This is a genomic window from Roseicyclus amphidinii (assembly GCF_030163755.1).
Taxonomy (GTDB): Bacteria; Pseudomonadota; Alphaproteobacteria; order Rhodobacterales; family Rhodobacteraceae; genus Roseicyclus; species Roseicyclus amphidinii.
Genome location: NZ_JASJOE010000003.1, coordinates 1 through 54,084, shown reverse-complemented (window position 1 = coordinate 54,084; position 54,084 = coordinate 1). Strand labels below are relative to the sequence as shown.

Sequence of the window (54,084 nt, the reverse complement as noted above, 5' to 3'; positions counted from 1 at the left end):
ATCCGGGCTGCGAATTTCAGCGGCACCCGCGCGCGGCGCGCGATCTCGATCGCGGTGTCGATCCCCTTGTCCGGCGCGATCCGTCCGAGAAAGGCGAGATAGCCGCCCGACCCGTTTCCGGGCTCGCCCGGAAGGTGCCGGAACAGGTCCAGCGGGTATCCGTGATGGATCGTCGCCGCCCAGTTGGCGTGGGGAAGCGACCGGCGTTGTGCATCCGAGATCGAGATTAGCGGGAAGTCCCGGTAGCGGTGAAAGAAGCGGGCATGGCCCACGTAATCGAGCCGGGAATGGCAGGTGGTGACGGTCTTGCCCGCGATCCCCTCGAACATCGGGAAGTGCAGGAACTCGGTATGGAAATGCAGGATGTTGAAGCGGTCGGCCATACGGCGGACGCGGTCGAGCATCAGGATCTGATCTGCCATGCCCTCTGTCAGGCGGTCATCGGTCAGAAGCGACCGGTCCCGGCAGACCACAAGCTCCGCGGTCACCCGGCTTTCGGCATTGGCGAAGACCGTGACCCGGTGGCCGCGGGCGCTCAACGCCTCGGCAAATCTGGCGACCACCCGCTCGGTCCCGCCGTAGGCACGGGGCGGCACCGCTTCCATCAAGGGGGCTATCAATGCGATGCGCAACTCCGCTCCTCCTGTCATCCAAGACGTCACGTCTTGCCGATCAGTGTCGGGCGGTCGAACGGGCGCGTCATTAACGGCGGCTAATGTCGCCCGTCGCCGTCGCCGAAGAGCGCGGCGTCCTTGTGCGCGCGGTCCTCGTGTTCGAATTCGAGGCTGGAATGGGCGATGCCGAAGCCTGTTTCCAGCTTCGCCTTGATCTCCTGCCTGATCGTCTCGACGCGCGGCCAGCACGCGGCCTTTACCACGACGTGACAGTCCAGCGCCGCCGCGTGTTCCTGCATCTGCCACAGGTGGACGTGGTGGAGATCGGCGACGCCGTCCACAGCCCGAACCTCGTCGATGACGGCCGCGGGGTCGATGTCGGGCGGGCTGCCCAGCATCAGTGTGCGGATCGGGCTGTCGATCTCGGTCAGGGCGAGAAAGAGGATGTAGAGGGCGATGCCGATGGTGATCGCGGGATCGACCCAAGCCAGCTCATGGAGCAGGATCAGCAAACCTCCGACGATGACCGCGACCGATGCGAGCGCGTCCGACAGGTTGTGCAGGAAAAGCGCGCGGATGTTGACGCTGTGCTTCTGCATCGACCACGTAAGCGCCGCGGTCAGCGCATCGACCGCCAGCGCCACGCCGCCGAGGATCACGACCGTCCAGCCCTGCACTTCGGGCGGGTCGATCAGGCGTATGACCCCCTCGTAGATCAGGTAGAGGCCCACGAGGATCAGCGTCGCGTAGTTGATGAGGGCCGCCACGACCTCGGCCCGGCCATAGCCGAAGGTCATCCGCGCGTCAGCCGGACGCCGCGCGATCTTGCGGGCGGCGAACGCGATCACCAGCGAGGCCATGTCCGAGAAATTGTGCAGCGCGTCCGCAATCAGCGCGAGGCTGCCCGACAGGATGCCGCCCACGACCTGCGCAGCCGTCAGGACTGCGTTGGCCCAGATCGCGATGGAAACGCGGCGGTCACCGGCTTGTGCCTCGACCGGCGCGTGGCCGTTCGAATGCGGCATCTACGGCCCCGCGATGCCCTGAGCGCTGCGCGCGGTCATTCGGCGACCTCGTCTTCCATCACGGTCGGCGACGTGTCTTCCTCGGCCTCGTCCAACTGGCCTTCGAGGGCCAGCCAGGTGACAATCGCCACCGCAATCGCGGCGGCGACGCCCACGAACACCGGCCAATGCCTGCGTTTCTGCTTCTCGAGATTTACGTCGGGGGGTGACATGTCATGTCCTTTCCAATGGTGCGGGGCGTGGCGCGGCTGCGGGGCCGGCCGCGCCGCTTGGGTTCAGTCCGCGCCGCAATCGACCGGCGCGTCCTCGCATCGGATCGCGTCAAGCTCGGTCGCTTCGACCGCGGTGGCCTTCAGCGCGCGCCGCAGGCCGCGGCGCAGCACCTCTTCGTGGGTGGGGTGGTAGACCGGCATCCGCAGGAGGGCGCTCAGATCGTCCTGCCGCTCGATGGCAAGGGCCAGCAGGTGGGCAAGGTGCTCGGCCTCGGGCGCGACGATGGCCGCGCCCAGGATGCGCGCGGTGGCCTTCTCGGCATAGATGCGCAGCCCGCCGCCCGGCGCCCGCTGCAGGCGCGTGCGGCCGGCCTCGTCGAAACTGGCCTCGCCGATGGCAATTTCGTCGGCGCGGTCCTTCAGCGTCTCCCATGTCGCGCCCGCCAGCGCGATCTGCGGCTCGCAGAACACCATGCGCAGCGGTGTCCGTCGGTCGAATCTGGCATCCCCGCCGCGGGCGGCGAAATAGCCCGCAAGGCGCCCCTCGTCGGAGGCTTCGTGCAGCAGCGCGGGGCCGGTGCCGGCGTCCCCGGCGAAGTAGATGCGCGTTCCGGGCAGGTTTAGCCGTCCATCCGGCAGGTCGGGCCGACCGTCTTGGTCCAACACGACGTTCCATGTCTCGAGACCGAGCGCGCCGATGTTCGGCCTGCGCCCCATCGCGACGAGGATCCTGTCGACCTCCGTCTCGCCGCCGTCCCATTTAATGCGGATCGCGTCGTCCTCTGTTGCGACGGGGTCCGCCGCGGCGTTGACGATGGTCACCTCGTCCGAGAGCGACCGGCTGAGCCGCTCCAGCAGATCGGGATCGGTGAGGCCACCGATGGTGGCCTCGGGGTCGAAGCCGGTGACCTCGACGCCGAGACGGGCCAGTGCCTGCCCCAGCTCGAGACCGACCGGCCCGAGGCCGATCACTGCCATCCTGCGCGGCAGGTCACGCAACTCGAAGATATCGTCGGAGGTCAGGAGAAGGTCGCCCAGCCGGTGCCGCCAGCCGTCCGGAACCACCGCCCGCGAGCCGGTCGCGATCACCGTCGCGAGCGCGCGGAACCGGGTTTCCCCGGCCCGCAGGATGCCGTCCGGTTCAAGGATCGCGGCATGGGGCACGAGATGGGTGTCGCGCCATGGCTTCATGCTCTCCTTGACGCCCTCGACGAGGCTGTCGCGCAGCTTGCGGGTCTCTTCCATGACGCGGGCGGCGTCCACCTCGAGCGCCTCGCCACCGAGGATGCCAAGCGTTTCGAAGGTGTGGCGGCGGTGAAACGCATGGGCCGAGTGCAATAGCGCCTTGGACGGCATGCAGGCGGCGCGGGCACAGAACGTGCCATAAGGGCCCGGGTCGAAGACCCTGTAGCTGTCGGTCACTTGCGCGACCTCGACTCTTGCCGAAAGCCCGGCTGTCCCGGCCCCGATGATGGCGACGTCGAGCGGTTCAGCACTCATCTTCGGCTCGGTTTCGTCGCCGGGTTGAATTCCAGCGCCCCGATCCGCCGCACCGTGCTGGCCTGCGGGCCGATGGGGCTTTCGCCGGTCTGCACGACCAGCTCGACCGGATCGCGCGGTTGCAGCTCGTCGAAGCTGCCGTCGACCACGCTGTTGCGGTGGAAATAGACAATCCGCTGGTCGGTGGCGATGATCTGGCCGAAATCCTCGTCATGGCGGATCTCGACGACCTTGCCCTGAAGCGGGCCGCCGTCGGTGGTCTTCACCTCGTCCCGGATCTGCGCCTTCCATCGCTTCAACTCGGTCGTCATGGCCGCGAAGGCATCGCGGATGGCGACGCGCAGATGTTCATGCTCGGCCACGTCGCCCATGTCGTTGCGCACGACAAGCTCGGTGCCGGGCACGCGAACCTCGACGGTCACCTCGTAGAGATTTCCCTTGCGCTGGCTCTGGTGCGGGGCGCGGACATAGACATGGCAACTGGTGATGCCGTCGTAATAGGTCTCGAGCTGGTCGGCCTTTTCGAGGATGAGGGCCTTGATCTCATCGGTGGGGTCGACGTGCCTGAACGCGACTTCGATCGGGGTCTGCATCTGGTGCCTGTCTCCTTTGCCGATGGTGTGTCGTCCCGCGCCAGCCGGGGGCAGGCGGGCCGCTATGTGCCAACCGCAAGCGTGGATCAGCCCGGCGGGGCGTTGCCTTAGCAGCGGTTAAGTCGTGCCGGTTTTTTCGCTGCTAGCGTCGTCCCGGCACCCCATGGCACCCCATGTCCGCCCGCCCGTCGCCCGCCGCGCGTGGCGCGGGCGGCCCGACCGGGTGCGAGGAAGAAAGGATACATGCCGTGAAACTGGACCATGACACCTGGGTCGTCGTCGCCGATGGCGAGAAATATCTCTTGCTCAGGAACAAGGGCGACCCGGAGTTCCTGCATCTCGAGGTGATCGACCACGAGCAAAGCGAGAACCCGCTCGCGCGGGAGATGGCGACCGACCGCCCCGGACGCCAGCATGACGCGGCGCGCGAGACCGGCGGCGATGTCGCGGCCTACGGGTCCAGCGCGATGGACGACACCGACTGGCACCGGCTGGAGGAGGAGCGGTTCGCCCGAAACTTGGCCGGTCGGCTGTCAGACATGGTGCAGAAGGGGCGGTTCGGTTCCCTCGTCCTGATCGCCGATCCCCGCTCGCTGGGCGCGATCCGCGCGGCCAGCGACGACCGGCTGCGCGCGGTGATCGTGGCCGAGATGGACAAGGACCTGACGAATCTTCCGCTGGAAGGGATCGAGAGGTCGATCATGGCCCATGACGGATGAGGCCCGCGCCGGGGCTGCGCCGCAGGGGCGCGGACCCGGCCGTCACCGTGCCTCGAGATCGGCGATCAGGTCCTGCATCAGGGCGATCTCGCGGCGCTGGGTCTCGATGATCTCGTCGGCCAGCTCGCGCACCCTCGGGTCGGAGATCCGCGCCCGTTCGCTGGTCAGGATGGCGATGGAGTGATGCGGGATCATCGCCCGCATCCATGCGAGGTCGTCGACCGTGCGTTGGCTCCGCAGCAGGGCGACCGATCCGGCAAAGACCAGCGCCGCCGCAAGAAAGATCGCCAGCTTGATCCCGCGCCCCTCATACATCCGGGCCATGTATCCCAGCATGATGACCGCCATGCCCGCCCCCATGTAGAGCGCCATCCAGGCGCGCGTCTGGCTCCAGTAGACATGGTCGAGGGCGTAGGTGTTAAGATACATCATGCCATACATCGCAACCGTGGAGGTCACGATCATCGCGGCGAACCTTGTGTAGGTCATGGCTGTCCTTTCTTGTGGAGACGGGCCGGATATGGCCCGCCCTACGGGGTCACCGGCTGGCGTCGGTCAGCCGGGTGATCGTGCTGGCCTCGATCTCCCGCCGGTCGAGAAGGCGGTCGGCGTCCATCCGGCCCGTCACGACGACATGGTCGCCGACCTCGACCGGGGGCGCATCCGGCGCGCCGGGGATCAGCCGCGTGTCCACCCGCAGCGGCGAGGTGCCGATGTCGATGATGATCGCCGCCGTGCCGACCTCGGTCACCCGCCCCGAGACGGCGAGAAACGCGCCATCGGACGCGGTGGCCGGAAAGGCCCCCGGCAGGAAGCTGCGAACGACCGAAGGGTCGCCCTCCTCGTCCGCGGGATCGGCGTAGATGTAGTCGTTGAGGGCGGGAACATGGACCGTCGCGGCTTCGATCGAGCGGGTGTCGCCGAAGTTGCGGTCCATCCGGCCGGTGACGTTGACGTATCGGCCCTCGAGGGCGGCCCGGTCGATGGACCAGTCGAACCGGTCCAGTTCGACGGTGATGTCGTTGTCGCCGTAATCGAGCAGGAAGCTTGTGGACCGCACCGCCTCGACCGTGCCGCCGAGCGAGATCCACGCGTCCTCGTAGGTGGTGGCGACCTCCTGCGCCGTGGCCGCGCCCGTGGCGAGGGACGCGACCGTGGGCAGGGCACCGACACCGGCATGTCTGCGGGGCATGTCGGACCTCCTTTCGGGTCAGCTGGCCGATTGGCCGTCGACCATGAAGCTGATCTTGGCGTTCACGCGATACGAGGTGATCCGGCCGTCGGTGACCTCGGCGTTCATGTCCTTGATGTAGACGGACCTGATGTTGCGCACGGTTTGCGCGGCCTGCGTGACGGCTGCGGCGGCCGCGGCGTCGAAACTGTCGGGGGACTCCGCGAGAACCTCGATGACCTTGAGCATGGACATGTGTCGCCTCCTTGATCTGTGATCCTGCGACAGGGGCGAACCCCCATGCCGCGGCACCAGCATGGAAGCCTTGGGCCGGGGCCGCATTGACCGCGGTAAAGAGCGGATCAGTCGCTCCGCCGCTTGCGGACGAGGGGGTCCAGAGCTGCGCCAACGGCAGCGGGATCAGGCTTGCGCCCACGGCAAGCGCCAGCCCCTCGGGCCCCGGTGCCTTCAGGTGCAGCAGCCCCGAAAGCCCCGGCAGCCACAGGGCCGCCGCGATGAGGGCAACGCAGATCACCACCGCGCCCCGGACATATCCGTTTCGGGTGACATCGTTCAGGATCGGTCCCGCCCTCGGGTCGCGCAGGTTGAAGATGTTCCACAGATGCCCCAGCGACAGGGTCAGGAAGGCCGCCGTCACGGCGACGCCGTCGTCGAGGTCCAGCCAGAACAGCGCGACCAGGAACGCGCCCAGGATCGCGGCCGTCACGACCCCGCCCAGAACGCCGGTAAACCTCCAGCTTCCGCCGTCCACGATCGGCTCTTCGGGATCGCGCGGCGGGTCGCGCAGCACGGTTTCGCTGCCGGGCCCGAGGCCGAGCGCCAGCGCCGGAAAACGCCGGTCACCACGTTCGGATAGAGGATCTGCAAGGGCAGGAGCGGCGTTGTCAGCCCGGCGGCGACCGCAAGGCCCACGACAGGCAACTGGCTGATGTTGCACGACAGCATGTAGACGGCGAAGTTGCGGATGTTGCCGAAGATCCCGCGCCCCTCGCGCATCGCGGCGATGATCGTGGGAAAGCGGTCATCCCGCAACACCATCCGGACGGCTTCCTTTGCCACCTCGGTGCCCCGCTGGCCCATGGCGATGCGGATATCGGCCTTCTTCAGCGCGGGCGCGTCGTTCACGCCGTCGCCGGTCATGGCCACGACATGCCCGGTCTCCTGAAACAGCGAGACGAGTGTCAGCTTGGCCTCGGGCGAGACGCGGGCGAAGACATCCGTGCGCATCACCTCGGCCAGCCGCTCCTCCTAGATGTCGCCCGGCTCGATCCCGGCCAGATCGGTTCCCTGCATCACCGTCAGGTCGTCTTCTCCAAGCCCCGCGTCGCGGGCGATGGTTTCGGCGGTGTCGGCATGGTCGCCCGTGAGCATCACGACCCGGACACCGGCGGTCCGGCAGGCCGCGATGGCGTCCGGCACGTCCTCGCGCACCGGGTCGAGAAGGCAGACCAGCCCGATCAGCTGCAAGCCGGTGTAGGGCTCGGCGTCCGGCTCAGGGACCTCCGTCATGGCCAGCGCCAGAGGGCGCAACCCCTCCTTCGCGGCCGCGATGTTGCGGTCGCGCCAGCGCGCGCGATCCTCGTCCGTCAGCGCCTCCGTCGCGCCGTCTGCGGTCATCACCTCCGAGCAGACCTCCAGAACCGCTTCGGGCGCGCCCTTGACGGCGATGAGGAACCTGTCGCCATCCTCGTGAACGGTGGCCATCATCTTCCGCTCGGGGTCGAAGGCGTGCTCGCGCCGCTCCGGCAGGTCGTTCAGCAGATCCTTGCGCGTCCTTGACGCGGTCCGGGCGACCTTGAGCAAGGCAACCTCCATCGGATCGCCCGTGTGGTTCTCAGCGTCCTCGCCACCGGCCTCGGCGTTGGTGCAAAGCGCGCCGACCCGCAAGGCAAGGTCGAGGCGGGTGTCGTCTTCGAGCGAAATGGCCTCATCGTCGCGGCGGAACCTGTCGCCGCCATCGCCGCCCACCTCGACTTCGCCACGCTCGAACAGGTAGCGCACCACGCTTATCCGGTTTTCGGTCAGCGTGCCGGTCTTGTCGGTCAGGATGACGGTCGTGGCCCCCAGTGTCTCGACCGACGACAGCTGCGTGATCAGCGCATTGCGCGCGCTCATGCGCCACATGCCCCGTGCGAGGCTGAGGGTTGCGACGATGGGCAACCCCTCGGGCACCGAGGCCACGGCCAGCGCGACCCCCGTCTGCACCATGCCGACCATGTCCGAGCCGCGCAGGATGCCGCCGCCGATCGCCAACGCGGCCAGGGTCAGCGACAGCCACACCAGCCGATGCCCCAGCCGGTCGAGCCGCTTTTCCAGTGCCGTGACCTCGGCCCTGGCGCTGCCTGCCAGATCGCTGATGCGCCCGATCCCGGTCCCCATGCCTGTGGCCACGGCAACGCCGAGGCCCGACCCTTGCGTGATCGCGGTGCCCTTGAAGACCATGTTGCAGCGGTCTCCGACCTCGGTCTCGGCATCCAGCGGGTCGGTGGATTTCTCCACGGGCGTGGATTCGCCCGTCAGCACCGCCTCGTCGACCTGCAGGCCGGCGGCCTCGATCAGTCTCAGGCCGGCGGTGACCATGTCCCCGGCTTCAAGAACGACCAGATCGCCCGGCATCGGTGTCGCGCCGCGCGACAACCTCGTCCACAGACAGCGCGAAAGGCGGAGTGTCCGTGTCTTCAGCCAACCGCGCGGCCCTCCGCTGTCAGTCCTCCGCGTCTTCCGCCGACCCCGTCGAAAGGCGCGCCTCGGATTTCAGGCTGAGGCGCTGGAACACGCCGAGGCCGACGACGATCAGCACCGACACGGAGAGCAGCAGGACAGGATAAATGAGCAATTCCGGCGCGTCCTTGCCCAGTTCGAAGACCAACACGATGCCTTCGATCGACACCACCAGCGCGATGATGACCATGAACTTGGTGACGGCTTCGCGCGCCTCGTGCGGCATCCGCAACTCGCGGCTGCGCAGAACCTCCTCTTCCATGACGTATTTCGCCACATCGAGGATCGCCACCGAGATCACCAGCGAACTGACGGCGTCCAGCAACAACGTTTCTGCCGTCTCCGAGGTGGCAAAGGCGGCATAGACCCGCGTGAGCGACACGACGACAAGGCTGAGTGACACAGCCGCCATCGACAGCGCCGCAAGACCGTAAAGCGCGGCGGCGGCGACGATGAAGGCGTCGGCGGCTCCGGCGAGAAAACCGGTCTGCTTGCCGTTTTCCTTGTCCGGAGCTCGCGGGCGCGATGGTTTGGCGGAGGGGACCATTACGCGATACCACCGCGCCCGTCCCCCGATCCGGCCAGCCAGGCGTCGGCCTCGGCCTCTTGCGCGGCGGGGAAAAAGCGCATCTCGGCCGGGAAGAACGGCGCCGACAGGCGCGCGCCCCAATCCTCCAGCCGCGTTTCGCCGATGACGGCGATCCGCGCGAAGTCGCCCCGGTGCTTCAGGTCGAATTTCAGCTCCCGCCAGAGCGCGCCAATCTCCCAGCCGTGGAAATCCTCGAGCCTGAGCATCACCCTCAGCGGCGCTTGCGACAGCGTCATCGCGTGTTCGATCTCGGGCATGGCCTGTTCGTAATCCTCGGCGGTCAAGGTGCCCGAGGCCCGGATCACGATCCGGTCGCGCGGCCTGTCGTGTTCCACGGTGATCATGCCGTCACCCCGTCATCTGCGGCGCGGGCCACGCCCATCGCCAACGCGATTTCCGACATCCCGAGAAACAGCAGGTCCACCCCCAGCAGAAGGCCGAGCGCCCAGGTCGCCACGTCGGGCAATCCAAGCAACAGCAATAGCCCCAGCGCCAGCGACAGCGCACCCGACAGGGCCAGCCAGCCGCGCCCCGAGGCCGGGGCCAATCCGAGCGCGCGCATCCGCGCATCGCGCAATTGCCATGCGCCCAACAGTTTCGTCATTCCACCGACAAGGAAGAAGGCGGCGATGAGGGCGGTCAGCGTCAACACGCCTTCCGGTGGATAGAGGAGCAGCATCGCACCGCCCGCCAGCGCCGCCGCGCCGAACAGGAGCGTCGGACCGCGCGCGGCCACGTCACCCGACAAGAGCCCGCGCAAGACCTGCACCACGCCGAGCGCGACGAGGACGGCCCCGAACAGAAGCCCCGCCGCGAGGGTCACGAGGAAGGGAAAGGCGATCCCGGCAAGGCCCAGCAGGATGGACGCCAGCCCGGCGATCCAGAGCCAGCGCGAGAGGCGGCGGGGATCGGCGGCGGATGTCTCGAATGTCATGGTCAAGGTCTTCCCTCACAAGGGTCTGGCCCCCGGCATTGCGGGCCGGGAGCGGTGAGTGATGGTGATGTGCAGGTCGGGAGGTCACGCCGATCCGGCGGCGTCGCCCATGTGCCGGAGCATGTAGGTCGGCTCGCCCATGCGGTTGACCAGCGCCAGTTGTTGGGCGAGCCAATCCTTGTGGCCTTCCTCGTCCAGCAGGATCTCCTCGAACAGCATGCGGGTGCCCAGGTCGCGGTCCTCGTCCGCGGCCCTGGCGGCCTCGGTGTAGAAGTCGATCGCCCCCTTTTCCTCTTCGAGGTCGGCGGCGAAAAGACCTTCGAGCCCGTCGGCGCGTTTCGGCGGCTTGGCGGTCTCGATCTCGGGCGTCCCTTCAAGATACAGGATACGGTCGATGAAGCGCCCGGCGTGACCAAGCTCCTCGGTCATCTCCTCGCGCATCTTGCCGGCCAGCAGGTCCAGCCCCCAATCATCAAGCACATGCGCATGCAGGAGATACTGGTGGATCGCCGTCATCTCCATCGAGAGCGCCTGTTGCAGATGCTCAAGGCTGCGGGTCGCGTTCTTCATCTCGGTCTCGGGTCTCAGTGTCTTCGGTCATGGCCGTCACAGCCTCGGTCCAGGCGGTGCCGACCTCGGCCCATCCGGCCCTGACGCCGGCCATGAGATCGTCCCATGCCGTCGCGGTCCCCTGCGCGAGGGCACCGTAGCTTTCGCTGAGCTGGTTGCGCTCCTCGCGCAGCTCCCGAAGGGCGGTCGCGGTGCGCTCCCGCGTGGCGGCGGACATCTCCGACCAGTCCTCTCGCACGCGCGTTTCGATTTCGTCGATGCGCGTGTCCAGACGGGAAAGCGTCTCGTCGAGCACCGCAAGCGCGGCGTCGCGCTGATCGGCGGTGAACTCCCCGATCGAGGCGAAGGCCTCAGAGAAATCGGCCTGCACCTCGTCAAGGGTCGTGGGGTCGGACTCGTCCTGGGCGTGGCCCGGACCGGCGATCAGTATCAGTCCGAGCAGCCCGGCCGCGAGGCCCGAGCGCAGGGGTTTGTCAGTGCGTCCCAAGGTCATGTCAGCTGAACCTTTCGCGTGCCGATTTCACGGCGTCGCCCAGCTTGTCCCAGGCCTTCTCGACGCCGTCCTTGATGTCTTCCCACGCGTCGTCGCTGGCCTCGTCGAGCTCTTTCAGCTTCTCACGGGCCTCGTCCTGCTGCTTGCGCAACTCGGCCACCTGGTCTTCGTAGTCCTTGCGGGCGTCGGCGCTGGCTTCGGCGGCCTTGGCCTGCAGCTTGTCGATCTCGGCGCGCCATTGTTCGAGGCGGGCCTCGAGTTTTTCACGATATGCGCTCTTGTCACTAATGGAGCTGTCTCCTTCTTCGTTGATGGTTGCCAGTACGGCCTTGTTCCTCGGAATGGCCATGATCACACCGGCGTCGCCTTGGTCGTGTTGGCGGTGGATTTCGCGCGCTTCGCGGCTTGATCGGCACCGTCCTTTCCGGCTTCGATCTCGGCCTGGGTCATGCGGGCGGCACAATGCGAGCAAAGCTCGACCCATTGCTGCATGTCCTCCGCCATCCGCCGGAACGATTGCTGTTGCCATTCGAGCATGGCCTGCATCGCCGCCGAGGGGTCGGACCCGTTGCCGTTCGACTTGCGAACCGCCTCGGCGCCGTGCGGGCCGCATCGTGGCGGCGTTCGAACCAGGCCTTCGAAAACGCTTCGGTTTCCTCGAGGATTCCGTCCTGGGTCTTCCAGAACCCTTCCATCCGGGGCCCGATCTCGGGGTTGAGCGCAAGCATACCCTGTATCTGTTTCATCAGGTCGCCGACCTTTTGCGACTCGTCAGCCATATGCATCCTCCCGGCATATGCGGTGTCATCGTCACTAAAGATCGTGCGGGGGCACCGTGCATTAACCTGCGTAAAGTCGGCCGCCGCGGGCGCATCGCAGTCCGAAGCCGGGAAGGGGGGGCAGCACGGGACGGGGGCAGGGTGCCTGCGCCGGGGGAATGGCCGTTCACGGGCCGGGCGATCAAACGCCCTGCGAACTGCGCCGCAGGTGGGGATAAAAATATGGTGCGCGCAACTATTGATTTGAGTCATTCGCGGACCGAACATGAACCTGTAAACGTGAGGTTCAATCAATCGCGGCGCAAATCGGCTCGGGCGGCTGGTGCAGACCAGCCCTCTTTCCTTGGACCGTCTCGCTTCCCGATGCGCAACCTGGTGCCCGTCGGGGCGATCCGCACACCAGCCACAGGGAGAATGACATGCTCGAGCGTCTTGAAGAAACCGGTCTGTCCGAGGCGATGCTGCCCGACCAACTGCACTTGCCCGAAGAGGCGCAGACCTTGCTGTGCAAGCTGATCCATGCACACAAGCGGTCCTATCCGGCCGGAACCCTCCTGAAACTGGAAGGCGACGACACCGGGTCGGTCTTTCTTGTCCTGTCGGGATGGCTACTGGCGTCCAAGACCCTGGCCGACGGGCAACGCCAGATCGTCGACATCATCCTGTCCGGCGGTATCCTTGAACCGACCTCGGCCACTCCGGGCGTCAGCGCGCTGGAGGTCGAGACCCTGACCGACATGACCGTCGCGGCGATCCCCCGGTCGCGGTGGCACGATGCCTGCGGCCAGTTCCGCGACCTTGCCGAGCTGGATCATCAGATCAGCGACGCCGCGATGTCCCGGATGGCCGAGCGCATGACGCGCCTGGGCAAGGCTGCGGCCGAGACCGTGATCACCTACGCCCTGTGCGAACTCTGTCTTAGGTCGACCGCTCACGGTCTTGTCGAGGGAATGACGTTTCACATCCCGATGACCCAGCAGCAGCTTGGCGACTTCTGTGGGCTTTCGGCGGTGCATATCTGCCGGACGCTGCGTCGGCTGGAACGCAACGAGGTGCTGAGTGTCACCGATCACATGGATATCGTGGTTCACGATCTGGCCACGATGGCCGCCATCGCGGAGATCGACATCGACACCCTGCGTCAGGAAATCATCCCGGTCGCGTGACCGGCGCGCTGCCTGCCCGTCAGGCCCGCGTCTCGACGATCTCGCCAAGGGCGTGCCCGGCCAGTTCCTCCGAGGCGTTTTCCGCGATGTCGTCCACCGAGAGAACGCCGAGAAGAGCGCCGCACCGCTCCAGAACCAGAAGATGCCGGACCTGGTGGTCGCCCATGATCGCCGCGGCCGTGGTGACGTGATGATCGGCAAGGCAGGTCGCCGGGTCGCGGATCATCGCGTCGCGGACAGGCCGGGCGGCCGCGTCGCGCATGTCGGGCAACAGGCGGGTGACGATCTGTCGGTCCGTCAGCAGCCCCGGCGGCGATTCATCGCCCATGACGGGCAAGGCGGTGACGCCCCTGTCGCGCATGATGGCCGAAGCCTCGCGGATCGTGGCGAGGGGCGACAGGACGAGGCCGCTGTTGGACATGACGCGTCTGACGATCATCCGGGGTCCTCACGCTCCGCTTCGGGACATGCCTTTGCCCGACATCCACGCCGCCGTGTCGGCGGCACGCCAAGCCGGGGCAACGGTGAAGCCCCTGCGCATCAGGCGTCTTCGAGTGTGTTCCGACCAGCCGCGACGAGGCGATAACATCGGTAAAGGCACCGCGCGCCGCCTCGCGTCAGTCTCACCTCCGCCGGGCATAGGGGAATGCGGGATTGGGGGCGGAGGCACTCATGCGCAGCAGGCCGGATCAGGACCTCGATGGCGCAGCCCTCGACATGGAAGACCGCCGGAGGATCGCCGATACGCTGGGCATCACACCGCGCGAGGCGCTGTCGGCACTGGCCGGCTACGGGCTGCATGATCATGACATCGCCCGCCATCACGGCCTTCCCCCATGATCTCGTGACCGAGCTGCGGGAATTCTGGCGCATCCGGCCGAACCCCTGACACGAACACCCCGGCAACACGAATGTGATACGGCCCCCGGCTGGGCTGCATCCGGGATGACCGCCGGGACCACCGTGGGCCAAGAGGGCGTCCTTTACCGGCGTCAATGCCCACGGCCCGACGGGTCCGGCAGGCTGCGGAGTGGTCCACCAAGCAACCCGAACCGATGGAGATACCCATGCGCTTTTAACTTTCGGCACTTGCAGTATCGGCGTCGATCGCAGTTGCCGCCCCGGTCGCGGCGCAAGATCCCTACAGTCGGCCCGACGACAGCAGGATCAGCCTGAGCGGCATGGTCGGCAACCCGACCGCCGACAGTTTCACGCTCTACTACGGCGACGGCGTCATCACCGTCGAGATGGACGACTGGGACTCCTACGGCGATGCCTACGGGCTGATGGATGGCGACCGGGTGACCGTCTACGGCGATATCGACGAGAACCTCTTCACGATGACCACGATCGAGGCGAGCAGCGTCTATGTAGAAGGCCTCAATATCTATTTCTACGCCAGCAGCGCCGACGAGGAAGAGGCCTATACCTGGATCATGTCGACGCCCATCGTGATCGGCGAGGTCACGTTGCGCGGCACGGTCTCCGACCTTGACGCCGAGGCGCAGGAATTCACCCTCGACACCGGCGGGCAGGTGCTGACCATCGACACCGCCTTTCTGACCTACAACCCGCTCGATGATGTCGGCTATGCCCAACCGTGCCACAAGGCGGATCTCGGATCAGGCGGTTTTCGGCGCCTCGCCGCGGATCTTCGTGTGGTTGCGCTTCGCGGACGTGACCGCGTCGGTCGAAGCGGCAAGGCTGCAGCAAGACATGCGGCCTGACATCGACCCGAAGCGCCCCCTCTGACCGCGCGGGTGCGAGGATCGAACGCAAACGACTGTCTGCGCCTCAGGGTTCGTCCACGCATGGGGCCGGACGCTCCTGACACCGCGCGGTGTCTCGAAACAGACCGCGGCCGCGGCGTTTCCGTGATGAACGGAGCGCGTAAACGCTTTGTTTCCAGATCCCCCGTTCCCACGCCGATGGTTTCGCAACAGCGACAATCGCGGCCCGTGCCGCGCAGGCCGCCGGTTTCGTTTCGCTTTCGGAAACGATCCCTGCGGCAACCTTGTCCGCAGCGTGGCGCGGCTGCGCCAGCACCGTGCCGAACCCGTGTCGATATCGTGTCGCGCGACAGGGGGCGTATTCCGCCCGGATTTTCCCCTTCCGGGCTGCGTGGCTTGCGGCTATCCTGATGCCCTGATCCGCCGTCTCGCCATTGGGGCGCAAGGGCCGGTCGGGCGCGTATCCCGAGATTTCGGGGCGCTGCAAGCTACGGGCGGTCTCGCCCGCGGTTGATGCGATGGGATCGGTGTGGTCCCGGATCATGGGCCGGCGTTTTGGAAAAGTGTTCAGGGTCGCCGGCGTGCAACGGCGCGGCCCGCAGATGTGCAGAGTTGACGATGACGGAATTTGCCAGGACCCCCACGGCACAGGCCCCCGAGGCGCAGGGCGTGACCGCTCTTGCGGCGACCCCGGTCGCCTGTTCGCCCGTAACCCCCTGTTTCACGCCCGGCGCGCTGATCGCCACGCCCCGCGGCGAGGTGCCGGTCGAATCGCTGCGCCCCGGTGACAAGGTCATCACCCGCGATACCGGCGTGCAGGAGATCCGCTGGGTCGGCAGCCGCACCCTCAGCCGTGCCCAGCTGGCCGAGATGCCGTCGCTCAAGCCGGTCCTCGTGAAGGCCGGCGCGCTCGGCTTCGGTCTGCCGGAACGCGACATGCTGGTTTCGCCCCAACACCGCGTGATGGTCGCAGGCTCCATGATCCGCGCGAATTTCGACGAGGCCGAGGTCTTCGTGAAGGCGCGCGACCTTGTCAATCACGGCACGATCCGCATGGTCGAGACGCTCCGCACGACCTACATCCACCTGCTGTTCGACCGGCATGAGCTGGTGATGTCGAATGGGTCCTGGACCGAAAGCTTCCAGCCCACGCAGGAGGTGCTGGACGCCATTGTGCAAGACACCCGCGCCGAGATCCTCGCCCTGTTCCCCGAGCTGGCCGAGCCGGGGGCCGAGGGCAGCCATGCCCCCGCGCGGCGCAGTCTGACCGGCGCGGAAGCGGCACTTCTGCGCCCCTGAGGGCGCAGGGGGCTACCCGCGCCCGCCGCGCCCTGCACGCCACGCCGCCCACGCCTCGGGCGTGTCGAGATCGACCGTGGCGCGGTCATCCTTCAGCGGCAGCAGGTGAACGCGCCTGCCCTCGCGCTTGAGGATGTCGCGCGCGCCTGCGTCCCCTGACAGCCGCGCCAGCTCCGGCAGAAGGTCGGCCGGGAACAGCACCGGGTGCCCCGGTGTTCCGTCGCGCGTCGCCGCCCGCAGGATCGCCCCCGGTGCCTGCGCATGGAGCGACACCATCAGGTAGATGTCGCCCGCCGTGATCTCGGGCATGTCGCCCAGCAGGATCAGCACCGGCGCGTCCAGCCCGGCGATCCCGGCCCGGATGGAGGCCGCCATCCCGTCGGTGCCCTCGGCCTCGACGATCTCGACGTCCAGCCCCTCCAGCGCCGCGCGCCGCGCGTCCTGTCCCGGGCCGAGCACCACGCGCAGGGCCACGCCGGATTTCAGCGCGCGCCGCGCCATCAGCCGCAGCAGCGGCTCGCCCTCCACCTCCTCCAGCATCTTGTCGCGCCCCTTCATGCGGCTCGAGGCCCCCGCGGCGAGCAGCAGGATCACGGGCGGGGTCATGGATGACGTCATGGGCGGCGCGCCTTTCTTCTCCGGTTCGAACCTGTGTCACGGTCGCCCCCGTGGTCCGGGCGGCACCGGCGACGGGCCGGGCGCCCGTTGCACCGCCCCTCCTACAGGGCCCGGCCTCGGCTGTCAGCGCCGACCGCACCCGGGAACCGGGTGCCGGGCCCAACGGGGACCGATGCCTCCGGCATCGTGTCCCGGGCGGGAGCGCCCCCTCACGCGCGCAGGCGCGCGGCTCGCTGTGTCACGCGCGCAGGCGCGGATCGTCCCAGAGCGGGGTGGTCACCAGCCGGGCGGGGCGCATCTGCCCGAGGATCTCGATCTCGACGGTCAGCCCCTCCACGATGCGCTCGGCGGGCAGGAAGCCCATGGCGACCGATTGCCCGGTCCAGTGCGAATAGCCGCCCGAGGTGCAGAAGCCCACCACCGCGCCGTCAAGCCAGATCGGCTCGTAGGCCACGACATCGGCGTCCTCCGCCTCCACGACGAAGGTCGCAAGACGCCGGACGGGCGGTGTCGCGCGCTCGGCCTCTGCCGCCGCGCGGCCGATGAAATCGACCGGCTTCTTCCAGGCGACGAAGCGGTCAAGGCCGGTTTCTGCGGGCGTGTAATCGGGCGAGAACTCCCGCATCCACGACCCGAAGCCACGGTCAAGCCGCAGCGACATCATCGCCCGCATCCCGAAGGGTTTTATTCCGAAGGCCTGCCCCTTGTCCCAAAGCACCCGCCAGAGCGCGCGTTGCTCCATCGCGTTGACATAGATCTCGTAGCCGAGATCGCCGGTGTAGCTCACGCGCTGCACGATGGCATCCGACAGCCCGATGGTCAGGCGCCGCACATCCATGAAGCGCATCTCCGACACGTCCTGCCGCGCCACTGCGGCCAGCAGGTCGCGTGCGCGCGGCCCGGCGATCTGGAAGCCGGTGCGGCTGTCCGAGACGTTCTCGACCGCCACATCACCCGAAAGCCAGCGGTCGAACCAGCGCAGGTGGTAATCCTGCGCGCCGTAGCTGCCGGTGAGCTGAAACTCCGTCTCCGACAGGCAGGAAACGGTGAAATCCCCGATGATCTTGCCCTTCTCCGACAACATCGGCGTCAGCGACAGCCGCCCCGGCGCGGGGATACGGCCCGCCATGATCCGGTCGAGCCAGCCCCGCGCGCCGGGGCCCGTCACGCGATACTTGCCGAAATTCTGCAGCTCGTTGATGCCCACGGCCTCGCGCACCGCGCGGACCTCGCGCGCGGTGGCATCCCAGGCGTTCGAGCGGCGGAAAGAGGGGGTCTCGTAGCGCGCTTCGCCCGGCTCGGCGAAAAAGTTGACCACCTCCAGCCCGTATTGCTGGCCCCAGACCGCGCCCATCGCGTCGAAACTGTCATACATGGGCGTCGTGCGGTGGGGCCGGGCGGCGGGCAGTTCCTCGTTCGGGTAGACCACGGAAAACCGTGTCTGGTAGTTCTCGATCACCTTGGGCAGCGTGTAGCCCGGCGTGATCCAGCGCCCGAAGCGGGCGACATCCATCGCCATCACGTCGCGTTCCGGCTCGCCCTCGACCATCCATTGCGCAAGGCTCAGGCCCACGCCGCCGCCTTGGCTGAAACCCGCCATCACGCCGCAAGCCGACCAGTAGTTGCGCAAGCCCGGCACCGGGCCGACCAACGGGTTGCCGTCGGGCGCGAAGGTGAAGGGGCCATGAATCACCGACTTGATGCCCGCGCGTTCCAGCACCGGGAAACGCTTGAAGGCAAAGGCGATGGAGTCGCCGATCTTGTCGAAATCATCGGGCAGAAGCTCGTGGCCGAACTCCCACGGCGTGCCGTCCACGGCCCAGGGGCGGCAGGTCTTTTCGTAGAAGCCGATGCACAGCCCGCGCCCCTCCTGCCGGAGGTAGCTTTCGCCCGAGGGGTCCATGATATGCGGATGTTCGCTGTCGCGTTCGTAGATCTCGGGGGTTTCCTCGGTCACGAGATACTGGTGTTCCATCGGGTGCAGCGGCAGGTAACAGCCCGCCATCGCCGCCACCTCGCGCGCCCAGAGGCCCGCGGCGTTGACCACGTGCTCGGCATGGATCGTGCCCTTGTCGGTCACCACGTCCCATGTGCCGTCCGGGCGGGGATTGGTCTCGAGCACGCGTGTGTGCAGCACGATCTCGGCCCCGCCCATCTTCGCGGCGCGCGCATAGGCGTGGGTCGTGCCCGACGGGTCGAGATGCCCGTCGAGCGGGTCGTAAAGCCCGCCCAGAACGCCCTCCACATTGGTGATCGGGGCAAGCGCCTTGATCTCGTCCGGGCCGATGATCTCGGTCTCGAGCCCCATGAAGCGGTGTTTCGCGCGCTCGGCCTTGAGCATGTCGAGCCGTTCGGGCGTGTCGGCCAGCGTCACACCGCCGACATGATGCAGGCCGCAGGACATGCCCGTCAGCTCCTCTAGTTCGCGGTAGAGGCGGATGGTGTAACCCTGAAGCGCCGCCATGTTGGTGTCGCCGTTGAGCGTGTGGAACCCGCCCGCCGCGTGCCATGTCGAGCCGGAGGTCAGCTCCGAGCGTTCCAGCAGCATCACGTCCGACCAGCCCAGCTTGGTCAGGTGATAGGCGACCGAACAGCCGACGACGCCGCCGCCGATGATGCAGACGCGGGTGGTGGTTTTCATGGGACGCCTCCGTTAGCCTTGTCCGCGCAGGCTTGCGGCGCGCTGCCCGCGGCGACAAGCCCAAAGGCGACATTCCGTGTCGCAGGTCGGAAAGGGGCCAGATGTTCCGCTCGATCCTGCGCTGGCTGCGCCAGCAGTCCCGGCGCATCCATGTGCGCGTGATCCTGTTCGCCGTGCTGAACATGGCCGCGCTCGTCCTTGCCGCCGTGATCGGTCCGCTGTTGCCCGAGGGGCTGGGCGACCGGATCGGCGCGCGCTCGGTCGACACGATCCTGCAAGTGATCGCGTCCTCGATGCTGGCGGTCGTGACCTTTTCGCTGACGATCATGGTGACCGGCTTTTCGCGGGCCGAGGGGCAATGGACCCCGCGCAGCCATATCCTTCTGCGCGAGGATACGCGGACCCATTCGGTTCTGGCGACCTTCCTCGGCGCCTATCTCTACGCGCTTATCGCCATCATCCTGCGCGCCGCCGATGTCTTCGGCGAAAGCGAGCTGGTGGTTCTGTTCTTCACCACGCTTCTCGTGGTGGCCGCGATCATCTGGTCGATCATCCGCTGGATCCTGCATCTGGAGGGCTATGGCAGCCTGACCCTGACCGCCCGGCAGCTGGAACGCCGCGCGGCGACCGCGGTGCACGAGGCCGCGCGCTTTCCGTCGCAGGGGGCGCAGCCCCTGACCCCCGATGTGACCATCCCCGAGGAGGGCACCGACCTGCGCGCGGCCCGCGCGGGCTATGTCCAGCAGATCTTCGAAGAGGCGCTGCAATCCGAGGCGAAGAAACTCGACGCGCAGATCTACGTGCTCGCCCCCGCGGGCCGCTACCTGCAGCGCGGCGACGTGATGGCCCGCATCGTGGGCGACCGCGCGCCCGGCAAGGAGGCGATGGGCCGGTTGCGCGCGGCGATCCCCATCGACGACGTGCGCAGCTTCGAGATGGACCCCGTCTTCGGCGTGACCGTGCTGGCCGAAGTGGCCACCCGCGCGCTCTCGCCCGGCGTGAACGACCCCGGCACGGCCATCGACATCATCCACCGCCTCTCGCATGTCATCGGCGAGGCGCGTGTCGCGCCCGAACTGGACGCCCCCCGCCATGACCGGGTCTGGATCGAACCCATGTCGCTCCACGCGCTCTTCGAGGCGAGCTTTGCCCCCATCGCGCGCTGCGCGGGGGACGCGGTCGAGGTGCATGTCGCGCTGGCCCATGCCTTCGCAGCGATCGGGCGGGTGGGCGATGACGCCATGGCGCTGGCCGCCCGGCAGGCGGCGGCCGATCACATGGCGCGGGCGCAGGCGCAGATCACACACCGCCCGGACCTCGAGCGACTGCGGCGGGCGGTCAGCCGAGCTTCCGAACCTTGAGCCGCGTCAGGCGGTTCTTCTCGCGCTCGGCCACCTCGAAGCGGAAGCCATGGAAGCTGAAGCACTGTCCGACCACGGGGATGGACTGCGCCTCGTGGATGACGAGGCCCGCGACGGTGTTCGCCTCTTCGTCGGGAAGCGTCAGGTCGGTCGCGCGGTTGAAGTCGCGGATCGTCATCGCGCCGTCGATCAGGTAATTGCCATCCGGGCCGGGGGCGAGCAGCGGCGCTTCGGGGGTGTCGAACTCGTCGGTGATCTCGCCCACGATCTCCTCGAGGATGTCCTCGAGCGTGATCAGCCCGCGCAGCGCGCCGTATTCGTCCACCACCAGCGCGAAATGCGTGTGCCGCTTCAGGAACTGGCGCAGCTGGTCGTCGAGCGTCGTGGTCTCGGGAATGAAATAGGGCTTGGTGGCGATATCCGTGATCTTGAAGCCCTGGATGCCCGGCGCGTTCTCGCCCCGCGTCAGCCGGTCGATGGCGCGCAGCAGATCCTTGGCGTGGACAAGGCCGATGATGTTCTCCTGCTCGCCCTTGTAGACGGGCAGGCGGGTGTGGGGCGATTGCAGCGCCTGGCTCAGGATCGCCTCGGGGTCGGCCTCGGCGTCGATCATCTCGATGCCCGAGCGGTGGAGCATGATCTCCTCCACCGTGCGCTCGTGCAGGTCGAGCGCGCCGAGCAGCCGGTCGCGCTGTTCCTTCTCCACCGTCCCCTCGGAATGGCCGAGCGAGAGCGCGCCCATGATCTCCTCGTGGACGGAGACCATGTTGGCGCTGGCGTCGATCCTGACCCCGAAAAGCCGCAGCACACCGCGGACCAGCAGGCGCACGACCGAGACCACGGGCGCCATGACCGAGACGACAAGGCCGACGGGCCGCGCGATGCGCGCCGCGGTGCGTTCGGGATCGTTGATCGCGTAGGTCTTGGGCAGAACCTCGGCGAAGATCAGGACAAGGGCCGTCATGACCAGCGTGGCGATGGCGACCCCGCCCTCGCCGAGGATCGTGGTCAGAAGGGCGGTCGCCAGCGAGGTGGCGAGGATGTTGACCAGGTTGTTGCCCAGCAGGATGCCGCCGATCAGCCGCTCGTTGTCTTCCTTCAGCGCCAGCGCGCGGTCGGCGCCCGCGGCATGTTCGCCCCGGTCGACCATCGAGCGCAGCTTGCCGCGGGTGGCGGCCGTCAGCGCGGTTTCCGAGCCCGAGAAGAAGCCCGAGCAGAGCAGCAGGAACAGGATCACCGCGGCGGTGATCCAGGTGGCGGGATCGGCGAGGGCCGAAAAGGCCTCGGGCGGGGGGGCGTTTTCCATGTGGCGGTTATGGGGTGGGGCGGGGTGCGCTTCAAGATGGCACCGTGGCACCGGGTGGCAGGTGTTGCGCCGAAAGGGGGGGCTCCGCCCCCGTCGCGTGCCGCGACTCCCCCGCCATATTTGGGGGATAGAGATGGGAGGGGGGCGCGCGTTAACCTTAACGGTGTGCGAGCGGGTGGTTTTCGAGGACGAGGCGTTTGAGGCGGTCGTCGAGGATATGGGTGTAGATCTCGGTGGTGGCGATATCGGCATGGCCGAGCAGCGCCTGGATCGCGCGCAGGTCGGCGCCGTTCTGAAGCAGGTGGGTGGCGAAGGCGTGGCGCAGCACATGCGGCGTGACGCGGGCGGGGTCGAGGTTGGCCGCCAGCGCCAGCTCCTTGATCAGCGTGAAGAAGCGGATGCGGGTGAGATGCCCCGCCTTGCCGCGCGAGGGGAAGAGGAAGGGCGAGGGGCGCGCGCCGGTTTCGGCCTTGTGACGGGCGTCCTCGGCGTCGCGGTGGGCGAGCCATGCGGTGATCGCGTCGCGCGCGGGGGGCGACAGGGGGACCATGCGTTCCTTGCCGCCCTTGCCGCGGACCAGCAGAAGCTGCGGATCGCCGCGGACGGCGGCGACGGGCAGCGCGACCAGTTCGCTGACGCGCAGGCCTGTGGCATAGAGCAGCTGCATCAGGCAGGTGTTGCGGAGACGGTCCGCGGCGCTGCGGCCATGGGTTTCGGCGACGGCGAGAAGGGCGTCGACCTCCGCCATGCTCAGGGTGCCGGGCAGGCTGCGCTTGCGGCCCGGTCCCTTGATCTGCAGCGCGGGGTTGTCCGGGCGCCAGCCCTCGTCCACGGCGAAACGGTAGAACTGCTTGAGCGCCGAGAGCCGTCGCGCGCGGGTGGCGGGGGCAAGCCCCTCGGCGTCCAGCTGGGCGATGTAGCCCTCGAGCGCGGCGCGGTCGGCCCGGGCCAGCGCAGTACCGTGCCGCGCCAGCCAGTCGGCGGCATCGGCCAGGTCGCGGCCATAGGCCAGCTGCGTGTTGCGCGCGGCCCCCTGTTCGGCGGCCTGCGCCGCGAGGAAACCCGAGATCCGGCGCGCGCTGTCGGGGTCGGCCATGGCGCTACCCTTCGAGCAGCACGAGCTGCAGGGCGGCGCGGCGGGCTACGTCCTCGAGTCCCACGGCGCGGTAGAGGGCCAACGCATCGGTGATGTCGCCGGGGTCGCGTTCGGGGTCCGACAGGACCAGCGCCGCGCGCAACAGCGCCTCGCCCAGCCGGTCATTCTGGACGAACCACGCGTAGCGGTGGGCGGGCGGCTCGGCGTCGAAGGCGCGGGCGGCGGCCAGCATGGTCAGGCTGGCCCCGGCGGGCGGTGTCGCGGGAAGGCCGCGCGCCAGCGCGAAGGCGAAGCCTTCGGCCTCGGACTGCGGCACGGCGGCCATGGCCACCGCCTCGTAGCCGGACGACAGCAGGCCGATGCGCCGGGCAAGCTGCCCCGCGTCGCCGGTCAGCGGGCTGCGCAGCAGGCGGGGGGCATAGGCCTCGGCGAAGGCGGTCTCGAGCCCGGCGTCGCGCATCGCCGCCCATGCGGGGGCGAGGCGGGCGGCGGTCTCGGCCGCGTCGCCCGCCAGGAGCGCCGCGTCGAAGCGTTGCAGCGCCGCGACCCTGTCCCAGACCCCGCCCGACGCGGAGGGCACGCGCGCGGTATAGAGCGCAAGCCATTGGCCCGCCTCGATCGCGCCCGAGCGGGTCAGCCGCTCGGCGGCGTCGAGCTGCGCGTTCCACCCGGCCAGGTCGCTCAGGTCGGCATGGGCGAAGGCCAGCGGCAGGTCGGTGGTGGCGGGCCGCTCGCCGATGGCCGCGCGCATGTGAAAGGCCAGCGGCGTCAGCGCCGGGTCGGGGGGCAGCGGCGGCTCGCCCTCGAAGAGCTCGGGGTCCAGGAAACGGGCGATCAGGTCGCCCTCGGCGGTGGTGATCCGTCCCAGCGCCTCGCCGGTGCCGAGGGCGAGGGCGGCCGCGGGCCAGTCGCCATCGCGCGCTAGGCAAAGGATCCGCGCGGGCAGCGTGGGGGCGAGGTCGGGGCTGGCCTCCATCGTCTGACAGGCGCGGTCGGCATGGCCGGTCAGCAGCGAGACATCGAACCAGCGGCGGAACACCTCGGCGTTCGAGGCCCCGGCGCGTTCGATCAGCGCCTGCGCCGGATCGAGCGCGCCGCGCGCCAGCAGCATGTCGACGCGCGCGAGGAACAGCCCCGGAACGTCCGGGGCGGCATCGGCGGGCGGGTCCAGCTCGGCCAGCGCCAGCGTTTCGGTGAAGGCCTGGATCGCGGGCAGACCCTGCACCGGCTGCGCCCGGAACAGGCGCGAGAGCGTCTCGGTCTCGGACGCGCCCCACAGCTCGCGGGGCAGGCCGGTGATCGCGGCGGGCAATAGCCCGACCGCGTCGATGGTGACCGCGCCCAGCGGCATGACCGTGACCGCGGGCGGCAGGGCCGAGGTGGCGATGTCGCCATGCGGCCGCGTGACGGTATCCGACAGCCAGTCGGGCGAGCTGGTCTCGGGCAGGTCGGAGAGATCCGCCAGCGCGGGAGGAAGCGTCGAGCCGTCCTGCGCGGCCAGCGGCAGGGGGGCGAGGCACAGCAGGACGAGCGCGGCCCTAGTCCACATCGAGCTCCACCGGGCTGGTGACGGTGGTCTGCGCGGGCACGAGATAGCCCGAGTAGGAATAGCCGATCAGGCCGAGCACCCCCAGCACGATCAGCACCACCAGTAGAGTTATGATGCGCCCCATGGCCCCCTGTATCCTTGTCCTGCCTTGCCTCGCGTCTCGACCGCGACACACTGGCCGCGGATCGGCGTTTGCCGCCGTTCTGGAATCCTTATAAGGCATCCGGGGCGGAATTGCGCCAGGCACGGGAAAAGAAATTTCGGGATCATGGGCGAAACACCGCCACATTCGCGTGAACACACGGCAGAGCGGCTGCTGCGGACGGTCGTCCTGGTGGGGATGATGGGTGCGGGCAAGACCGCCGTGGGCCGTGCGCTGGCCACCCGGCTGGGGGCCGAGATGCGCGACTCGGATGCCGAGATCGTCGCCTCCAGCCAGCTGAGCATCGCCGAGATCTTCGACCGCTACGGCGAGCCCTTCTTCCGCGAAAAGGAAAGCGCGGTGATCGCGCGGCTGCTGGACGGGCCGCCTTGCATCCTGTCGACGGGCGGGGGCGCGTGGCTGTCCGAGGCGAACCGCGCGCTCCTGACGCGCGAGGCGGCGGTGCTCTGGCTTCAGGCCGATCTCGAGCTGCTGTGGCAACGCGTGCGCCACAAGACGACGCGGCCGCTGTTGCGGACCGACAATCCCCGGCGCACCCTGTCCGAGCTGCTGGACGCGCGCGCGCCGGTCTATGCCCTTGCGCCGCTCAAGGTGCATGTGGCCCCCGACTGGTCGATCGAGGAGACGGCCGAGCGGGTGATGGCGGAACTGGCCCGCGCGGGCGCGGTGGAGGGATATGAGCCATGACGGTGACGGTGCATGTGCCGCTGGGCGAGCGGGCCTATGACGTGCGCATCGGTGCGGGGCTGATCGGGCGCGCGGGGGCCGAGATTGCGCCGCTGCTGCGCCGCCCGAAGGTCTGGATCGTGACCGAGGAGCGGGTCGCTTCGCTGCATCTTGCGGCGTTGCAGGCGGGGCTGCAGGCGGGCGGCGTGGACAGCGCCGCGCTGATCCTGCCGCCGGGCGAGGGGACGAAGAGCTGGCCGAACCTCATTCGCGTGGTCGAATGGTGGCTCTCGGAAAAGGTCGAGCGGCGCGACGTGGTCGTCGCCTTCGGCGGCGGCGTGATCGGCGATCTCGTGGGCTTCGCCGCCGCGATCCTGCGCCGCGGCGTGCGCTTCGTGCAGCTGCCGACCTCGCTTCTGGCGCAGGTGGACAGCTCGGTGGGCGGCAAGACCGGGATCAACACCGAACACGGCAAGAACCTGGTCGGCAGTTTTCACCAGCCGTCGCTGGTGCTGGCCGATATCGACGTGCTGGGCACGCTTGCGCCGCGCGATTTCCTTGCCGGCTACGGCGAGGTGGCCAAATACGGGCTTCTGGGGGATGCCGGGTTCTTCGGCTGGCTCGAGGAGAACGGGCCGGCGCTGGCCGCGGGCGATGCCGCGCTGAGGGCCGAGGCGGTGCGCCGCTCGGTCCAGATGAAGGCCGACATCGTCGTGCGCGACGAGACCGAACAGGGCGACCGTGCGCTTCTGAACCTCGGCCACACCTTCTGCCATGCGCTTGAGGCCGCGACGGGCTATTCCGACCGGCTGCTGCATGGCGAGGGCGTGGCGATCGGCTGCGCGCTGGCCTTCGAACTGTCGGCGCGGCTGGGGCTTTGCGCGCAGGAAGACCCGAGCCGGGTGCGCGCGCATCTCGCCGGGATGGGCATGAAGCGCGATCTGGCCGACATTCCGGGCGATCTGCCGGATGCCGACGGGCTGCTGGCGCTGATGGCGCAGGACAAGAAGGTGGTGGACGGCCAGCTGCGCTTCATTCTCGCGCGCGGGATCGGCGACGCCTTCGTCACGGGCGATGTGCCGGTGGAGGCCGTGCGCGCCGTGCTGGCCGAGGCTCTGGCGACGCCGTAACGAATTTTCGTACGAAAATTCGCATGATGCGAAAATTCGTACGAATTTTCGGTGTCGCGCTCAGTCCTTGCCGCGATAGGGCTCGACGTATTGCAGCGCCATGTCCCAGGGGAAGAAGATCCAGGTGTCCTGGCTCACCCCGGTGATGAAGGTGTCGACCATCGGCTCGCCCTTGGGCTTGGCATAGACCGTGGCGAAATGCGCCTTGGGGTAGAGCTGGCGCACCAGCTCCAGCGTCTTGCCGGTGTCGACCAGGTCGTCGACGATCAGCACGCCCTCGCCATCGCCCATCATCGCGTCATCGGGGCTTTTCAGCACCTCGGCCTCGCGCTGCTTGTCGGCCTTGCCGCCGCCCGCGTGGTAGGATTTGACCGAAATCGTATCGACGGTACGGATGTCCAGTTCGCGCGCGACGATCATCGCGGGGGCCATGCCGCCGCGGGTGATCGCGACCACCGCGCGCCAGCCGCCGTCTTCGCCCGGGCCGCGCTTGTCCAGCCGCCAGGCCAGCGCGCGGGCGTCGCGGTGCAGCTGGTCCCAGCTGACGTGAAAGCCTTTCTCATGGGGCAGGGGCGTGATCATGGGCCTAGCCCTCCTTCTTCTCGAGGCTCATGTCGGGGGCCTCGGGGTTCTTCATGCCGATGACATGATAGCCCGAGTCGACATGCAGCACCTCGCCCGTCACCGCGCTGGACATGTCCGACAGCAGGTAGAGGGCCGACTGGCCCACCTCGTCCTGCGTCACGGTCCGGCGGAGCGGCGCGTTGTTCTCGTTCCACTTCAGGATGTAGCGGAAATCGCCGATGCCCGAGGCGGCCAACGTCTTGATCGTGCCCGCGGAAATCGCGTTCACGCGGATGCCGTCGCGGCCCAGGTCCTCGGCCAGATACATCACCGACGCCTCGAGCGCGGCCTTGGCGACACCCATGACGTTGTAATGCGGCATGACCTTCTCCGCGCCGTAATAGGTCAGCGTCAGAAGGCTGCCGCCGTTCGGCATCATCTTCTCGGCGCGCTGGCAAACGGCGGTGAAGGAATAGACCGAGATGTTCATCGTCATGGCGAAATTCGCCGGGCTTGTCTCGACGTAGCGGCCGCGCAGCTCGCTCTTGTCGGAAAAACCGATGGCATGGACCACGAAATCGAGGCTGCCCCATTTTTCCTGAAGCTCCGCGAAGAGCGCGTCGAGCGACGCTTCGTCGCCCACGTCGCAGGGGATCATCAGCTCGGAGCCGAGGCTTTCGGCCAGCGGCTTCACCCGCTTCAGCAGCGCCTCGCCCTGATAGGAAAACGCCAGCTCCGCGCCCTCGGCCGCCACGGCCTTGGCGATGCCCCAGGCGATGGACTTGTCGTTTGCGAGCCCCATGATGAGCCCGCGCTTGCCCGTCATCAACCCCATCGCATTCCCCATCCGCCAAGCTGTGTTACCGGTCTGGTAAGCCATCCCCACCGGGGCTTCAAGATAGGGCGTCTTGCTGCGGGGCCGCTCGGGCGCTAGCTCGTCGTCCCAGGAACCATGTGGAGAACGACCCATGACCGAACGAACCGGCATCTTCGCGGGCGACGACCCATTCGTCATCGCGCGGGCCTGGCTGGCCGAGGCCGAGGCCTCGGAACCCAACGATCCCAACGCCATCGCGTTGGCCAGCGTCGACGCCGAGGGGCTGCCGAACGTGCGGATGGTGCTTCTCAAGGACATCGAAAGCGCGGGCGCGGGGCAGGGGGCTTTCGTCTTCTACACCAATTACGAAAGCGCCAAGGGGCAGGAGCTGATGGCCTCGGGCAAGGCGGCCTTCGTGATGCACTGGAAATCCCTGCACCGGCAGGTCCGGGTGCGCGGGCTGGTGACCCGCGAGGAGGGCGAGACGGCCGATGCCTACTACGCCTCGCGCTCGCTCAAGAGCCGCCTCGGCGCCTGGGCGTCGCGGCAATCGCGGCCGCTGGCCAGCCGGGCCGCGCTGATGGCCGAGGTCGCCCGCATCACCGCGCAGCAGGGACCGAACCCCGACCGGCCGCCGTTCTGGGGCGGGTTCCGCATCACCCCGGTCGAGATCGAGTTCTGGGCCGACGGCGCCTTTCGGCTGCATGACCGGTTCCGCTGGACCCGCTCCGGTCCCGCCGAACCATGGCAGGTGACGCGGCTCAATCCCTGAGCCGCCATGCCGATGCCGGGCCCGTCATGCCGGTTGGCATGATGCGTGCATGAACGCACGCGCACAGTGCGGATTCGCAGCCCTTCGGGCTAAATGTTATTCTAGGACAATAATTTCGACTTGAGTCTGCTGCGATACCCCTTCAGGTTCGGCGCGGGGACATTTCGTAGCAACGGATGATGGGAATGGCCTGTATGGCTGATGAAAAGCAAGATATCTCACCGATCGTCGCAGGCCGCGTGAAGTGGTTCGACGTCGCAAAGGGATTCGGGTTCATCGTGGCGGATGAGGGAGGGCCCGACATCCTCCTTCATGCGAATGTTCTGAGGAATTTCGGGCAGGGCTCCGTGGCCGATGACGCGCGCATCTCGGTGCGGGTGCAGATGACACCGCGCGGCGTGCAGGCCAGCGAAGTGATCGAGATCATCCCGCCCGAAGGGCTGGACGAAGGTGACGAGGGGTTCCAGATCGACATCCCCTCGGACGTGCCCTTCGTGCCCGGCCGCGTGAAATGGTTCGACAAGACGAAAGGCTTTGGCTTCGCCAACATCTTCGGGCATCCTGAAGACGTGTTCGTGCATGTCGAGGTGCTGCGCCGCTGCGGGCTTGCCGATCTCATGCCCGGCGAAGCCGTGGCGATGAGGGTGGTGGATGGTCCCCGCGGCAAGATGGCGGCCGAAGTGCGCGCCTGGGATTACGTGTAAAGGATAGCGCCGATGCGCCCGTTCCGGTTTCTCGTCGCGGCCCTGGTTCTGGCCGCAGCCCCTGTCACACAGGCTGCTGCGGCCTGCTCCGAGGATCGCGTCGAGATCCGGGGCGACTTCGGCTCGGTCCGGTTTCGTGTCGCCGTCGCGGACACGCCCGAGGCGCGGGCGCAAGGGCTGATGAACGTGCCCGAGATGCCGCGCATGGTCGGCATGCTGTTCGTCTACGAGCGCGCCAACACGGTGGCGTTCTGGATGAAGAACACGCTGATCCCGCTCGACATGATCTTTGCCGATGAAACCGGCGCGATCGTGCATATCCACGAAAACGCCGTCCCGCTCGACGAGACGCCGGTGCCCAGCGGCTTCCTCGTGGATGCTCAGGGGCAACCGACGCCGGGCATTCCCGACATCCAGTATGTGCTCGAGATCAACGGCGGCATGTCCGAGCAGCTGGGCCTGTCCGCGGGCGACCAGATGCGCCACCCCGCCATCCTGCAGGAGACCGCCGCCTGGCCCTGCCCGGTCGAGTGATCTTGCGGGGTTGCGCTGCCCCGCCCGGCGGCGCTAAGAGCGGGATCAGGTCGGGGCGTGGCGCAGTCTGGTAGCGCACCTGTTTTGGGTACAGGGGGTCGTGAGTTCGAATCTCGCCGCCCCGACCAATCCCGCCACATACCACATCTAGTGTCATCTGCCGGTTACCTCTCCGTAATGTGGTGGGACATGGCCGGTTCTGGCGCTTGCCTGTGGTGTATCTGCCATATCTTTGGCAGCAAGGCGCGGCGACGAAGGATAGGATGCCCTTGGGCCGGCGACCTTGGGTGATACTTCAACCGCCGCCGTTATCCCTGCGAAAAACAACGATATCCGCCGATACCGGACGCCGAGCCGCATCCGATCAGAATCGTGACACCGGCGGAGGGACGGAAAGGGGCGCCGTTTTCAACCCAAATTTGCCGCCTCGGCTGCCAAAAAAACGATTGACCCTCCGACCCCTCCTACGTCAGATTGTGCGAGCCGATTGAGACACCACAACATATGGTGCGTCGGCGGGGGGCAGGGAGAAATCCCGACATGGACATCCAGGCACATCCCGCAAGGGGTGTGACGGGCCGGTGCAGCCGGGCCGGGGGGGTGCCTTCTTGCCTTCAAGACCAAGACGGTCAGAGCGCAACGACGCTGGCAGACCGCGCGGAGCGAACCAGGGCTAGAAGAGGCAGTAATCCATGAAGATCGACCGTAGATTCACCCGTGCCGGCGCAGATGCGTATGCTGATCTGGAATTCACCACCACCACGTCGGAAATCCGCAACCCTGACGGCACCGTGGTCTTCAAGCTCGACGCCGTCGAGGTGCCCGTGGGCTGGAGCCAGGTGGCCTCGGACGTCATCGCGCAGAAGTATTTCCGCAAGGCCGGCGTTCCCGCGGCCCTGAAGCCCGTCAAGGAAAAGGGCGTCCCCAGCTTCCTGTGGCGGCAGGTCGCCGATGAGGCCGCCCTCGCCGCCTTGCCCGAAGACCAGCGTTACGGCGGCGAGACCTCGGCCAAGCAGGTGTTCCGCCGCCTTGCGGGCGCGTGGTGCTACTGGGGCTGGAAGGGTGGCTACTTCACCACCGAGGACGACGCCCGCGCCTATTTCGACGAGATGCAGCTGATGCTGGCGCGCCAGATGGCAGCGCCCAACAGCCCGCAGTGGTTCAACACCGGCCTGCATTGGGCTTACGGCATCGACGGCCCGAGCCAGGGGCATTTCTACGTCGATTGGCAAAGCGGCAAGCTGACCAAGTCGACCAGCGCCTATGAACACCCCCAGCCGCACGCCTGCTTCATCCAGTCCGTCGCCGATGACCTCGTGAACGAGGGCGGCATCATGGACCTCTGGGTGCGCGAGGCGCGCCTGTTCAAGTATGGCTCTGGCACCGGCACCAACTTCAGCCACCTGCGCGGCGAGGGCGAGAAGCTTTCGGGCGGCGGCAAGTCCTCGGGCCTGATGGGCTTTCTCAAGATCGGCGACCGTGCGGCGGGCGCGATCAAGTCGGGCGGCACCACGCGCCGCGCGGCCAAGATGGTGATCGTCGACGCCGACCACCCCGATATCGAGGCCTTCATCGACTGGAAGGTGATCGAGGAACAGAAGGTCGCCAGCCTCGTCGCGGGCTCCAAGACCCACGAGAAGATGCTGAACGCCATCTTCACCGCGATCCGCGAGTGGGACGGCCTGCTCGAGGATGGCGTCGAGCCCACGAAGAACGAGACGCTGAAAAAGGCGATCCGCGCCGCGAAATCCGCCGCGATCCCCGAAACCTACATCAAGCGCGTGCTGGACTACGCGCGTCAGGGCTACACCTCGATCGAGTTCCCGACCTATGACACCGATTGGGACAGCGAGGCCTATTCGAGCGTTTCCGGCCAGAACTCCAACAACTCGATCCGCGTCACTGACGCCTTCCTCAAGGCCGTCGAGAACGATGACGACTGGGAGCTGATCAGCCGCGTCAACGGCAAGCCGACCAAGACGGTCAAGGCGCGGGAGCTTTGGGAAAAGGTGGGCCATGCCGCATGGGCCTGCGCCGATCCGGGCATCCAGTTCCACGACACCGTCAACGCCTGGCACACCTGCCCCGAAGACGGCGCGATCCGCGGCTCAAACCCGTGCTCGGAATACATGTTCCTCGACGATACGGCCTGCAACCTCGCCTCGATGAACCTGTTGACCTTCTACTCGGGCGGCCAGTTCGACGCGGAAAGCTATGTCCATGCCACGCGGCTCTGGACGCTGACGCTGGAAATCTCGGTGATGATGGCGCAGTTCCCCTCCAAGGAAATCGCGCAGCTCTCCTACGACTTCCGCACGCTCGGCCTTGGCTACGCCAACATCGGCGGCCTGCTGATGAACATGGGGCTTGGCTATGACAGCGCCGAGGGTCGTGCGATGTGCGGGGCGTTGACCGCGATCATGACCGGCGTGGCCTATGCCACCTCGGCCGAGATCGCCAGCGAGCTGGGCCCCTTCGCGGGCTTCGAGCGCAACCGCGAGCACATGCTGCGCGTGATGCGCAACCACCGCGCCGCGGCCTATGGCAAGACCGAGGGCTATGAGGCGGTGAACGTGAACCCCGTCGCCCTCGACCACGCCAATTGCCCCGACGCCCGGCTGATCAAGCTGGCCAAGCAGGCCTGGGACGATGCCCTCAGCCTCGGCGAGGCGCATGGCTACCGCAACGCGCAATCCACCGTCATTGCGCCCACGGGCACCATCGGCCTTGTCATGGACTGCGACACCACCGGGATCGAGCCCGACTTCGCGCTGGTCAAGTTCAAGAAGCTGGCCGGCGGCGGCTACTTCAAGATCATCAACCAGTCGGTGCCGGGCGCGCTGGAAACGCTGGGCTATTCCTCCAGCCAGATCGAAGAGATCATCGCCTATGCCGTGGGTCACGGCACGTTGGGGCAGGCACCCGGCATCAACCACACCGCCCTGATCGGCCACGGCTTCGGCCGCGCCGAGATCGAGAAGATCGAGGCGGCGCTGCCCTCCGCCTTCGACATCCGCTTCGTCTTCAACCAGTGGACGCTGGGGGCCGAGTTCTGCACCGAAACGCTGGGCATCCCGGCGACCAAGCTGAACGATCCCACCTTCGACATGCTGCGCCACCTCGGCTTCACCAAGGCCGAGATCGACGCCGCCAACGACCATGTCTGCGGGACCATGACGCTCGAGGGCGCGCCCTTCCTCAAGGAAGAGCATTACCACGTCTTCGACTGCGCCAACCCCTGCGGGAAGAAGGGCAAGCGGTTCCTCAACGTCGACAGCCACATCTACATGATGGCGGCCGCCCAAAGCTTCATCTCGGGCGCGATCTCCAAGACGATCAACATGCCCAACTCGGCCACGATCGAGGATTGCCAGAAGGCCTATGAACTGTCCTGGTCGCTGGGGGTGAAGGCCAACGCGCTCTACCGCGACGGCTCCAAGCTGTCGCAGCCGCTGGCCTCCGCGCTGGTGGAGGATGACGAGGACGCGCAGGAGGTGCTGGAAACCGGCACCACCATGGAAAAAGCGCAGGTCATCGCCGAGAAGATCGTCGAGAAGATCGTGGTCAAGGAGGTCATCAAGGCCCACCGCGAGAAGATGCCCGACCGCCGCAAGGGCTACACGCAAAAGGCCATCGTGGGCGGCCACAAGGTCTACCTGCGCACCGGCGAATACCAGGACGGCTCGCTGGGCGAGATCTTCATCGACATGCACAAGGAAGGCGCGGGCTTCCGTGCGATGATGAACAACTTCGCCATCGCCGTTTCGGTCGGCCTTCAGTACGGCGTGCCGCTGGAGGAGTTCGTGGACGCCTTCACCTTCACCAAGTTCGAACCCTCGGGGATGGTGCAGGGCAACGACTCGATCAAGAACGCGACCTCGATCCTCGATTACATCTTCCGCGAGCTGGCCGTGTCCTACCTCGACCGGACCGACCTCGCCCATGTGGCACCCACCGGCCAGACCTTCGACGACGTGGGCCGCGGCGCGGAAGAGGGCGTGTCGAACGTCAAGGAAGTGCCGGACAGCCGCGCCTCCTCGCCCATCGACGTGCTGCGCCAGGTCGCCTCGACGGGCTACCTCCGCAAGCGCGCCCCGCAGGAGCTGGTGGTCTTCCAGGGCGGCGCGGCCGACCCGGTGGCGACGCTGGAAACCCTTGTCCCCGAGACCCGCGGCGGCGCCACCGTGGCGGCGGTCGCTTCGACCACGGCGGTCACCACCGGCACGGTCAGCATGGACGCCCGCACCAAGGCGAAGATGCAGGGCTACGAGGGCGAAGCCTGCGGCGAATGCGGCAACTACACGCTGGTCCGCAACGGGACCTGCATGAAGTGCAACACTTGCGGCGCGACGTCGGGCTGTAGCTGAACACCAATCGGGCGCGCGGGGCCCAAGGTCGCGCGCCTGTCATCCGGGGCGGGTGCGCTCGCCCCTGACGCGGATCAGGCCGCAGGCAGAACACTTCGGGCAGTGAACATCAGAGCCTGATACGCGAAACTCGAAGGGGCGCCCCAGTGGCGCCCCTCTTTTCCTTCAATGCTTTGCAAGGCGATCTTCATGCATCGCATGAAGGGGCCTCACGCCTCCGGAACAAAGCGATATCCCTCACCCTCGGCTGCGACCCGGCCGATCCCGCCGCCGCCCAGGTGGAAGCCGATGACGCCCATGTCGTCCGCCGTGATCCGGTCGAACAGCGCGACCCGCGTCGCCGCCGCCGCCTCCGGGTCCTGGTCCGAGCCCGAGACCCAGCCGGGCCGGGCAAAGGCCACGTGATCGTTGCCGATCGCATCGCCCAGCACCATCACCGCTTCCGCGCCCTCGCCGATGACGAAGCCCATGTGCCCCGGCGTGTGCCCCGGCGTCAGCGCGGCCACCACGCCCGGCAGAACCTCGTCCCCGTCGCCAAACCGTGTCATCGCAGCGGCCACCACCGAGAGCCGCCGTTGCGCCCCCACGGCAAAGGCCGCGCGTTCCGCGCCGATGCTGCCGACGGTCGCGTCGTCCATCCAGTAGTCGAACTCCACCCCGCCCATCATGTGTTCGGCATTGGCGAAATAGGGCTCGTCGAAATCGTCCAGCACCCCCCAGAGGTGATCCGGATGCCCATGGGTGAAGATCACATGCGTGACGTCGAACGGGTCGATCCCCGCCGCGGCCAGCGCATCGGGCAGCATCCCCGCGGAAGGCATGAATTGCGTGCCCGAGCCCGCGTCGAACAGCGCCAGCACATCGCCCCGCCGCAGCAGCGTCAGGTTGCAGGGCGGCGTCAGCGGCGCGGCGGGATCGACGCCATAGGGCGCCAGCACCTGCGCCAGTTCCCCCGAGGGCATCGGCCCGAAGATGAACTCGGCCGGCAGCGACAGCGTGCCGTCGCTCAGCGTCGTGATCTCGGTATCGCCCATCCTCAGCGTGGTCTGCGTCCAGCCGATGCGGGGCAGGCCGCTGGCGGCCAACGCCGCGGTTCCGGTGGCCATCAGGCGGCGGCGGGTGATCTGCATCTCGGGTCTCCTCCCTCATGATCGCCCCACCGTAGCGCGCGCGTCATATTCAGGAAAGTGGATATGTGAGGCGGCAGCGCCTCCCCTCGGCACCTTTCCGCGCCCCGTCTTTGCGCCGACAATATTTCTTTGCGAAATCTTTATCCCGGCGCAGGATAACCCCGAGTCTCTGGACACGGGAGGCAACCATGAAGCCCGGACATATCATCCTCGGCGCGGCGCTGGTGGGGGCGGGGGCGCTCACGCCGCTCTGGCTGCCCTTCGGCCCCGTGGGCGGCATCGCGCTTTTGGCGCTCATGCGCATCTGCTGGCTGGAGGACAATATCGTCTCCGACCTGTTCGGCCGCGACCGGCTGCCCACGGGCTACCGCAACACCGCGGCGCTCAGGCGGCTGTTCCTCATGCGCTGGTTCGGCATCTGGTCCGAGGAATCGCGGGCCGAGCAATCGGCGCATCTGATGGCCACCGCGATGCGGGCCGAGGTGCAGATCTGGGGCACGCTGCTGCTGGGGCTCGCCGCGACGCTGACGGCCACCGCGGCGCCCTTCGGGCCATGGGTCAACGGCGGGCTCGGGCTGGGGCTGTTCGTGCTGGCGCTGTCGCGGGCTGATCGGCTGGCGGTGACGCTGGCCCATTGCGACGCGGGCCGCGCGCTGCCCGATCACCTGCTTCTGCCCCGAAGCCGCCGCATCCTCGCCGAGCGCAAGCGATAGCCGTCTTGCCGCTTGCCGCTTGCCGCTTGCCGTCGCGCAGGCGCGCGGTCATGCTGCGCGCGATGACAGCGTCCGACAGCACATCCACCACCATTCGTTTGCGCCTGTTGCTGGGGCAGGACGGCACGAAGCTCGGGCCGGGCAAGGCCGACCTGTTGCAGGGGATCGGCGAGCTTGGCTCGATCTCGGCGGCGGGGCGGCGCATGGGCATGAGCTATCGCCGCGCCTGGGCGCTGGTCGAAGAGATGAACGCCGGTTTCGCCGCGCCGCTGGTGGCCTCCAGCCGCGGCGGGGCCGCGGGGGGCGGTGCGCGGCTGACGCCCGAGGGCGCGGCCGTGCTGGCGCGCTACCGCGCGCTCGAGGCCGAGGTCGCCAACGCGGGGGCCGAGCATATCGCGGCCATCGCCGCGATGCTGCGGTCCTGAGCGGGCAGGGCGATCGGCATGGGTGAACATAACGCTTGCCCGGCGGTCTTCCGGCGCGATATGTCTGCTCGAACATATCGCTTTCCGAGGGCCTCTATGCCGCTTGTCTCACGCCTTGGCCGCCGCCTCCGGCCGCTTCTTGCCGCCGCATGCGCCTGCGCCGGGATGCAAGCCGCCGCGCAGGACCTGACGGTCCATGCCGCGGCTTCGCTCGGGGGGGCGCTCGACGAGGTGGCGACGCTGTGGGAGGACCAGACCGGCGGCACCCTGACGCTGGTCTACGCCGGCAGTTCCGCCTTGGCGCGCCAGATCGCGGCGGGCGCGCCGGGGGATGTCTTCGTCTCGGCCAACACCGCCTGGATGGACGTGCTGGAGGAGGGCGGGCAGCTGCGCGCGGGCAGCCGGGTGGATCTGTTGACCAACAGCCTCGTCGTGATCGCCCCCGCGGGCGCGCCCGCGCCCCTCGACCTCGCCGCCTTGCCGGAGCGCCTCGGCGCGGGCCGCCTCGCGCTCGCCCTGACCGAGGCCGTGCCCGCGGGCATCTACGCACGGCAGGCCCTGACGACCCTCGGCCTGTGGGAGGCCGTCGCGCCGCAGGTGGTCGAGGCCGACAACGTCCGCGCCGCGCTTGCGCTGGTGGCAAGCGGGGCGGCCCCCCTCGGGATCGTCTACGCCACCGACGCCATCGCCGAGCCGCGCGTCGCGGTGCTGGCCGAGCTGCCCGCGGGGTCGCATGACCCCATCCTCTATCCCGCCGCGGCGCTGGCGCAGGGCGACGGCGAAGGGGCCGCGGCGTTGCTGGCCCTGATGCAGGGCGCCGCCGCAGCCGAGGTCTTCCGCCGCCACGGCTTCGGGTGTGCCGGGGATGACTGAGGCGATGTGGGTCCCCCTCAGCCCCGCGGAATGGGAGGTTCTGACCCTCTCGCTGCGCGTCGGGCTGATGGCGGTGGCGCTGACGCTGCCCATCGCGCTCTTCGCCGCCTACGCGCTGGCGCGCTGGAGTTTTCCGGGCAAGGCGCTGGTCAACGGCATCGTCCACCTGCCGCTTGTCCTGCCCCCCGTGGTCACCGGTTACCTCTTGCTCATCACCTTCGGCCCGCAAGCGCCCCTCGGCCGCGTGCTGGAGGCCGTGGGCCTGCCCATCGCCTTTCGCTGGACCGGCGCGGCGGTGGCGGCGGGCGTCATGGCGCTGCCCCTGATGGTGCGCGCGATACGCCTGTCGCTCGAGGCGGTGGACCCACGGCTGGAACAGGCCGCCGCCACGCTGGGGGCCAGCCGCGCGGCGGTCTTCGTCACGGTCACGCTGCCCATGGCGCTGCCGGGCGTGATCGCGGGCACGATCCTGGGCTTTGCCAAGGCCTTGGGCGAGTTCGGGGCGACGATCACCTTCGTCTCCAACATCCCCGGCGAGACACGCACCCTGCCGCTGGCCATCTACTCCTTCCTGCAGATCCCGGGCGGCGAAGGGGCGGCCGCGCGGCTGGTGATCTTCGCCGTGGTCCTGTCGATGGGGGCGCTGCTGGTCTCGGAATGGATCGCGGCGCGGGCGGCCCGGCGGGTGGCGGGCGCATGAGCCTGTCGGTCGAAATCGCGCATCGGTTTCCGGGGCTGACGCTTGAGCTGGGCTTCGACGCGCCCGAGGGGGTCACCGCGCTGATCGGCCGGTCGGGGGCGGGCAAGACGACGGTCGCCAATGTCGTGGCCGGGCTGATGCGGCCCGACCGCGCGCGGGTTCGGCTGGGCGATGTGACGCTGGCCGACACCACCGCGGGCCTGTGGCTCTCGCCGCAGGTGCGGCGCATCGGCTATGTCTTCCAGGAGGCGCGGCTGTTCCCGCATCTCTCCGTCAGGCAGAACCTGCTCTATGGCGCGCGCCGGCGGTCGCGGCTGGCCGAGGCCGAGGGCGAGTTGCCCGGCGTCACCGAGCTTCTGGGCATCGGCGGGTTGCTCACGCGCCGCCCCGGCGCGCTCTCGGGCGGCGAGCGGCAGCGGGTGGCGATAGGCCGGGCGCTTCTGTCGGGGCCGCGGATGCTGCTGCTGGATGAGCCGCTCGCCGCCCTCGACCCGGCGCGCAAGGCCGAGATCCTGCCGTTTCTCGAACGGCTGCGCGACCATGCGGGGCTGCCGATCCTCTATGTCTCGCACGCGATGGAAGAGGTCGCGCGGCTGGCCACCACGGTCGTGGCCCTCGACGCGGGCCGGGTGGTGGCCCAAGGCCCGGCAAGCGCGGTCCTGTCGGACCCTGCCGCGGTGCCCGCGCTCGACCCCGGCGCGGCGGGCGCGGTGATCGAGGCGGTGGTCGAGGCGCAGGACAGCGACGGGTTGACGCGGGTCGCGGCCGCGGGCGGCACGCTTTACCTGCCGCAGATCGCGGCGGAGCCCGGCGCGCGCCTGCGCCTGCGGATCGAGGCGCAGGACGTGATGATCTCGCGCGACCGCCCCGAGGGGCTGTCGGCGCTGAACCTGATCGCGGCGCGCATCATCTCGATCCACCCCGGCCACGGGCCCGGTGCCCTTGTTCGGTTGAAGGCGGGCGAGGCGGTGATCCTGTCGCGGATCACGCAACGTTCGGTCGCGGCCCTCGGGCTGGCCGAAGGGCAGGGGGTGCATGCCGTCATCAAGTCGCTTGCGATGGCGAGCGACAACGTGGGCACGGCGCGGGTGATGGCAGGACAGGGCGACGGCAGATGACAGGGTCAATCCGATGTGAAGCGGTGTCGCATCCTATTGGCGCGGGCGCTGCCGCGGCCTAATGTGGCTGCCATGATCACAGAGCTCGGACATTTCGCCCTGATCCTCGCCTTCATGGTGGCGGTCTTTCAGATGATCGTGCCGCTTGTCGGTGCGCACCGCGGCAACGCCGCCTGGATGGCCGTGGCGGAACCCGCCGCGACCACGCAATTCCTGTTGGCCGCATTCAGTTTCGCGGCCCTGACCTATGCCTTCGTCACCTCGGATTTCTCGCTGAACCTGGTGGTGGCGAACTCGCACACCGACAAGCCGCTGCTCTACAAGATCACCGGCGTTTGGGGGAATCACGAGGGCTCGCTGCTTCTGTGGGTGCTGATCCTGACGCTGTTCGGCGCCTCGGCCGCGTGGTTCGGGGGCAATCTGCCGCCGACGCTCAAGGCGCGGGTGCTGGCGGTGCAAAGCTCGGTGGCGGTGGCGTTCTTCGCCTTTATCCTCTTCACCTCGAACCCGTTCCTGCGGCTGGAGTTTCCGCCCTTCGACGGGCAGGACCTGAACCCGCTGCTGCAGGACCCCGGCCTCGCCTTCCACCCGCCGTTCCTGTATCTCGGCTACGTGGGCCTTTCGATGGCTTTCTCCTTTGCCGTCGCCGCCCTGATCGAGGGGCGCGTGGACGCGGCATGGGGCCGCTGGGTGCGGCCCTGGACGCTGGCGGCCTGGCTGTTCCTGACCATCGGCATCGGTCTCGGCTCGTGGTGGGCCTATTACGAGCTGGGCTGGGGCGGGTTCTGGTTCTGGGACCCGGTCGAGAATGCCAGCCTTATGCCCTGGCTGATCGCCGCGGCGCTGCTGCATTCGGCCATCGTGGTGGAAAAGCGCGAAGCGATGAAAAGTTGGACGATCCTTCTGGCGATCCTCGCCTTCGGCTTCTCGCTGATCGGCACCTTCATCGTGCGCTCGGGCGTGCTGACCAGCGTTCACGCCTTTGCCAACGATCCCGAGCGGGGGGTCTATATCCTTGGTATCCTGTGCTTCTTCATGGGGGGTGCGCTGCTTTTGTTCGCGCTGCGCGCGGGCGTGATGGAGGCCAAGGGCGTATTCTCGACCGTCAGCCGGGAAACCGGGCTGGTGGTGAACAACCTGCTGTTGGCGGTCTCGACCTTCGTGGTCTTCATCGGCACGATCTGGCCGCTGATCTCGGAAATGTTCTGGGACCGGACGGTGTCGGTCGGCCCGCCCTTCTTCAACATGGCCTTCACGCCCTTCGTCTTCGGGCTGGCGGTGGCGCTGCCCATCGGCGCGATGCTGCCGTGGAAGCGCGCCAAGATCGGCCGCGCGCTGACGGCGCTGGTCCCGGCGCTGGTGCTGGCCGTGGCGCTCGGCCTGCTGGCCTGGGCGGTCTACACCGGGCACTCGGCGCTCTCGCCCATTGGGGTGGCGCTGTCGGTCTGGCTGGTCGCGGGCGCGCTGACCGACCTGTGGTCGCGCACGGGCCGCGGTGACATCGCGGGCCGCTTCGGGCGTTTGTGGCGGCTGCCGCGGGCGGATTGGGGCAAGACCGTCGCCCATGCGGGCGTGGGCATCACCATGTTCGGCGTGGTGGCCCTGACCGGTTACCAGGTCGAGGATATCCGCGTCGCCCAGGAGGGGCAGCCCTACCGCGTCGGCGCTTACGAAATCGAACTTCTGCGCGTGGACGAGAACGTGCGGGGGCCGAACTACATCTCGACCATGGGTCATGTCGCGGTGCGCGAGGCGGACGGGCGCGAGATCACCGTGCTGCGTCCCGAGCGGCGGATCTACCCGGTGGCAGGCATGCCCACGACCGAGGCGGGGATCAACAACGGCTTCACCCGCGATGTCTATGTCACTCTGGGCGATCCGCAGGACAATGGCGGCTGGGCGGTCCGGACCTGGATCAAGCCCTTCGCCAACTGGATCTGGGGCGGCACGATCATCATGGCGCTTGGCGGTCTTCTGAGCCTGTCGGACCGCCGCTACCGCGTGGCGGCCGGTGCCGCCAAGGCGCAGCCCGAGCCGCGGGGGGTGCCCGCGGAATGATGTGCCTCTCCGGTTGGTTGGCCCGGCTGTGGCACGGGCTGAGGGCGCTGCCGCGCGCGGCGCTGGCGGTGGTGCTGGTGCTTGGCGCGCTGGCGGCGGTGCCGGCCTACGCGGTGCAGCCCGACGAGGTGCTGGACGACCCCGCGCTCGAGGAACGGGCGCGCGACATCTCGGCGGGGCTGCGCTGCGTCGTCTGCCGCAACGAGTCCATCGACGAGTCGAACGCGACGCTGGCGCGCGACCTGCGGCTGATGGTGCGCGAGCGGCTGGTGGCGGGCGACAGCGACGCCGAGGTGGTCAGCTTCATCGTGGACCGCTACGGCGAATACGTGCTGCTGCGCCCGACGCTGACGGGCTCGAACATCGCGCTGTGGGTCGCGCCGTTCCTGATCCTGCTGGCGGGCGGGGGGCTTGCGCTGGTCTATATCCGCCGCCGCGCGGCCAGCCCGGCCCCGACCGAGGCCGCGTTGAGCGCCGAGGAACAGGCGCGGCTCAAGGACCTTATGGGCGACTGACGCCGCGTTTCGTCTTTTCCGCGCGCATGGCTTTGCCTAGTCTTTTCCCCGACAGGCAAGCGGAGACCAGCCATGCAGTATGAAACCATCACCCGGGACGATCTTGACGGCATGGCGGTGATCACGCTGCGCCGCCCGGATGTCATGAACGCGCTCAACACCCAGATGCGGGCCGAGATCACCCATGCGGTCGAGGCCGCGGGCCGCACGGCGCGGGTGGTCGTGCTGACGGGCGAGGGGCGGGCCTTTTGCTCGGGGCAGGATCTTGGCGACCGCGCGAATGCGGCGAACCTGAACCTCGAGCGGACGCTGCGCGACGAGTATATCCCCATGCTCATGGCCATCGTCGAGTGCCCGGTGCCGGTCATCGCGGCGGTGAACGGCACGGCGGCGGGCGCGGGCGCGAACCTTGCGCTGGTGGCCGACATCACCATTGCTGCGGAAAGCGCGAGCTTCATCCAGGCGTTCAGCCGGATCGGGCTGATCCCCGATGCGGGCGGCACCTGGGTCCTGCCGCGGACGGTGGGCCTGCAGAAGGCGATGGGCGCGGCGCTCTTCGCCGACAGGATCACCGCGCGGCAGGCCGCCGAGTGGGGGATGATCTGGGAAGCGGTCGAGGACGAGGCCTTTGACGCGACATGGCGCGCCCGCGCGATGCATCTCGCCAGTGGGCCGACGGAGGCCTTCAAGCGGGTGAAGCAGGCGATGCAGGCGAGCTTCGGCAATTCGCTCTTCGAGCAGCTCTTGCTCGAGGGTGAGTTGCAGGGGCAATGCGGCAAGACCCGTGATTTCAAGGAGGGCGTGGTGGCCTTCCTCGAGAAGCGCAAGCCGGTGTTCGAGGGGCGGTAAGCGGTGTGAAAAAGGGGGGCTCTGCCCCCTTCGACGGCCTGCGGCCGTCTCTCCCCCCGAGATATTTTTGAAACGGAGAAAAAGGGGGGGCGCGTTAACCTTGACGAGAGGTGAACGCGCCCCTTTCGGCGTTTACCGCTCCGGGATCAGGCCGCGCGGGCTGAAGCGCAGCACGAGGAGCAGGATCACCCCCATCGTGAAGAGCCGCATGTAGGCCGCGCTGTCGATCAGGTGGTTCCTGAGCCAGTTGTCCTCGGCCATGCCGGAGGTGAGGATCTGCATCAGCCCGAGGCCCAGCGGCTCGACCTGGATCCAGAGCCACCAGATCAGGAAGCCGCCCAGCACCGCGCCCCAGTTGTTGCCCGAGCCGCCCACGATCACCATCACCCAGACAAGGAAGGTGAACCGCAGCGGCTGGTAGGTGCCGGGCACCAGCTGGCTGTCGAGCGTGGTCATCATCGCGCCCGCCATGCCGATGATGGCCGAGCCCAGCACGAAGACCTGCAGGTGGCGCGCCTTGACGTCCTTGCCCATGGCCGAGGCCGACACCTCGTTGTCGCGGATCGCGCGCATCATCCGGCCCCAGGGGGAATTCCACGCCTTTTCCGACAGCCAGATCAGCGCCAGCAGCACCACGATGAAGAGCGAGGCGTAGCAGAGCTTGACGAAGATCGAGGAGAAGGTGACCGGGTTCGCGCCGATCCGGGCGGCGAGGTCGAGGAACCACTCGGCCTGTTGCAGGTCCACCTCGTAGGGGACGGGGCGGGGGATGCCGGTGACGTTCTTCACGCCGCGCGCCAGCCAGTCCTCGTTCTTCAGGACCGCGATGATGATCTCGGCGATGCCGAGCGTGGCGATGGCCAGGTAATCCGAGCGCAGACCGAGCGCGGTCTTGCCGATGATCCAGGCCGCGCCCGCGGCCAGCAACCCGCCCACCGGCCAGGCGAGGATCACGGGCAGGCCGAGGCCGCCGAGAAAGCCGGTGGAGGCGGGGTTGACCGCCTCGACGGCGGCGACGCCCGCGTCGAAGACGGCGCGGAAGATGAAGAAGCCGCCGATCAGGATGGCGAGCATGACCAGCGTGCGCAGCCGCCCCGCGGGAAGGCGCATGTAGGCGAGGATGGCGGCGACGATGGTCGCGGCCCCCAGCACGAGGCCCAGCAGCACCTGCAGGCCGCCCGCGGCCCAGGCCTCGCCCACGGGGTCGATCGAGACCAGCACCGCGGCCAGCCCGCCGAGCGCCACGAAGCCCATGACGCCCACGTTGAACAGGCCCGCGTAGCCCCATTGCATGTTCACGCCGAGCGCCATGATGGCGCTGATGAGACCCATGTTGAAGATCGTGAGCGTGGTGTTCCACGATTGCAGGAAGCCGGTGCCGATGAAGAGCACGGCCACCAGCGCGAAGAGCAGCACCGCGCGGGTGTCGAGCCTGCGGGTCGGGCCGGCTTGCGTGGCGGAGGGCCGGGTCGGGTCGGGTGCCGTGGTCATACCGATTTCCCCTTCATGATGCCGGTGGGGCGGAACAGCAGGACGATCAGCAGGATGCCGAAGCTGACCGCGAACTTGTAGTCGGTCGAAAGCAGTTGCAGCAGGCCCTCGGGCTCCCACTCGCCGGGGGCGAGGTAGGTGACGACCTTGCGGAAGGCATAGGTTACGCCGACCTCGGAGAAGGCGATGACGAAGCCGCCGAGGATGGCGCCCACCGGGTTGCCGAGGCCGCCCACGATGGCGGCGGCGAAGATCGGCAGCAGCAGCTGGAAATAGGTGAAGGGCTTGAAGCTCTTGTCGAGCCCGTAGAGCACGCCCGCGGTGGTCGCCAGCGCCGCCACGATCAGCCAGGTGATCATCACGACGCGTTCGGGGTTGATGCCCGACAGCAGCGCGAGATCCTCGTTGTCGGAGAAGGCGCGCATCGACTTGCCGGTGCGGGTGCGGTTGAGGAACCAGAACAAGAGCGCCACCGCGATCACCGCCACCACGATGGTCAGGCCCTGGCTGGTGCGGAAGGCTAGGCCTTCGTCCAGTCCGGTCATCTCGCGGAAGGTGCGGGCCGAGATGATGAAGCGTTCGCCGTCGGCGAAACGCTGGTCATCGACGCCGATGATGAAGCGCACGATGCCGTTCATGATGAACATCACCCCGAGCGAGGCGATCACGTAGATCACCGGCTTGGCCTTTTGCGCCCGGTAGAAGCGGTAGACCGTCCGGTCGGTGGCGATCACCAGGAGGCCGGTGACCGCGATGCCGACCGGCAGCGCCAGCAGCGCCGTGGGCAGCGGCCCGAGGCTGACGCCGAGCGCCTGCAGCCCCCAGGTGCAGAGGATCACGACCATGGTGCCGAAGGCCATGGTGTCGCCATGGGCGAAATTCGAGAAGCGCAGGATGCCGTAGATCAGCGTCACGCCGAGCGCCCCGAGCGCAAGCTGCGCGCCATAGGCAGTGGCCGGGATGATGACGAAGTTCAGCAGTGTCACCAGGGCGTTGAGGAAATCCATTCAGGTCATCCCTTCGCAGGTTCCGAGATAGGTTATGGCGGCGGCCTGGCCGTCGAAGATGTGGAGGGTCAGGATCGCGGTCCGGTCGGTCTCGATGGTCAGCAACTCGGCGATCCCGTCCCGCCCGGCGCCCGCATAGGTCGCGGGCAGCGCGCCTTCGGGCGTCAGGCGGTCCACCGGGCTGTCGCCGGTGACGGTCGACAGCACCAGCTCGCCCGCGTGATCGACGGCGATCACCTGCGCGCCGAACTCGCCCGCCGCGCAGCCTTCGGCGACAAGGCATTCCACGGTGAAGCGGCAGTCCCAGGGTTCCGCCTGCGCGGCCTGCGCGGGCAGACCGAGGCCGAGGCCGAGCGCGACAAGCGCGGTCGGGACCGGGGGCAGGGGGGGCATGGTCGTCATCCCCCGAGGAAGCTGCGCCGGACCTCGGGGTCGGCCAGCAGTTCCTTGCCGGTGCCGGTATGCGCATTGCGCCCCTGCACGAGGACATAGCCCTTGTCGGCGATCTCGAGCGCCTGGCGGGCGTTCTGTTCCACCATCAGGATCGGGATGCCGGTGCGGCTGACCTCGATGATCCGGTCGAAAAGCTCGTCCATCACGATGGGCGACACGCCGGCGGTGGGTTCGTCCAGCATCAGCACCTTGGGCTTGGTCATCAGCGCGCGGCCCACGGCGACCTGCTGACGCTGGCCGCCCGACAGCTCGCCCGCCGCCTGGCGGCGCTTGTCCTTGAGGATCGGGAACAGCTCGTAGACCTGTTCCATCGTCTCGCGGATGTCGTCGCGGCGGATGAAGGCGCCCATCTCGAGGTTCTCCTCGACCGACATCGAGGCGAAGATGTTGTTGGTCTGCGGCACGAAGCCCATGCCCTTGGCGACGCGCGCCTGCGGGCTGAGGTCGGTGATGTCCTCGCCATCCAGCCGCACCGAGCCCTGCCGCACGTTCAGCATGCCGAAGACGGCCTTCATCGCGGTCGATTTGCCCGCGCCGTTGGGGCCGACGATCACCGCGATCTCGCCGGGGTCCACGGCGATGGTGCACTCATGCAGGATGTCGGGGCCGTTGCCGTAGCCGCCGGTCATCGTGTCGCCGATCAGGAACGCGTTGCCCGTCGACATCGCGTGACCGGTGCCGGGCGTGGCGGTCATGGTGCCGCCGCCCTGCTTGGCGATGGACCAGTCCTTGTTGCCGCGGTCGTTCTGATAGGGGTTGTCGCTCATGCGCCCGCACCTTCGGCCAGCTTGTCCTTGTTCTTGAGACCGGTGCCGAGATAGGCCTCGATCACCTGCTCGTTGGCCTTGATCTCGTCCAGCGTGCCCTCGGCCAGCACCTTGCCCTCGGCCATGCAGATGACGGGGTCGCACAGGCGGCCGATGAAATCCATGTCATGCTCGATCACGCAGAAGGTGTAGCCGCGTTCCTTGTTCAGGCGCAGGATCGCGTCGCCGATCGTGTTGAGAAGCGTGCGGTTCACGCCCGCGCCCACCTCGTCGAGGAAGACGATCTTGGCGTCCACCATCATGGTGCGGCCCAGTTCGAGCAGCTTTTTCTGCCCGCCCGAGATCTGCCCGGCGGGGTGGTCGGCCAGGTGTTCGACGGTCAGGAACTCCAGCACCTCGTCCGCCTTGGCGCGCAGCGCGCGTTCCTCGTCGGCGATGCGCTTGCGGCCGAACCACGTGTTCCAGAGCGTTTCGCCCGACTGGCCCGCGGGCACCATCATCAGGTTCTCGCGGCAGGTCATCGAGTGAAACTCGTGCGCGATCTGGAAGGTTCGCAAAAGGCCCTTTGAAAACAGCACATGCGGCGGCAGGCCGGTGATGTCCTCGCCGTCCATGACGACGCGGCCCGAGGTGGGCGGAAGCACGCCCGCGATCACGTTGAAGAGCGTGGTCTTGCCCGCACCGTTCGGGCCGATCAGCCCGGTGATCGAGCCGGTCTCGATCCGCAGGCTGGCCCCGTCGACGGCGTGGAACCCGCCGAAATGCTTGTGAAGGTCTTCTACGACGATCATCGGGAATGGTCCCCCTGTTGCGAAACAGCCCGGTTGCGACACCGGGCTGTCTGCCATTCTAGGATTTGAGCGCGATCAGCGGAAACCGGCCACGACCAGTTCGCCGCCTTCGATCTCGATCTCGCGGTAGTTGCCCGCGCTTTCACCGGCACCGATCAGCTCGACCGCGGAGGCACCGACGTAGTCGATGTCCTGGCCTGCGGCCAAGAGCTCGAGGCCGCGCGCCAGTTCACCCGGCAGGATCGGCTCACCCGGTGCATTGGCAACGTCCATCACGTGCATCGCGTAATCGCCGGGGTTGGTCGAGCCCGCCGCCTGCATCGCCAGCAGGATCAGCGCCGCGGCGTCATAGGCCTCGGCCGAGAAGGGCGAGGTGCCGTCGAAGCCGGCTTCGGACGCCATGCCCTGGTAGATCGCCGCGCCGTCGCTGTCGGTGCCGGGGTTCTGGCCGAAGGAGCCGTCGATGTCCGAACCGAAGTTGTCGACAAGCGCCTGGCTGACCATGCCGTCGGGGAAGACGAAGGTCTCGAACGCGCCGGTGTCCAGCGCCGCCTGGATGATGCCCGAGCCGCCCTGGTCGACGTAGCCCGCCACGACGAGCGCGTCGCCACCGGCCGAGGCCAGTGCGCCCACTTCCGCCGAGTAGTCGGCGCGGCCGTCTTCATGCGCGGCCACCAGCGTCACGGTGCCGCCTGCGGCTTCGAAGGCTGCCGCGAAGCTGTTGGCAAGGCCAAGGCCGTAGTCGTTGTTGGTGTAGGTCACGGCGACGGTGTCGATGCCGCGCTCCATGATGATCTCGGCCATCACGACGCCCTGGCGCGCGTCGGAGGGCGCGGTGCGGAAGAACAGGCCGTTGTCCTCGAGCGTCGACAGCGCGGGCGAGGTGGCGGAGGGCGAGATCATGACCATGCCGTTGGGCATGGCGACGTTGGTCAGGATCGAGGTGGTCACGCCCGAGCAGTCCGCGCCGACGATGCCGCTGACGCCGTCCGAGGTGATCAGGCGCTCGGCTGCGGCGTTGGCGGCCGAGCTGTCGATGCAGGTGGAGTCGCCGCGCACCGGCGTCACGGTGGTGCCGTCGAGCAGCAGGCCGCTGTCGGACACTTCGGCAATCGCCATCTCGGCGCCCTGCGCCATCCCCGGTGCCAGCGATTCAAGCGGCCCGGTGAAGCCCAGGATCACGCCGAGCGAGATCGAATTGCCGTGGCCGTCGGCCATGGCCGCACCGCCAAGTGCGAAGGTGGCCGCAGAGGCCAGCAGGATTTTCTTCATGTTCCATCTCCCGATTGGACAGTTTCTGTCTTATGGCGACGAACGGTAGCCAATGGCCTTGTCGAAGGAAAGGCCTAACCGTCACCCGAGGCCTTATCGGAACGGCGGCCTGCAGGCGGGGCGGAGTGGCGGGACATTCGCCCGCACCAGCGCCCCTTTCGGGCCAACGGCCCGGTGCCGCCACGTCAGCCTGACAAGGCCCGCGGACGGTGGCGCGGGCGGGCAGGGCGGCAGGGGGAGTGTGGGCCGAGGGCGCGCGGGGCATCTTGCGTCCCCCCTTGGTTTCGTCGGATGGTCCGGCCAAGGGACCGGGGAACCGGTCATCGCTGCGTGAAGGGGCCGACATGGACGCAACCATCCTGCTGCATTGGGCGGAATTCGCCGTCCGCTGGCTGCATGTCATCACCGCGATCGCCTGGATCGGGTCGAGCTTCTATTTCATCGCGCTCGACCTTGGCCTCAACCGCAGCATCCCCGGCCCCGCCGATGGCGAGGAATGGCAGGTCCACGGTGGCGGCTTCTACCATATCCAGAAATACATGGTCGCCCCCGCGGCGATGCCCGAGCATCTCACATGGTTCAAATGGGAAAGCTACGCGACATGGCTCTCGGGGGCGGCGCTTCTGATCCTGCTCTACTGGGTGGGGGCCGAGCTGTACCTGATCGACTGGAATGTGATGGAGTTGCAGCCCTGGCAGGCGATCCTCATCTCGGCCCTGTCGCTGACGCTGGGCTGGGTGGCCTATGACCTGCTCTGCAAGTCGAAGCTGGGAGACAACCCCACGCTTCTGATGCTGCTCCTGTTCGGGATCATCGTGGTTCTGGCCTGGGGTTACACGCAGGTTTTCTCGGGCCGCGCGGCGCTGCTGCACCTGGGCGCGCTGACGGCGACGATCATGACGGCGAATGTCGCCATGATCATCATTCCCAACCAGAAGATCGTGGTGGCCGACCTCAAGGCGGGGCGCACGCCCGACCCGAAATACGGCAAGATCGCCAAGCTGCGTTCGACCCACAACAACTACCTGACGCTGCCCGTCATCTTCCTGATGCTGTCGAACCATTACCCGCTGGCCTTTGCGAGCGAATGGAACTGGCTCATCGCCTCGCTGGTGTTCCTGATGGGCGTCACGATCCGGCATTTCTTCAACACGATGCACGCCCGCGGCGGCCACAAGTGGTGGACCTGGGGCGCGACGGCCGCGATCTTCGCCGTGATCGTCTGGCTGTCGGTCCTGCCGCTGATGCAGGACGAGATGACCGAGGAGGCCGCCCTCACCCCCCGTCAGGACCGCTTCGCCGCGCATGCGCTGTTCCCCGAGGTCTCGGGGCTGGTCCATGCCAATTGCGCCTCCTGCCACGCCTCCGAGGTCTACATGGCGGGCCTTGCCGCCGCGCCCAAGGGCGTGATGCTCGACACCGACCGCAGCATCGCGGTCCATGCGCGCGAGATCTACCTGCAGGCGGGTGTCACCCACGCGATGCCGCCTGGAAATTTCGCCTTTCTCACCGACGAGGACCGCGCGCTCATCCGGCGCTGGTATCGTGAGGTGACGGGCGGCGCGCTCTGACGGAAAGGGACGGACAATGCCGGTGGCACGAAACGAATTCAAGGCGGCGCTCGCCGCGGGCGATCTGCAGCGCGGCCTCTGGCTGGCGCTGGGGGCCGAGACGGTGACCGAGATCGCGGGGCAGGCGGGTTTCGACTGGTGCCTCGTCGATGGCGAGCACGGCCCGTGGGAGCCCGCGCTGATCCGGCGGCAGCTGATGGTGCTGGCGGGCACCGGCACGCCCGCGATCGTGCGGGTGCCGGTGAACCAGGCATGGGTGCTGAAACAGGCGCTCGACATCGGGGCGCAATCGGTAATGGTGCCGATGGTCAACTCCGCCGAGGAGGCGCGCGCCGCCGTCGCCGCCTGCCGCTACCCGCCCGAGGGCATCCGCGGCAACGGCGGCTACACGATGCGCGCCAGCGGCTATGGCGGCATCCCCGACTACGCTACAACCGCCAACGCGGAAATTTGTGTCATCGTTCAGGTCGAAAGCCGCGCCGCGGTCGCGGCCTTGCCCGAGATCGCCGCCGTTGACGGGGTCGATTGCGTCTTCTTCGGCCCCGCCGACCTCGCCGCCGACATGGGCCACCGGGATGACCCGATGAACGCCGAGGTCTGGGACGCGATCCGCCACGGGGCTGGCGTGATCCGCGCCGCGGGCAAGGCCGCGGGCCTGTTCGGGCCGCCCGCGCTCGAGGGCGAGATGATCGCGGCGGGCTTCACCATGATCAGCGCCGGGTCCGATGCCGACCTGGTGACGGCGCTGTTGCGCAAGGTGGCCGGGGGCGGCGCGTGATCCGCCTCTCCCACGGCGACAGCGCGCTGACGCTCGACCCCGCCGTCGGCAACCTGCCCGAGTGGCGGGTGGGCGGGCGTCGCCCCCTGCATTCCGCGCCTTGGCGCGACGAGGCCGCGGTGCAGGACGACCCCGACCTGCCACTTGTGAACAAGCGGCTGGCGGGCGATTTCCTCTGCATGCCCTTCGGGCGGGACGACATCGACGGCGGCCCGATCCACGGCCCCAGCGCCAACGAAGGCTGGGCGGTGATCCGCAGCGACGTGGCCGAGGCGCATCTGCGCCTGTCCGTCCCCGTCCGCGGCGCGACGGTGGACAAGATCGTGCAGATCACCGGGCCTGTCCTCTACCAGACCCACCGCGTCGAGGGCGGCGCGGGTGCCGTCACATTCGCCCATCACCCGATGATCCGCATGGCCGAGGGCGGCCGGCTGTCCTGCTCGCCCAAGCGCGCCGTGCTGACCGACCCCGACCCGCAATACGCGGGGCGCAATCTCTGGGCGCTGAACCAGACCCGGCCCGTCGTCGGCCGCGACCTGCGGCTCGCCTGCGAGGACGGCACGGATTGGGACCTGCACCACTACCCCGCCGGGCACGCGGTCGAGGATTTCTGCCTGCTGGTCGAGGCCCGCGGCGCAACGGTCGGCTGGACCGTGGCGATGCGCAATGCCGAGGATGACATGCTGGTCGTCCTGAAGGACGCGAGGCTGATGCCGGTGACGATGCTCTGGATCTCCAACGGAGGCCGCGACTTTTCCCCGTGGAACGGGCGCCACACCGGCGTTCTGGGCATCGAGGACGGCTGCGCCCTGGGCGGTGCCGGGCTGGCCGCGGCGCTGGCGGAGAACCGCCTGACGGCGATGGGCGTGCCCACGGCGATGGCGCTTGGCGGCACGCAGGTGATCCGGCACGCGATGGTCTCGCTCCCGCGCCCGCCGGGCTGGGCCGAGGTCGCCGAGCTGACGCTTGCCAAGGGGCAGATGACTCTGACCGAGGTCGGCGGCGGACAAGTCTCGGTCCCGTTCGACACCGGGTTCTTCGTATGATCCTCGCACCGGAGGGGCGGCCATGAGTCTCGCACCGGAGGGGCGGACATGATTCTCGTCGATGCCGATGCCTGTCCGGTGAAGGACGAGATCTACACCGTCGCCTATCGCCACAAGCTGCCCGTGCTGCTTTACGCGGCCACCTACCTGCGCCACCCCGATCACCCGCTGATCTCCATGACCATGGCGGGCGATGCGTTCGACGCCGCTGACGACCTGATCGCGGAAGCCGCGGCCCCCGGCACGCTGGTCATCACCGCCGACCTGCCGCTTGCGGATCGCGCGCTGAAGGCCGGGGCCGAGGTGCTGACCCACCGCGGCGAAGCGCTGACCGCGGCCAATATCGGCGGCAAGCTTGCCACCCGCGACCTCATGGCCGACCTGCGCGGCGGGCTCGAGGGGCAGGCGCTCGGCGGGCCGCGCCCCTTTTCCAGGGCCGACCGCAGCGCCTTTGCCCAGGCGCTCGAGCGCGCGGCGCGGCGACTGGCCCCTTGATGCGCGCCCGCCCTTGGGATACGTGCGCCACCTTGGTATCTCCGGAATGACCCCATGAGCTTCACCCTCGCCATCGTCGGCCGCCCCAATGTCGGCAAGTCCACGCTGTTCAACCGGCTGGTGGGCAAGCGCCTGGCCCTGGTCGACGACCAGCCCGGCGTCACCCGAGACCTGCGCGAGGGCGCGGCGCGGCTGGGTGACCTGCGCTTCACCGTGATCGACACGGCGGGGCTGGAGGATGCGACCGACGACAGCCTGCAGGGCCGCATGCGGCGGCTGACCGAACGCGCGGTCGAGATGGCGGATGCAAGCCTCTTCCTGATCGACGGGCGCGCGGGCATCACGCCCAACGATCAGCTCTTCGCCGAGATCCTGCGCCGCTCGGGCCGTCCCGTGATCCTCGGCGTGAACAAGGCCGAGGGCCGACAGGGCGAGGCCGGGGTGATTGAGGCCTATGCGCTTGGTCTGGGCGAGCCCATCGCGCTCTCTGCCGAGCATGGCGAGGGGATGGGCGAGCTGGCGGTGGCGCTGGCCCCCCTGGTCGAGGCCGCGGAAGAGGCCGTGGCGGTGGTCGAAGAGGCCGAGACGGATGTCGATGTCGATGAGGATGCGGAGGGTGAACTTCGCCCGATAACCGCCGCGCGTCCCTTGAAAATCGCCGTCGTGGGGCGCCCGAATGCGGGCAAGTCCACGCTGATCAACAAGATCATCGGCGAGGATCGTCTGCTCACCGGCCCCGAGGCCGGGATCACGCGCGACAGCATCGCCGTGCCGGTGAACTGGGACGGCACGCATATGCGCATCTTCGACACGGCGGGGATGCGCAAGAAGGCCAAGGTGCAGGAAAAGCTGGAAAAGCTGTCGGTCGCCGACGGGTTGCGCGCGGTGAAATTCGCCGAGGTCGTGGTGGTGCTGCTCGACGCGGCGATCCCCTTCGAGCAACAGGACCTGCGCATCGCTGACCTGGCCGAGCGCGAGGGGCGCGCGGTGGTGGTTGCGGTCAACAAGTGGGACATCGAGGACAACAAGCAGGAGAAGCTGAAGGCGCTGAAACAGGCCTTCGACACGCTCCTGCCGCAGCTGCGCGGCGCGCCGCTGGTGACGGTTTCCGCCAAGACGGGCAAGGGGTTGGACCGGTTGCAGGCCGCGATCCTCAAGGCCTATGACGTCTGGAACCGCCGCGTGACCACGGCGCAGCTCAACCGCTGGCTCGCCGCCATGACCGAGGCGCACCCGCCGCCAGCCCCCTCGGGCCGCCGTATCCGGCTGCGCTACATGACCCAGGCCAAGACGCGGCCGCCGGGGTTCGTGGTGATGTGCAGCCATCCCGACAAGCTGCCGGACAGCTATTCGCGCTATCTTGTCAACGGGTTGCGCGATGATTTCGACATGCCGGGCACGCCGATCCGGCTCTGGATGCGCAGCCAGGCGGACCAGAACCCCTACAAGGACCGGAAGAAATCCATCCCCTCGCGCCTGTCGAAACACGTTCGCAGCGGGGCCACGAAAAAGAAGGGCTGATCCCCCTTCATCTTCCCAAAAATACGGCGGGGGGTCCGGGGGGCAGAGCCCCCCGGCGGGGCGCTGCCGAAGGCAGCGAAACACCCC

Annotated in this window: 56 protein-coding genes, 1 tRNA gene and 3 pseudogenes (1 of these 60 only partly in view); 26 read left to right on the top strand and 34 right to left on the bottom strand. The window is 68.1% G+C overall.

Going from position 1 to position 54,084, the window contains the following annotated elements:
- The 5 genes from QQK83_RS01860 to QQK83_RS01840 all read right to left on the bottom strand — a co-directional run.
- Positions 1–632: the start of a glycosyltransferase family 4 protein gene (locus QQK83_RS01860; RefSeq protein ID WP_284261140.1), read on the bottom strand. 637 nt of this gene lie to the left of the window's left edge; 632 of the gene's 1,269 nt are visible here — the first part of the coding sequence; the start codon lies at positions 630–632; its stop codon lies beyond the left edge, outside the window.
- Between the two features lie 80 nt (positions 633–712).
- Complete coding sequence (locus tag QQK83_RS01855) at positions 713–1,639, bottom strand: cation diffusion facilitator family transporter (protein WP_284261137.1); 927 nt, start codon at positions 1,637–1,639, stop codon at positions 713–715.
- A gap of 35 nt (positions 1,640–1,674) precedes the next feature.
- A complete protein-coding gene (locus QQK83_RS01850; protein WP_284261134.1) occupies positions 1,675–1,851 on the bottom strand; it encodes a hypothetical protein in 177 nt (58 codons plus the stop codon).
- A gap of 63 nt (positions 1,852–1,914) precedes the next feature.
- Entirely contained in the window at positions 1,915–3,351 is a 1,437-nt protein-coding gene (locus QQK83_RS01845; protein ID WP_284261131.1) for a dihydrolipoyl dehydrogenase, read from the bottom strand.
- On the bottom strand, positions 3,348–3,944 hold the full coding sequence (locus QQK83_RS01840; protein WP_284261128.1) for an HPF/RaiA family ribosome-associated protein: 597 nt from the start codon (positions 3,942–3,944) through the stop codon (positions 3,348–3,350). Before QQK83_RS01840 ends, QQK83_RS01845 begins: the two co-directional genes overlap by 4 nt.
- A gap of 248 nt (positions 3,945–4,192) precedes the next feature.
- On the opposite strand from QQK83_RS01840, the gene QQK83_RS01835 reads away from it, so the two are divergent.
- Positions 4,193–4,663, top strand: coding sequence for a host attachment family protein (locus tag QQK83_RS01835; RefSeq protein ID WP_284261125.1), 471 nt, complete (start codon positions 4,193–4,195; stop codon positions 4,661–4,663).
- A gap of 42 nt (positions 4,664–4,705) precedes the next feature.
- Here QQK83_RS01835 and QQK83_RS01830 read toward each other — a convergent pair whose 3' ends face one another.
- The 13 genes and pseudogenes from QQK83_RS01830 to QQK83_RS01780 all read right to left on the bottom strand — a co-directional run bounded on the left by QQK83_RS01830 (position 4,706) and on the right by QQK83_RS01780 (position 11,708).
- Positions 4,706–5,152, bottom strand: coding sequence for a DUF305 domain-containing protein (locus tag QQK83_RS01830; protein ID WP_284261122.1), 447 nt, complete (start codon positions 5,150–5,152; stop codon positions 4,706–4,708).
- Between the two features lie 49 nt (positions 5,153–5,201).
- A complete protein-coding gene (locus QQK83_RS01825; RefSeq protein ID WP_284261119.1) occupies positions 5,202–5,855 on the bottom strand; it encodes a hypothetical protein in 654 nt (217 codons plus the stop codon).
- 18 nt (positions 5,856–5,873) lie between these two features.
- Entirely contained in the window at positions 5,874–6,089 is a 216-nt protein-coding gene (locus QQK83_RS01820; RefSeq protein WP_284261117.1) for a dodecin family protein, read from the bottom strand.
- A gap of 199 nt (positions 6,090–6,288) precedes the next feature.
- Positions 6,289–6,645, bottom strand: a pseudogene (locus QQK83_RS19350) (cation transporting ATPase C-terminal domain-containing protein); the annotation flags it as partial.
- A pseudogene (locus tag QQK83_RS19345) lies at positions 6,558–7,823 on the bottom strand (HAD-IC family P-type ATPase). The pseudogenes QQK83_RS19345 and QQK83_RS19350, both read right to left, overlap by 88 nt.
- Positions 7,824–7,853: 30 nt before the next feature.
- Positions 7,854–8,471: pseudogene (locus QQK83_RS19430) on the bottom strand (HAD-IC family P-type ATPase); the annotation flags it as partial.
- 88 nt (positions 8,472–8,559) lie between these two features.
- Positions 8,560–9,123, bottom strand: coding sequence for a hypothetical protein (locus QQK83_RS01810; protein WP_284261114.1), 564 nt, complete (start codon positions 9,121–9,123; stop codon positions 8,560–8,562).
- Complete coding sequence (locus tag QQK83_RS01805; protein ID WP_284261111.1) at positions 9,123–9,509, bottom strand: SpoIIAA family protein; 387 nt, start codon at positions 9,507–9,509, stop codon at positions 9,123–9,125. The genes QQK83_RS01810 and QQK83_RS01805 overlap by 1 nt, the downstream gene beginning before the upstream one ends.
- Positions 9,506–10,099 carry a DUF308 domain-containing protein gene (locus tag QQK83_RS01800; RefSeq protein WP_284261108.1) on the bottom strand — a complete coding sequence of 198 codons (594 nt, stop codon included), beginning with the start codon at positions 10,097–10,099 and terminating at the stop codon, positions 9,506–9,508. Before QQK83_RS01800 ends, QQK83_RS01805 begins: the two co-directional genes overlap by 4 nt.
- An 84-nt stretch (positions 10,100–10,183) precedes the next feature.
- Positions 10,184–10,669: a bacterioferritin gene (locus QQK83_RS01795; protein ID WP_284261105.1), complete on the bottom strand. Its 486-nt coding sequence runs from the start codon at positions 10,667–10,669 to the stop codon at positions 10,184–10,186.
- Positions 10,644–11,162, bottom strand: coding sequence for a hypothetical protein (locus QQK83_RS01790; protein WP_284261102.1), 519 nt, complete (start codon positions 11,160–11,162; stop codon positions 10,644–10,646). The genes QQK83_RS01795 and QQK83_RS01790 overlap by 26 nt, the downstream gene beginning before the upstream one ends.
- Position 11,163: 1 nt before the next feature.
- Entirely contained in the window at positions 11,164–11,511 is a 348-nt protein-coding gene (locus tag QQK83_RS01785; RefSeq protein WP_465250982.1) for a sll1863 family stress response protein, read from the bottom strand.
- 2 nt (positions 11,512–11,513) lie between these two features.
- On the bottom strand, positions 11,514–11,708 hold the full coding sequence (locus QQK83_RS01780) for a hypothetical protein (RefSeq protein ID WP_284261096.1): 195 nt from the start codon (positions 11,706–11,708) through the stop codon (positions 11,514–11,516).
- Positions 11,709–12,360: 652 nt separating this feature from the next.
- Between QQK83_RS01780 and QQK83_RS01775 the strand changes: the two genes are divergently transcribed.
- Positions 12,361–13,107: a Crp/Fnr family transcriptional regulator gene (locus QQK83_RS01775; protein ID WP_284261093.1), complete on the top strand. Its 747-nt coding sequence runs from the start codon at positions 12,361–12,363 to the stop codon at positions 13,105–13,107.
- A 19-nt stretch (positions 13,108–13,126) separates the two neighbouring features.
- Here QQK83_RS01775 and QQK83_RS01770 read toward each other — a convergent pair whose 3' ends face one another.
- On the bottom strand, positions 13,127–13,546 hold the full coding sequence (locus tag QQK83_RS01770; RefSeq protein ID WP_284261090.1) for a CBS domain-containing protein: 420 nt from the start codon (positions 13,544–13,546) through the stop codon (positions 13,127–13,129).
- Between the two features lie 233 nt (positions 13,547–13,779).
- On the opposite strand from QQK83_RS01770, the gene QQK83_RS01765 reads away from it, so the two are divergent.
- From QQK83_RS01765 to QQK83_RS01755, 3 genes are all read left to right on the top strand, one after another.
- Complete coding sequence (locus QQK83_RS01765) at positions 13,780–13,947, top strand: hypothetical protein (RefSeq protein WP_284261087.1); 168 nt, start codon at positions 13,780–13,782, stop codon at positions 13,945–13,947.
- Positions 13,948–14,288: 341 nt separating this feature from the next.
- Positions 14,289–14,834, top strand: coding sequence for a hypothetical protein (locus QQK83_RS01760; protein WP_284261084.1), 546 nt, complete (start codon positions 14,289–14,291; stop codon positions 14,832–14,834).
- 621 nt (positions 14,835–15,455) lie between these two features.
- Positions 15,456–16,136, top strand: a complete 681-nt coding sequence (locus QQK83_RS01755) for a Hint domain-containing protein (protein ID WP_284261081.1) — start codon at positions 15,456–15,458, stop codon at positions 16,134–16,136.
- A 12-nt stretch (positions 16,137–16,148) separates the two neighbouring features.
- On the opposite strand, the gene QQK83_RS01750 is transcribed toward QQK83_RS01755, so the two are convergent.
- Entirely contained in the window at positions 16,149–16,754 is a 606-nt protein-coding gene (locus QQK83_RS01750) for a nucleotidyltransferase family protein (protein ID WP_417750326.1), read from the bottom strand.
- A gap of 238 nt (positions 16,755–16,992) precedes the next feature.
- Complete coding sequence (locus QQK83_RS01745; RefSeq protein WP_284261078.1) at positions 16,993–19,395, bottom strand: GcvT family protein; 2,403 nt, start codon at positions 19,393–19,395, stop codon at positions 16,993–16,995.
- A gap of 101 nt (positions 19,396–19,496) precedes the next feature.
- Between QQK83_RS01745 and QQK83_RS01740 the strand changes: the two genes are divergently transcribed.
- Entirely contained in the window at positions 19,497–20,756 is a 1,260-nt protein-coding gene (locus QQK83_RS01740) for a DUF2254 domain-containing protein (protein WP_284261076.1), read from the top strand.
- Here the strand turns inward: QQK83_RS01740 and QQK83_RS01735 are convergent.
- The 4 genes from QQK83_RS01735 to QQK83_RS01720 form a co-directional block, all read right to left on the bottom strand.
- Entirely contained in the window at positions 20,734–22,062 is a 1,329-nt protein-coding gene (locus tag QQK83_RS01735) for an HlyC/CorC family transporter (protein ID WP_284261074.1), read from the bottom strand. The genes QQK83_RS01740 and QQK83_RS01735 overlap by 23 nt on opposite strands.
- A gap of 157 nt (positions 22,063–22,219) precedes the next feature.
- Positions 22,220–23,158, bottom strand: a complete 939-nt coding sequence (locus tag QQK83_RS01730; protein WP_284261072.1) for a tyrosine recombinase — start codon at positions 23,156–23,158, stop codon at positions 22,220–22,222.
- A 4-nt stretch (positions 23,159–23,162) separates the two neighbouring features.
- Positions 23,163–24,707 (bottom strand): hypothetical protein, encoded by a 1,545-nt coding sequence (locus QQK83_RS01725; RefSeq protein WP_284261070.1) that lies wholly within the window; start codon positions 24,705–24,707, stop codon positions 23,163–23,165.
- Positions 24,697–24,831 carry a hypothetical protein gene (locus QQK83_RS01720; RefSeq protein WP_284261068.1) on the bottom strand — a complete coding sequence of 45 codons (135 nt, stop codon included), beginning with the start codon at positions 24,829–24,831 and terminating at the stop codon, positions 24,697–24,699. Before QQK83_RS01720 ends, QQK83_RS01725 begins: the two co-directional genes overlap by 11 nt.
- 144 nt (positions 24,832–24,975) lie before the next feature.
- On the opposite strand from QQK83_RS01720, the gene QQK83_RS01715 reads away from it, so the two are divergent.
- Together QQK83_RS01715 and aroB are read left to right on the top strand one after the other, a co-directional pair.
- Complete coding sequence (locus tag QQK83_RS01715; protein WP_284261066.1) at positions 24,976–25,557, top strand: shikimate kinase; 582 nt, start codon at positions 24,976–24,978, stop codon at positions 25,555–25,557.
- Positions 25,554–26,666, top strand: a complete 1,113-nt coding sequence (gene aroB, locus QQK83_RS01710) for a 3-dehydroquinate synthase (RefSeq protein ID WP_284261061.1) — start codon at positions 25,554–25,556, stop codon at positions 26,664–26,666. The genes QQK83_RS01715 and aroB overlap by 4 nt, the downstream gene beginning before the upstream one ends.
- A gap of 60 nt (positions 26,667–26,726) precedes the next feature.
- On the opposite strand, the gene gpt is transcribed toward aroB, so the two are convergent.
- On the bottom strand, positions 26,727–27,248 hold the full coding sequence (gpt, locus tag QQK83_RS01705) for a xanthine phosphoribosyltransferase (protein ID WP_284261059.1): 522 nt from the start codon (positions 27,246–27,248) through the stop codon (positions 26,727–26,729).
- Positions 27,249–27,252: 4 nt separating this feature from the next.
- Positions 27,253–28,110 carry an enoyl-ACP reductase FabI gene (fabI, locus tag QQK83_RS01700; protein WP_284261057.1) on the bottom strand — a complete coding sequence of 286 codons (858 nt, stop codon included), beginning with the start codon at positions 28,108–28,110 and terminating at the stop codon, positions 27,253–27,255.
- A gap of 88 nt (positions 28,111–28,198) precedes the next feature.
- Between fabI and pdxH the strand changes: the two genes are divergently transcribed.
- The 5 genes from pdxH (at position 28,199) to QQK83_RS01675 (ending at position 34,424) form a co-directional block, all read left to right on the top strand.
- A complete protein-coding gene (gene pdxH / locus QQK83_RS01695) occupies positions 28,199–28,819 on the top strand; it encodes a pyridoxamine 5'-phosphate oxidase (RefSeq protein WP_284261055.1) in 621 nt (206 codons plus the stop codon).
- Positions 28,820–29,004: 185 nt separating this feature from the next.
- Positions 29,005–29,523, top strand: coding sequence for a cold-shock protein (locus QQK83_RS01690; RefSeq protein ID WP_417750325.1), 519 nt, complete (start codon positions 29,005–29,007; stop codon positions 29,521–29,523).
- Between the two features lie 12 nt (positions 29,524–29,535).
- Entirely contained in the window at positions 29,536–30,057 is a 522-nt protein-coding gene (locus QQK83_RS01685; protein WP_284261051.1) for a DUF192 domain-containing protein, read from the top strand.
- Positions 30,058–30,108: 51 nt separating this feature from the next.
- Positions 30,109–30,185, top strand: a tRNA-Pro gene (locus tag QQK83_RS01680).
- Positions 30,186–30,749: 564 nt separating this feature from the next.
- The gene (locus QQK83_RS01675; RefSeq protein WP_284261049.1) at positions 30,750–34,424 is read left to right on the top strand and encodes a vitamin B12-dependent ribonucleotide reductase; all 3,675 of its coding nucleotides are present in this window, start codon (positions 30,750–30,752) and stop codon (positions 34,422–34,424) included.
- Between the two features lie 209 nt (positions 34,425–34,633).
- Here the strand turns inward: QQK83_RS01675 and QQK83_RS01670 are convergent, their stop codons facing one another.
- Positions 34,634–35,554, bottom strand: a complete 921-nt coding sequence (locus QQK83_RS01670) for an MBL fold metallo-hydrolase (RefSeq protein WP_284261047.1) — start codon at positions 35,552–35,554, stop codon at positions 34,634–34,636.
- A gap of 188 nt (positions 35,555–35,742) precedes the next feature.
- On the opposite strand from QQK83_RS01670, the gene QQK83_RS01665 reads away from it, so the two are divergent.
- The 8 genes from QQK83_RS01665 to QQK83_RS01630 all read left to right on the top strand — a co-directional run bounded on the left by QQK83_RS01665 (position 35,743) and on the right by QQK83_RS01630 (position 42,805).
- A complete protein-coding gene (locus tag QQK83_RS01665; RefSeq protein WP_284261044.1) occupies positions 35,743–36,267 on the top strand; it encodes a hypothetical protein in 525 nt (174 codons plus the stop codon).
- Positions 36,268–36,329: 62 nt separating this feature from the next.
- Complete coding sequence (locus QQK83_RS01660) at positions 36,330–36,692, top strand: winged helix-turn-helix domain-containing protein (protein WP_284261041.1); 363 nt, start codon at positions 36,330–36,332, stop codon at positions 36,690–36,692.
- Positions 36,693–36,857: 165 nt separating this feature from the next.
- Positions 36,858–37,565 carry a molybdate ABC transporter substrate-binding protein gene (modA, locus tag QQK83_RS01655; RefSeq protein WP_284261039.1) on the top strand — a complete coding sequence of 236 codons (708 nt, stop codon included), beginning with the start codon at positions 36,858–36,860 and terminating at the stop codon, positions 37,563–37,565.
- Complete coding sequence (gene modB, locus QQK83_RS01650; protein WP_284261036.1) at positions 37,558–38,265, top strand: molybdate ABC transporter permease subunit; 708 nt, start codon at positions 37,558–37,560, stop codon at positions 38,263–38,265. The genes modA and modB overlap by 8 nt, the downstream gene beginning before the upstream one ends.
- The gene (gene modC / locus QQK83_RS01645) at positions 38,262–39,383 is read left to right on the top strand and encodes a molybdenum ABC transporter ATP-binding protein (RefSeq protein WP_284261032.1); all 1,122 of its coding nucleotides are present in this window, start codon (positions 38,262–38,264) and stop codon (positions 39,381–39,383) included. Before modB ends, modC begins: the two co-directional genes overlap by 4 nt.
- A 72-nt stretch (positions 39,384–39,455) precedes the next feature.
- Positions 39,456–41,441: a heme lyase CcmF/NrfE family subunit gene (locus QQK83_RS01640; RefSeq protein WP_284261030.1), complete on the top strand. Its 1,986-nt coding sequence runs from the start codon at positions 39,456–39,458 to the stop codon at positions 41,439–41,441.
- The gene (locus tag QQK83_RS01635; protein ID WP_284261247.1) at positions 41,441–41,956 is read left to right on the top strand and encodes a cytochrome c-type biogenesis protein; all 516 of its coding nucleotides are present in this window, start codon (positions 41,441–41,443) and stop codon (positions 41,954–41,956) included. The genes QQK83_RS01640 and QQK83_RS01635 overlap by 1 nt, the downstream gene beginning before the upstream one ends.
- Before the next feature lie 72 nt (positions 41,957–42,028).
- Complete coding sequence (locus QQK83_RS01630) at positions 42,029–42,805, top strand: enoyl-CoA hydratase-related protein (protein ID WP_284261028.1); 777 nt, start codon at positions 42,029–42,031, stop codon at positions 42,803–42,805.
- Positions 42,806–42,937: 132 nt separating this feature from the next.
- Here the strand turns inward: QQK83_RS01630 and QQK83_RS01625 are convergent, their stop codons facing one another.
- The 6 genes from QQK83_RS01625 to QQK83_RS01600 form a co-directional block, all read right to left on the bottom strand.
- Complete coding sequence (locus tag QQK83_RS01625; protein ID WP_284261025.1) at positions 42,938–44,296, bottom strand: branched-chain amino acid ABC transporter permease; 1,359 nt, start codon at positions 44,294–44,296, stop codon at positions 42,938–42,940.
- Entirely contained in the window at positions 44,293–45,303 is a 1,011-nt protein-coding gene (locus tag QQK83_RS01620) for a branched-chain amino acid ABC transporter permease (RefSeq protein WP_284261019.1), read from the bottom strand. Before QQK83_RS01620 ends, QQK83_RS01625 begins: the two co-directional genes overlap by 4 nt.
- Positions 45,304–45,705, bottom strand: coding sequence for a hypothetical protein (locus QQK83_RS01615; protein WP_284261017.1), 402 nt, complete (start codon positions 45,703–45,705; stop codon positions 45,304–45,306).
- Complete coding sequence (locus QQK83_RS01610) at positions 45,702–46,523, bottom strand: ABC transporter ATP-binding protein (RefSeq protein ID WP_284261015.1); 822 nt, start codon at positions 46,521–46,523, stop codon at positions 45,702–45,704. Before QQK83_RS01610 ends, QQK83_RS01615 begins: the two co-directional genes overlap by 4 nt.
- On the bottom strand, positions 46,520–47,314 hold the full coding sequence (locus QQK83_RS01605; RefSeq protein ID WP_284261013.1) for an ABC transporter ATP-binding protein: 795 nt from the start codon (positions 47,312–47,314) through the stop codon (positions 46,520–46,522). The genes QQK83_RS01610 and QQK83_RS01605 overlap by 4 nt, the downstream gene beginning before the upstream one ends.
- A gap of 75 nt (positions 47,315–47,389) precedes the next feature.
- Entirely contained in the window at positions 47,390–48,586 is a 1,197-nt protein-coding gene (locus QQK83_RS01600; protein WP_284261011.1) for an ABC transporter substrate-binding protein, read from the bottom strand.
- Between the two features lie 344 nt (positions 48,587–48,930).
- Here QQK83_RS01600 and QQK83_RS01595 point away from each other — a divergent pair, with 344 nt between their 5' ends.
- From QQK83_RS01595 to der, 5 genes are read left to right on the top strand one after another with little or no spacing between them, the layout of a single operon-like run.
- Positions 48,931–50,157 (top strand): urate hydroxylase PuuD, encoded by a 1,227-nt coding sequence (locus QQK83_RS01595; protein ID WP_284261008.1) that lies wholly within the window; start codon positions 48,931–48,933, stop codon positions 50,155–50,157.
- A gap of 16 nt (positions 50,158–50,173) precedes the next feature.
- On the top strand, positions 50,174–50,935 hold the full coding sequence (locus QQK83_RS01590; RefSeq protein ID WP_417750324.1) for an HpcH/HpaI aldolase family protein: 762 nt from the start codon (positions 50,174–50,176) through the stop codon (positions 50,933–50,935).
- Complete coding sequence (locus tag QQK83_RS01585) at positions 50,932–51,981, top strand: hypothetical protein (protein ID WP_284261002.1); 1,050 nt, start codon at positions 50,932–50,934, stop codon at positions 51,979–51,981. The genes QQK83_RS01590 and QQK83_RS01585 overlap by 4 nt, the downstream gene beginning before the upstream one ends.
- A gap of 48 nt (positions 51,982–52,029) precedes the next feature.
- Positions 52,030–52,476, top strand: a complete 447-nt coding sequence (locus QQK83_RS01580; protein WP_284261000.1) for a YaiI/YqxD family protein — start codon at positions 52,030–52,032, stop codon at positions 52,474–52,476.
- A 54-nt stretch (positions 52,477–52,530) separates the two neighbouring features.
- Positions 52,531–53,997 carry a ribosome biogenesis GTPase Der gene (der, locus tag QQK83_RS01575; RefSeq protein ID WP_284260998.1) on the top strand — a complete coding sequence of 489 codons (1,467 nt, stop codon included), beginning with the start codon at positions 52,531–52,533 and terminating at the stop codon, positions 53,995–53,997.
- Positions 53,998–54,084 lie beyond the last annotated feature (87 nt).

What these genes read in the sequence shown, in the direction of transcription:
- pdxH (WP_284261055.1), top strand. Translation starts at nt 28,199, where the DNA reads ATGACCGAACGAACCGGCATCTTCGCGGGCGACGACCCATTCGTCATC.
- QQK83_RS01850 (WP_284261134.1), bottom strand. Translation starts at nt 1,851, where the DNA reads ATGTCACCCCCCGACGTAAATCTCGAGAAGCAGAAACGCAGGCATTGG.
- QQK83_RS01685 (WP_284261051.1), top strand. Translation starts at nt 29,536, where the DNA reads ATGCGCCCGTTCCGGTTTCTCGTCGCGGCCCTGGTTCTGGCCGCAGCC.
- QQK83_RS01830 (WP_284261122.1), bottom strand. Translation starts at nt 5,152, where the DNA reads ATGACCTACACAAGGTTCGCCGCGATGATCGTGACCTCCACGGTTGCG.
- QQK83_RS01630 (WP_284261028.1), top strand. Translation starts at nt 42,029, where the DNA reads ATGCAGTATGAAACCATCACCCGGGACGATCTTGACGGCATGGCGGTG.
- QQK83_RS01625 (WP_284261025.1), bottom strand. Translation starts at nt 44,296, where the DNA reads ATGACCACGGCACCCGACCCGACCCGGCCCTCCGCCACGCAAGCCGGC.
- QQK83_RS01790 (WP_284261102.1), bottom strand. Translation starts at nt 11,162, where the DNA reads ATGACCTTGGGACGCACTGACAAACCCCTGCGCTCGGGCCTCGCGGCC.
- QQK83_RS01635 (WP_284261247.1), top strand. Translation starts at nt 41,441, where the DNA reads ATGTGCCTCTCCGGTTGGTTGGCCCGGCTGTGGCACGGGCTGAGGGCG.
- QQK83_RS01820 (WP_284261117.1), bottom strand. Translation starts at nt 6,089, where the DNA reads ATGTCCATGCTCAAGGTCATCGAGGTTCTCGCGGAGTCCCCCGACAGT.
- QQK83_RS01740 (WP_284261076.1), top strand. Translation starts at nt 19,497, where the DNA reads ATGTTCCGCTCGATCCTGCGCTGGCTGCGCCAGCAGTCCCGGCGCATC.
- modB (WP_284261036.1), top strand. Translation starts at nt 37,558, where the DNA reads ATGACTGAGGCGATGTGGGTCCCCCTCAGCCCCGCGGAATGGGAGGTT.
- aroB (WP_284261061.1), top strand. Translation starts at nt 25,554, where the DNA reads ATGACGGTGACGGTGCATGTGCCGCTGGGCGAGCGGGCCTATGACGTG.
- QQK83_RS01620 (WP_284261019.1), bottom strand. Translation starts at nt 45,303, where the DNA reads ATGGATTTCCTCAACGCCCTGGTGACACTGCTGAACTTCGTCATCATC.
- fabI (WP_284261057.1), bottom strand. Translation starts at nt 28,110, where the DNA reads ATGGCTTACCAGACCGGTAACACAGCTTGGCGGATGGGGAATGCGATG.
- QQK83_RS01735 (WP_284261074.1), bottom strand. Translation starts at nt 22,062, where the DNA reads ATGGAAAACGCCCCCCCGCCCGAGGCCTTTTCGGCCCTCGCCGATCCC.
- modC (WP_284261032.1), top strand. Translation starts at nt 38,262, where the DNA reads ATGAGCCTGTCGGTCGAAATCGCGCATCGGTTTCCGGGGCTGACGCTT.
- QQK83_RS01640 (WP_284261030.1), top strand. Translation starts at nt 39,456, where the DNA reads ATGATCACAGAGCTCGGACATTTCGCCCTGATCCTCGCCTTCATGGTG.
- QQK83_RS01580 (WP_284261000.1), top strand. Translation starts at nt 52,030, where the DNA reads ATGATTCTCGTCGATGCCGATGCCTGTCCGGTGAAGGACGAGATCTAC.
- QQK83_RS01765 (WP_284261087.1), top strand. Translation starts at nt 13,780, where the DNA reads ATGCGCAGCAGGCCGGATCAGGACCTCGATGGCGCAGCCCTCGACATG.
- QQK83_RS01825 (WP_284261119.1), bottom strand. Translation starts at nt 5,855, where the DNA reads ATGCCCCGCAGACATGCCGGTGTCGGTGCCCTGCCCACGGTCGCGTCC.
- QQK83_RS01600 (WP_284261011.1), bottom strand. Translation starts at nt 48,586, where the DNA reads ATGAAGAAAATCCTGCTGGCCTCTGCGGCCACCTTCGCACTTGGCGGT.
- QQK83_RS01610 (WP_284261015.1), bottom strand. Translation starts at nt 46,523, where the DNA reads ATGAGCGACAACCCCTATCAGAACGACCGCGGCAACAAGGACTGGTCC.
- QQK83_RS01785 (WP_465250982.1), bottom strand. Translation starts at nt 11,511, where the DNA reads ATGGCCATTCCGAGGAACAAGGCCGTACTGGCAACCATCAACGAAGAA.
- gpt (WP_284261059.1), bottom strand. Translation starts at nt 27,248, where the DNA reads ATGATCACGCCCCTGCCCCATGAGAAAGGCTTTCACGTCAGCTGGGAC.
- QQK83_RS01755 (WP_284261081.1), top strand. Translation starts at nt 15,456, where the DNA reads ATGACGGAATTTGCCAGGACCCCCACGGCACAGGCCCCCGAGGCGCAG.
- QQK83_RS01725 (WP_284261070.1), bottom strand. Translation starts at nt 24,707, where the DNA reads ATGTGGACTAGGGCCGCGCTCGTCCTGCTGTGCCTCGCCCCCCTGCCG.
- QQK83_RS01760 (WP_284261084.1), top strand. Translation starts at nt 14,289, where the DNA reads ATGGTCGGCAACCCGACCGCCGACAGTTTCACGCTCTACTACGGCGAC.
- QQK83_RS01660 (WP_284261041.1), top strand. Translation starts at nt 36,330, where the DNA reads ATGACAGCGTCCGACAGCACATCCACCACCATTCGTTTGCGCCTGTTG.
- QQK83_RS01810 (WP_284261114.1), bottom strand. Translation starts at nt 9,123, where the DNA reads ATGGTCCCCTCCGCCAAACCATCGCGCCCGCGAGCTCCGGACAAGGAA.
- QQK83_RS01750 (WP_417750326.1), bottom strand. Translation starts at nt 16,754, where the DNA reads ATGACGTCATCCATGACCCCGCCCGTGATCCTGCTGCTCGCCGCGGGG.
- QQK83_RS01845 (WP_284261131.1), bottom strand. Translation starts at nt 3,351, where the DNA reads ATGAGTGCTGAACCGCTCGACGTCGCCATCATCGGGGCCGGGACAGCC.
- QQK83_RS01775 (WP_284261093.1), top strand. Translation starts at nt 12,361, where the DNA reads ATGCTCGAGCGTCTTGAAGAAACCGGTCTGTCCGAGGCGATGCTGCCC.
- QQK83_RS01805 (WP_284261111.1), bottom strand. Translation starts at nt 9,509, where the DNA reads ATGATCACCGTGGAACACGACAGGCCGCGCGACCGGATCGTGATCCGG.
- QQK83_RS01745 (WP_284261078.1), bottom strand. Translation starts at nt 19,395, where the DNA reads ATGAAAACCACCACCCGCGTCTGCATCATCGGCGGCGGCGTCGTCGGC.
- QQK83_RS01795 (WP_284261105.1), bottom strand. Translation starts at nt 10,669, where the DNA reads ATGAAGAACGCGACCCGCAGCCTTGAGCATCTGCAACAGGCGCTCTCG.
- der (WP_284260998.1), top strand. Translation starts at nt 52,531, where the DNA reads ATGAGCTTCACCCTCGCCATCGTCGGCCGCCCCAATGTCGGCAAGTCC.
- QQK83_RS01590 (WP_417750324.1), top strand. Translation starts at nt 50,174, where the DNA reads ATGCCGGTGGCACGAAACGAATTCAAGGCGGCGCTCGCCGCGGGCGAT.
- modA (WP_284261039.1), top strand. Translation starts at nt 36,858, where the DNA reads ATGCAAGCCGCCGCGCAGGACCTGACGGTCCATGCCGCGGCTTCGCTC.
- QQK83_RS01670 (WP_284261047.1), bottom strand. Translation starts at nt 35,554, where the DNA reads ATGCAGATCACCCGCCGCCGCCTGATGGCCACCGGAACCGCGGCGTTG.
- QQK83_RS01800 (WP_284261108.1), bottom strand. Translation starts at nt 10,099, where the DNA reads ATGACATTCGAGACATCCGCCGCCGATCCCCGCCGCCTCTCGCGCTGG.
- QQK83_RS01730 (WP_284261072.1), bottom strand. Translation starts at nt 23,158, where the DNA reads ATGGCCGACCCCGACAGCGCGCGCCGGATCTCGGGTTTCCTCGCGGCG.
- QQK83_RS01840 (WP_284261128.1), bottom strand. Translation starts at nt 3,944, where the DNA reads ATGCAGACCCCGATCGAAGTCGCGTTCAGGCACGTCGACCCCACCGAT.
- QQK83_RS01855 (WP_284261137.1), bottom strand. Translation starts at nt 1,639, where the DNA reads ATGCCGCATTCGAACGGCCACGCGCCGGTCGAGGCACAAGCCGGTGAC.
- QQK83_RS01665 (WP_284261044.1), top strand. Translation starts at nt 35,743, where the DNA reads ATGAAGCCCGGACATATCATCCTCGGCGCGGCGCTGGTGGGGGCGGGG.
- QQK83_RS01780 (WP_284261096.1), bottom strand. Translation starts at nt 11,708, where the DNA reads ATGCAGGCCATGCTCGAATGGCAACAGCAATCGTTCCGGCGGATGGCG.
- QQK83_RS01615 (WP_284261017.1), bottom strand. Translation starts at nt 45,705, where the DNA reads ATGACGACCATGCCCCCCCTGCCCCCGGTCCCGACCGCGCTTGTCGCG.
- QQK83_RS01675 (WP_284261049.1), top strand. Translation starts at nt 30,750, where the DNA reads ATGAAGATCGACCGTAGATTCACCCGTGCCGGCGCAGATGCGTATGCT.
- QQK83_RS01770 (WP_284261090.1), bottom strand. Translation starts at nt 13,546, where the DNA reads ATGATCGTCAGACGCGTCATGTCCAACAGCGGCCTCGTCCTGTCGCCC.
- QQK83_RS01690 (WP_417750325.1), top strand. Translation starts at nt 29,005, where the DNA reads ATGGCCTGTATGGCTGATGAAAAGCAAGATATCTCACCGATCGTCGCA.
- QQK83_RS01595 (WP_284261008.1), top strand. Translation starts at nt 48,931, where the DNA reads ATGGACGCAACCATCCTGCTGCATTGGGCGGAATTCGCCGTCCGCTGG.
- QQK83_RS01715 (WP_284261066.1), top strand. Translation starts at nt 24,976, where the DNA reads ATGGGCGAAACACCGCCACATTCGCGTGAACACACGGCAGAGCGGCTG.
- QQK83_RS01720 (WP_284261068.1), bottom strand. Translation starts at nt 24,831, where the DNA reads ATGGGGCGCATCATAACTCTACTGGTGGTGCTGATCGTGCTGGGGGTG.
- QQK83_RS01605 (WP_284261013.1), bottom strand. Translation starts at nt 47,314, where the DNA reads ATGATCGTCGTAGAAGACCTTCACAAGCATTTCGGCGGGTTCCACGCC.